Here is a 51,377-nt window from a genome sequence, read left to right as displayed (position 1 = left end):
AAAGCTCGAAGAGGATTGGGGCACCTATTACGGCTACGAGCATCTGCAGTTCGAGCCGTTGTTCGGCCATCAATATAGCCATGTCTGGATCGATTTCCGCGGAATCCAAGACGATTTCATGCGCGAAAAAGGCATCGACTATTTCGAGAACAGCCGCCGCGCCACGCTAAGCCAGCGCGCATATGGTGCGGACAATCCCAATAACTGGAAGGACTACAGCGCCGATATCTGGGGATGGACCGCTTCCGACGGACCGGCTGGATCGTCTGGCGAATACGCTGTCAATGGCAAGCCGCGCGATTTCATGACCTATTCCGCACGGGGCGTCAGCAGTTTGCGAGTGGTCGACGATGGCACCATCGTCCCGACGGCGGCCGGTGGTTCGGTCCCGTTTGCGCCCGAGGTCACCATACCCGCCTTGATGAAGATGAAAGTGAAATACGGGGATCGCTTCTATACCGACTACGGTTTCAAAGACGCGATCAATCCCAGCTTCACCTTCGTCGAGGAAGGCTCGACCACCGGCGAGACGCATCCGGTCAAAGGCTGGGTGGCGAATGACCATCTCGGAATAGACCAGGGGCCGATTCTGGCGATGATGGAAAACCACCGCAGTGAATTGGTGTGGGACACGATGCGCAAGAATCCGCACATTCGGCGAGGCCTTGAAAGGATAGGCTTTACAGGCGGTTGGCTTGAGACCGAACAGGTCGAATAGCGGGTCATTCCTTCTTTCGGGCGCGCCGCTGCGACAGAAGCCACAGGTAGAGGGCCGGATCCTCATAGGCGGGATCCCACGCGTTGTGACCCAGATCGGGATAGATCGTCAGTCGACTGATCTGCCCGCCGCAATTCCTGATTGCCCGCGCCATGGCAAAGCTGCCTTCGGGCGGGACGACGTCATCACGGTCGCCATGGAGCGCCCAGACAGGCGTATCTACGAGCTGGCATGCGGTATGCGGATCGCCTGTGCCGGCAACTGGTGCAAGCGCGGCAAAACGCTCAGGGCTGTGCGCCCCCCAGCGCCAGGTCGCATGGGCTCCGCGACTGAGCCCGGTAAGGTACACACGGTCGGGATCGATCGGCAATGTAGCGAGCGCATGATCGAGGATGGCCTCGAGCTTGCCGATCTCCCAGTCCTGATCGGCGGGGAGCAAGGGAGAGATCAGGATGAAGGGAAAGCCCGGCTCCAGCTCGGCATGTTTTGGAGGTCCATGGACCTTCACCTTGTCGATGTCGTCGCCGCGTTCGCCCGAACCGTGCAAGAAGATCATCAGCGGAAAGATTTCCGTGCCGTCCGAAGCTTCGGGAACGAACAATTGATAGCGATAGCCGCCCGTTTCGACACTCTGCTGAGGGTATTGCCCCGAAATCAGGGGCGCCCGCTCCGCGGCGGCCGTAGGTACGCCGATGCATGCCGCGAGAAGCAATAGCGCGCTCGTTAGTGGCGTGATCTTCCCGTCCAATCTCGGCATAGTCTCCGCCCTCCAAAAAGAAATCGGTTACATTTGCTAGGCGGCTCGAGACACGATCGTCAAACCTTCTGTCGGTCTGCCGCTACTCGCCCGCCGCGGTCGAACCCCGGACGGCGAGGGTAGGGGCGATGATCAGGCTGGCGTCCTGATCCAGCTCTTCACCCTTCATCATACGCAACATTATGAGGGCAGCTGTCGAGCCCAGTCGCGTGATGTCCGAATGCACGGTCGTCAGCCCCGGAGAAACGTAGCGCGCCAACGGGATGTCGTCGAAACCCGCGACGAGCAGATCTTCCCCGATCTTGCGGCCCGACGTACGCATTTCGGTCATGAAATCGACCGCCATGATATCGTTGCCGGCAAAGACAGCGTCGAATGGTATATCGCCGTTCAGCAGCAGTCGTGCAGCTTTTCTGCCGGCATCCTCGCGGAAATCGCCCGGAAGGATTAGTGGGCTGCTCTCTCCCAGCCGCTCGAGCAGTACGTCGCAATAGCCACGCTGGCGTTCGCGCGCATCCCGATTGTTGGCCGGGCCGGCTATATGAACGATCTTCGTCGCCCCACGTTCGATCAAATGCTCGGTAACAAGGCGCGCTCCCGCATAATTATCCACTGCAACGAACGGGGTTCTGCCGTCATTTGCGTGGGCATTCATCAGCACGGTGGGAATATCGCGCGTTACGGCCTCGATATCATCGGCCTGCGAATTGGGTGGCATCACCAGCAAGCCGTCCACCCTGCCGCGCATCGCGCGTATCGCAAGCACCGTTTCATCGGCGCTGCCATGCATGTTACCCAGCAAGAGGTTCTTGCCGGCACCATGCGTGACCATGTCGATGCCGCGAACTATTTCCGAGAAAAACTCACCGAACAAGTCGGGCAGGATAACTCCGATCGTATCGGTCTTGCGGCGGGTCAGGCTCCGGGCCCCGCTGTGGGGGACGTAATTCAGCTCTTCTGCGGCGGCTTCGATTTTCTTGCGCGTCTTTGCAGTCACGACCGACAGACCATTGAGGGCGCGGGACGCCGTTGCGACCGACACTCCCGCAGCCTTAGCAACGTCCCTAATGGTTACCATTTGCCCACCACCTACTTGAGATCCTCGGGTTAATTGAATTGCGAAGGACAGCCCACGGGATCTGGTATGTAGAACGCCGATCTAGCATGCGAGGATAAATTCCGGAAACACCGACTCGAGTTCTAAATTCACAGTCGCAGATAGTGTATTTTCGGGAATGAGGTGATCGAATTCATTGCCGGATCGAATGATACCGCAGTGTCGACAGCGGACGGGATCGGAGCCCCGCAGCCTCGCATGCTGATGCCGCCCGGACGGTTCTTCCGATCCAGGTAGGTGTCCGTCGCCATTTTCTGCCGGGCCCGGAAGGGTACCGCTCTCACCCTCTTGCAACGCTCTCCAAAGGCTCGCCTGTCACCGGATAGCCGAGGTCCTCACCGATTTCGAGCCATCTCGCGCCGCCGCGTTCGCCCATATAGGGAGTGATGGTGCGAACCGGAATGGCCTCGGCCTGCGCTTTCGCCTCGGCGAAGCTCTCGAACAGCGCAAGCCGCTCGAGATTGCGGCGCGTGGGGAAGATGACCTTGATGTCGCCTCTCTCCGCCGCGTCGAGCGCGCCTTGGGCGGTGGTCCAGAAAAGATGCGTGTTTTCGGACAGATCGGCCTCGATCTCGACCGCGCCGGTGCCGAGATCGGCGAGATAGAAGCGGGTATCGTAGACGCGCGGAATGCGCTCGTTCTTGGGATACCAGCGAGCGAAGGGGACCAGCTGGTCGAGGTCGAGCTGCCAGCCGAAATGATCGAGCACCGGAGCGAGTTCGCCGGTTTCCTGCAAGAAGTTGCGGGCTGCGCGCGCCTTTCGCGCATCGATGGCGCCGGACAAGCCGATCGCCAGCCCGGTTTCCTCCAGCGTTTCGCGTACCACCGCGACTTGGTGCGCCGCCTCTTCCGGATCGAGCGGGCCACCCATGCCGGCACCGAGCTCGAAATCCGCGGGGTCTACACGGCCGCCGGGGAACACAGCCATGCCGCCCGCGAAAACCATCTCGCGCGAGCGGATCGTCATCAGAATTTGAGGGGGGCCGCCCTGGGGTGCGTTCCGGAAGATGACTACGGTTGCTGCGGGTATGCCCTCGGGTCCCACGTCGGATTGTTCAGTCATTGGGATGTTGTGGCGAGCGGCGGGCGGCTTGCCAAGGAGAAACCGGAGCGACGGTGTCGGCAGATTTTACACTAAGCACTGCGGTGAAAATCGCTTTAACTATAAAAACCCGCGAAATTGAACATTTGGGAAGGTTTGGCACGCGGCATGCAGGTACCGCCGTGTCCCGTTCAAGTCTTCGACGGGGGCGCGTCGCAAAGGTCTTCGAACATCGCGCCCGCAGACATATAAAGGCCCGCCCGGCTGTCTCTCCGGGCGGGCCTTTCCCGTTCTGGTTGTGACCTGTATCGAGGCAAGCGGGAGGCGCGTGCGCGAACGTTCAGCCTTCGGCCTTGGCGACCTGCTTGTCATCCATCATCTGCTGGAGCTCGCCGGCTTCGAACATTTCCATCATGATGTCGCTGCCGCCGACGAATTCGCCCTTCACATAGAGCTGGGGGATGGTCGGCCAGTCCGAATAGGCCTTGATGCCCTGGCGGATTTCCATGTCCTGCAAGACGTCGACGCTGTCGTAGGCGACGCCGCAATGGTCGAGAATGGCTACCGCGCGGCTCGAGAAACCGCATTGCGGGAACAGCGGGGTGCCCTTCATGAAGAGGACGACGTCGTTTCCGCCGACGATATCGGCAATGCGCTGGTTGGTGTCGGACATTGGGTCCGTCCTTTATGCTGAATTCGGTGTGTGGAGAATCAGGTGGGGGCTTGGGTGGTCAGTTGCAAGGCGTGAAGTTCGCCGCCCATGCGCCCGCCCAATGCGTCGTAGACCAGCTTGTGCTGCTTGACGCGTGTCAGCCCTGCAAATTGCGGGGCGGTGACCTTGGCCGCCCAGTGATCGTTGTCGCCCGCGAGGTCACGCATCTCGACCGTCGCGCCCGGAAGCGCTTCCTCGATCAGCGCGACGATGTCTTCGGCGGCCATCGGCATGTCGGTCAGTCCCGATCGGTCATGAACTGGCGGCGCGCTTCGATCGCGCATTCCTCCAGCTTGGCGCGAATGTCGGACTCGCTGACATCGCATTCGGCAGCAGTCAGGTCGCCAAGCAGCTTGCGGATCACGTCTTCATCGCCCGCTTCTTCGAAATCGGCCTGGACGACCGCCTTCTTGTAGGCGTCGGTTTCCTCTTCGGTCAGGCCCATCAGGCTGGCGGCCCATTCGCCGACCAGCCGGTTGCGGCGGGCGGCGATCTTGAAGGCGTTTTCCTCGTCGAAGGCGAACTTGGCTTCCTCGCCGCGTTCGCGATCCTTGAAATCGGTCATGGTGGTCCTCTCGGGATGGAATCTCGGGGGCCGGAATAGGCGTGGGCCGCGCACGAAACAAGAGATGAGTCCCCGCCAAGGCAGGGACCTCGATCGGATTTGCGCCAGCTAGCCCGAGGTTCCCGCCTTCGCGGGAACTCACCGACTATTCCATTACGACGACGAGCTTGCCGATCGCGCCGCGGTTTTCCAGTTTCGCAATGGCTTCGTGCGCGCGCTCGATCGGATAGGTTTCGCTGACCAACGGGTCGATCTTGCCAGCCTTCCACAGGTCGAACAGTTCTTCGATGTTCTTCTGGTTGCGCTCCGGCTCGCGCGCGGTGAACGCGCCCCAGAAGACACCGCGAATGTCGCAGCTCTTCAGCAGGGTGAGATTAAGCGGCATTTTGGCAATCCCTGCGGGGAAGCCGATCACCAGGAAACGGCCTTCCCAGGCGATCGCGCGCAGTGCGGGTTCGGAATAGTCGCCGCCGACGATATCGTAGACGATATCCGCGCCATTGGGGCCGACGGCAGCCTTGAAGTCGTTGGCAAGCTGCTTGGAAGTGTCCTTGTCGAACGGAGCGCGCGGATAGATCACGACTTCATCCGCACCGTGCTTCTTTGCGACTTCGCCCTTCTCCTCGGTCGAGACGCCAGCGACGACCTTGCAGCCATAGGCCTTGGCCAATTCGACTGCAGAGAGGCCGACTCCGCCCGCAGCGCCGAGGACGAGGACGGTTTCGCCTTCCTTGATGTCGCCGCGATCCTTGAGGCCGTGGATGGTGGTGCCGTAGGTCATCAGCAGCGCGCTGGCTTTCACCAGGTCGATCCCCTCGGGCACCTTGAACAGGCGCGCGGCGGCAACCGCGACCTTTTCCTGCAACCCGCCATTGCCGATACCGCACATGACCTTGTCACCCACGGCGAAGCCTTCGACACCATCGCCCAGTGCCTCGATCGTACCGGAAATTTCACCGCCCGGCGCGAAGGGGCGGGGCGGTTTGAACTGGTACTTATCGCGGATGATCAGCGTATCGGGAAAGTTGATTGCGCAGGCCGCGACCTTGACCAAGACCTCGCCCTTGCCGGGGGTGGGTTCGTCGATTTCCTCTACAACGAGGGTTTCGGGACCACCGACTTCCTTAGAAAGGACTGCCTTCACGCTGCATCTCTCCTGCTTGGTTTATCGAGCCAGGGCAAGGTGCCCTCGCGCATCTGTTCGTGCTTTGTAATTGCGCTTTCGCTGTCGAGCGTGAGGCCGATCTCGTCGAGCCCTTCGAGCAGGCAGCGCTTGCGGAACGGGTCAACTTGGAATTCGAACCGGTCCTGAAACGGCGTTGTGACGACCTGGTTTTCGAGATCGATGGCGATCGGATGATCCTTTGCGACCTCAAGCAGACGGTAGACCTGTTCCCGCGGAAGTTCGACCGCGAGGATGCCATTCTTGAAGGCATTGCCCGCGAAAATGTCCGAAAAGCTCGGTGCGATGACAGCGGTCAGACCCATGTCCAGCATGGCCCATGCGGCATGTTCGCGGCTCGACCCGCAACCGAAATTGTCGCCCGCGATCAGGATCGGAGCATTTGCGAAATCTTCCAAGTCGAAGGGATTACCGGGGGTCGCGCGGATGGTTTCGAACGCGCCTTTGCCGAGCCCTTCGCGGCTCACCGTCTTCAGCCAGTGGGCGGGAATGATGACATCGGTGTCGATGTTTTTGAGGCCCAGCGGGATCGCGCGGCCCTCGATCGTGGATACGGCCTGCATTATCGTGCGCTTTCCGGGAAGGAGGGTAGGCGGACGAGATGACGCGGGTCGTGCTGAATCACGATCGTTGCGTCGAGATTGTCGGCCATCTGGTTGAAGCGGTGGAACGAAGCGAGCGTGTCGGCGCGGTCGGTGTTGAACACGGGAACCCCCTTGTTCTCGATCTGCTCTTCGAAATGGTAGAGGTCGCCGGTGAGCATGTAGGTCCCCGATTGCGGTAGCTCGACCACCAGCGCCTTATGGCCCGGCGTGTGACCATGCATCGCGACCATGCGCACCGAACCATCGCCGAAAACATCGTGATCGCCCGCAATGCGGGTAACTTTACCCTCGGCACCCTCCGCCAACCAAGGCGCGAGCTGCGCGCGGGTCGCTTCCATCCGGCCAGAGGCAACTGCTTCGGCATCGCCGCGCCCGATCAGCAGTTCGGCATCGGGAAATTCGGCGGCCTGGCCTACATGATCGTCATGATAGTGGCTGACACCGACATAGGTGATATCGGAAGCGGCCACTTCGATTTCGGCGAGCTGTTCCGCAATGGTCTTTTCGACGCTGAGCGTGAAGACCCATTGGGTCTCGCTGGTACCCTTGAGCGCAGCGGGCAAGCCAGCGTCCCACAGCAGATACTTGTCGCCATTGCGGATGAGATAGCAACTGTCGGTCAGCGTGCGCGGCTCGCCATCGTAGAGATGCGTGTCGGAAAACGGCGCGGTATCGCTGAGTTCGATCGTGCCGCAATCGAGCCGCCACAATTCGATATCGGGCGTCTCCTGCGCGGCGGCAGATGTAGCAGAACCTGCCAGCAAGACGGCTAGCAGGATGGTTCTCGGCGCCATGTCTCTCTCCCCCGTAATACGCGTCCTCAATCGGTTTCGGGATTTTCCCCCGAGGGAATCGGACCCGGTTGCTTCGGGCCCTTCTTCCTCTCCTTGCGCTTGTTCGCGTAAAGCAGCGCGGCGGCAACGGCGGCGGAGCCGATGGCTCCGGCAATCTTGAGCTTGTTGGTCATGCCGCTTCAATGGTCAGCCGCCGTCGGCTTGGCAAGGGGCGAGCTTGCGTACATCGGCCAAGCGCCCGGTGACTGCGGCGGCAGCGGCCATGGCGGGGCTGACCAGGTGTGTGCGTGACCCGGGTCCCTGGCGGCCGACGAAATTGCGGTTGCTGGTCGAGGCGCAGCGCTCGCCTGGCGGTACCTTGTCTGGGTTCATCGCTAGGCAGGCTGAACAGCCCGGCTCGCGCCATTCGAAACCGGCGTCGGTGAAGATCCGGTCTATGCCTTCCTCTTCCGCCTGCTTCTTCACCAAGCCCGATCCCGGCACGACGATCGCCCAGCGCACGCCCGGCGCTATCGTGCGGCCTGCAAGCACTTCGGCGGCGGAACGCAGGTCCTCGATCCGGCTGTTGGTGCAGCTGCCGATGAAAATGTTCTCGACAGGTATGTCCTCGATCCGGGTGCCGGGAACGAGGCCCATGTAGTCGAGGCTTTTTCGCGCGGCTTCCCGCTTGGATGTATCGGCGAAGCTTTCCGGGTCCGGCACGCGCCCGCCCACGGGGACGACGTCCTCGGGGCTCGTGCCCCAGCTCACGGTCGGCTCGACATTGGCGGCGTCGATCACGACGCTCTTGTCGAACACCGCGCCTTCGTCGGTTGCGAGCGAGCGCCACCATGCGACGGCGCGGTCCCAGTCCTCGCCCTTGGGGGCGTAGGGACGGCCCTTCAGATAGGCGAAGACCTTGTCGTCCGGCGCGATCAGCCCGGCCCGTGCACCGCCTTCGATGCTCATGTTGCAGACCGTCAGGCGCCCCTCGACGCTCATCTCCTCGAACACGCGGCCGCGGTACTCGATGACGTGGCCGGTCCCGCCCGCAGTGCCGATTTCGCCGATGATGTGAAGGATCAGGTCCTTCGGCGTGACGCCCGGGCCGAGCGAGCCTTCGACCCGCACTTCCATCGATTTCGACTGGCGCAGCTGCAGGGTCTGCGTGGCGAGTACGTGCTCGACCTCGCTGGTGCCGATTCCGAAAGCGAGCGCGCCCACGCCGCCATGCGCCGCGGTATGGCTGTCGCCGCAGACGATCGTCGCACCGGGAAGCGAGAAGCCCTGCTCGGGCCCCACCACGTGAACAATTCCCTGCGCGGGGGCGATGGCGTCGATGTAATCAATGCCGAATTCGGGCGCATTGCGTTCGAGGGCGGCAAGCTGCGCGGCGCTCTGCTCGTCCTCGATCGGCAGGCGCGAACCATCGGCGGCCACGCGCGGCGTGGTCGGCAAATTGTGGTCGGGAACGGCCAGCGTCAGATCGGGGCGCCGCACCTTGCGTCCTGCAAGACGCAGAGCCTCGAAAGCCTGCGGGCTGGTGACTTCGTGAACGAGGTGGCGGTCGATATAGATCAGGCAGGTGCCGTCATCGAGCCGCTCGACGACGTGGCTGTCCCAGATCTTCTCGTACAATGTGCGCGGTTTGCTGGCCATGGCGGTGAAGTGTGCGGCAGCTTTGCCACGCCTGCAAAAAGGCAAATCCAGAGTCTTCCAAACTTAACCTTTCTCTGCTTTATTGACACTTATGTCAGCAAAGCCGTTTTCCTTTCCGATCAAGGTCCTGCCGGACGATATCGATTTCATGGGGCACGTGAACAATGCGCGCTACCTGAACTGGGTGCAGGACACGGTCCTGGCGCACTGGCAGAAACTGGCCCCTGCGGACGAGGTGGCGAGCAAGGCGTGGGTCGCGCTCAAGCACGAGATCACTTATCGCAAGCCTGCTTTTCTCGACGACGAGGTGATTGCCGAAACGGTGCTCGAAAAGATCGCCGGGGCGCGCAGCTTCTACAATACGGTGATCCGCCGCGGCGAGGACGTACTCGCCGAGGTCAAGAGCATGTGGTGCTGCATCGATGCGGAAAGCCTGCGTCCGGCGCGGATCAGCCGCGACGTTGCAGAGACTTTCTTCGGCCTCCCTCGCAAGCAGAAGCCCTACGCAGGCGAATAAGACGCTGCGGGCAGGCTTTGCCTGCGAAGCGACAGCCACTATATGGGCAGCATGGATTTCCTCGTTCCCGCCCTGATTGTCCTTGCCACCGTCATCGCAATGGAATGGGTGGCATGGGCGAGCCACAAATATATCATGCACGGCTTCGGCTGGGGCTGGCACCGCGACCATCACGAGCCGCATGACAATTTGCTCGAAAAGAACGACCTCTATGCGATTGTCGGAGCGGTTATGAGCATTTCGATGTTCGCCCTGGGCAGCCCTTTGGTCGCTGGTGAGCTGGCATGGTGGCCCGCCACATGGATCGGTCTCGGCATTCTGTTCTACGGGATCATCTATACGCTGGTCCATGACGGCCTCGTCCACCAACGCTATTTCCGCTGGGTGCCGAAGAGAGGCTATGCTAAGCGGTTGGTGCAGGCGCACAAGCTGCATCATGCAACTATCGGCAAGGAAGGCGGGGTAAGCTTCGGTTTTCTGCTAGCCCGCGATCCCGCGAAACTGAAGGCGGACCTGCGGCGCCAACGCGATGCAGGCATTGCCATCGTACGCGAAAGCGCAGGAGCCTGAGCCATTACGGGCCGGCTCGACCTGACCGGCGAGTGGGACGGATCCTTCAGCTATCCCGGCGGCGAGGCCACCACGCCATTTCGTGCGCGGATCGTAGAGACCGCAGGCCGCCTTGTCGGCTCGCTTATCGAGCCCGACCTCTATCGCGCAGGGGAGACTGTTGGCGCCGAGTTCATCGGGCATCGGTCGGACCGCGCGGTCGATTTTACCAAATCCTATGTCGACCCGCCACAGGGCTACAAGAACCCTATCGATTACGTCGGGCAGCTTTCGCCGGACGGTTTGAGCATTAGCGGCATATGGAGCCTGCTGAGAATGAACGGCACGTTCGAAATGCAGCGCGAGCAGGGGCGCGGCGAAACGGAAGAGGCCGAAACCGCTGCGACGGTTCCGGCCTCCGGCATGTTGTTCTGAGATCGATCCGCCTTAGCGGGCGTAGTTCACGTAAAGCCCGTGAATGAGGCCGGGAATGAACCCGAGCAGCGTGAGCACAAGGTTCAGAAGCGTTGTCCCGCCTAGTCCGTGCTTCATGGCGACGCCCAGCGGCGGCAGCAGGATCGTGGCGATAAGAATGAGGATTGCCATTCGGAATGTCCTTTCGTCAGCCCTCCCGTCGTTCGAACAACCAACGGCTTGAGTACCAACGGGTTCCGAAGCCGCTATTCGTTGCGCGTGGCGATCCAGGTGCCGCAGATCACGAGGATCGCGATCGAAATCCAGTACCAGGGGTGGCCGAGCGTGTACCAGGTGAACGCCGCTCCGACGGACATCGCTCCGATCGCCATGATCTTGGCGCGTCGGTTGATCGCCCGCCGCTCGCGCCAGTCGAGAACCTGCGGACCCCAATGCGGATGGTCGAGGATCTTCCGTTCGAGCTCCGGGCTCGAGCGAGCGAAAAAAAAGACGGCAAGCAGCAGGAACGGTACGGTCGGCATGATCGGCAGCGCTGCCCCGATAGCGCCGAGGCCGACGGCGAGGAAGCCGAGACCCTTGTAGACGGGCCGCTTCATCCTATCCCGCCGCGATCCGCGCGGCATGCTCCTTCACCAGCGCGATCATGTTCGGCACGCCCTGCGTGCGATTGCTCGAAAGCTGGTTTCTGAGATCGAACGGTTCGAGCGCGGCGGCAATGTCCATCTTCGCCACATCGCGTGCGTGCTGGTCCTGCACTGCGGAAATTATCAGCGCGACGATACCCTTGGTGATTGCCGCATTGCTGTCGGCGAGGAAATGCAGCCTGTCATTGTCGCTGGTAGGATAGACCCAGACCTGGGCACTGCAGCCGCGCACCAGCGTGGCATCGGTCTTGAGGGCATCGGGCATAGGCTCGAGATCGCGGCCCAATTCGATTAGCAGGCGATAGCGTTCATCGCCCTCGAGAAACTCGTATTCTTCGGCAATATCGGAAAGTGTGCGCATGGCGCGCCCTTAGCGGGCAGGTCGGCAGGCGTCCATCGGCCTCAGCCGGACAGACCGCCTGGGCGGGTGAAAGCGAAATAGACCACGTAGAACCATCCGAAGAAACCGTGGATCGCGGCCCAGATGATCGACTGGTGCAAGCTCCAGCTGATCGCCACGGCAATAGCACTGCCCAGACCAATCCCTGCGCGCGCGGCATCGGTTCTGACTACGGTCAAAGATCGACTCCGCTGGCGATGGCTTCGAGCTTCTTGATCCGCTCCTTCAGGTCGGCCAATTCGATACGGGCTGCGCCGATCGAAGAACCGCTGTCTTGATCAGTACCGGTGCGATCCTGTTCTAGCTGCTGACGCTTGAGCGCAAGCCAGCCATGCCAGGCCCGCAGCAGGGCCGCAGCGACGATGGTCAGTCCGACCAGCGAAGCGCCTGCGATTATCATAGTCGGTTCGAACATCACCTCATGTCCTCCTTGAACCTTGCCGTCCTCAATCCGCCTGCTTGTCGCGCAGGGCCTCGATCTCGGAGGCGATTCGTTTCGTTTCGCGCGCGTCGACCGAATTGCGTTCGGTTGCGATACGCTCGAGTACCTTTATCCTCTCGCGCAGCTCCTCGATCTCGCGCTGCGCTCCCGTATCCGTCGCCTGACCGGCGTAGCTCTCGTTGCCTTCCTTGTCGGTCAGGATGCCGCGTTCGTTGCGGTGCCTCACACTGGATATCTGGACGATGCCCCAGACCACGATCGCGATGATGGCTACGATCACCCAACCGCTCATCGTGCACGCTCCCGCTGGCTTGTCAGATCCTCGATCTCCTGCAGGTCGCGTAGCTGCTCGATCTGGGCGGCGAGATTGTGATTGCCGTCGGTGGCGATCCGCTCCAGCACGCGAACTCGCTCTTCAAGCTTGGCGTAGTCGGCGCCGCCCTTGCCGATCTGATCGGCCTTGGCCTGCTCGATCTGCGCCTTAAGCTCCAGCTTGCGCTCGTCATGACGGACCACGCGGCGATGGATGACGTGGGCGGTCAGTAGCGCCATCGTCACGATCGTGATGATGAAGCCGAAGATAAGGATTAGGTCGCCATCCATCAGTTGGTTTCCTTGCCATCGCGCAGGCGATCGATCTCATGCGTCAGATGGTAACCGCTATCGGTCACGATCCGTTCGACATTGCCGAGCCGATCCTTGAGCGAGCCGAGTTCGGCACGCAGTTCGGCATTTTCCTGGGTGAGCAGCTTGACCCGCTCGACCGCCTGGTCGGTCTTGGGGTAGACCGCCTTGCCCCAGCTATTCTCCAGCGGATAGCCGTTCTTGACGCGGATCCAGGTGTTGGCGATCCAGGCGAGCGATATGGCAATCACTCCGCCGATAACGGTCGTTTCGGTGATGAATTCCATCACGCTTTCTCCCCTGTCTTGATGTCCAACGGCATACCGGTACCGTCTGCAGCCGGCCTGTCTCGCAGCGCCTCGATCTCGTCGTGCAGCGAGTAACCGCGGTCGGTGACGATCTTCTCCAGCACGACCATGCGATCCTGCATGGTATCGAGCTTGTCGTGCAGCGCGCGGTTTTCCTCACGCAGACGTTTGGTCTCGCTAGTGTCGGCGCGTTCGGTCTTGCCGCCCCACTCGTCTTCGAGCGAGTAGCCGTGCTTGGCGCGGATCCAGTTGTTGATCAGCCAACCACCGGTGCTCAGCGCGATTATCGCGATCACGAATTCGGGGCCACCCCAGTTCATTGCGCTTTCTCTCCCTGTTTTACTTCGAGCGGAATGCCGGTTCCTTGGTCGTCGACCTTGCGTTGATCGCGAAGGGCCTCGATCTGCGTTGCAATGTCATAGCCGCGGTCGGTTACGATGCGTTCGAGTACCTGAACCCTCTGTTCCAGTTCGGTGACGCGGCTGGCGTATTGCGCGGCCTTTTCGGAACTGGCTTCGGCGGTGGCAGCGATGCGCTTTTCTTCCAGCTTGCGGTTGTTCACCAGCCAGATGATGCCAAGCACCATGATGAAGGGCGCCAACGGTATGAGTATTTCCAGTCCCATGCGCGTATATCCCGTCCGTTCGTGTCTTAGCGAAGCCGTTCGATCTCGGCAGTCAGGCGCGGATTGCTGCTGACGTAGAAGGTTTCCACTTCAGCCAGGCGACGGTCGACATCCTTCATGCGGGCACGGATTTCGCGTGCCGTGCGCTTCGGATTCTGCCGCACGCGCTGCCAATAGTTCTGCTCTTCACGATCGACATAGAGATGCGCAGGCTTCTTGTTCAGCAGCAGGCCGGCGATGAAATAGAACGGGATAGTCGAACCGCCGCTCATGAAGGTCAGGCCGAGAAAGCCGAGGCGCACCCAGAAAGCGTTGACACCGGTGTAGTCCGCGATGCCCGAGCAGACGCCCATCAACTTTGCATTCTGCTTGTCGCGGTAAAGCGTTGTGCGGGGACTGTTCACTGGCTGGCTCCTTTTTTGTCGGCCATCAGCTGCTCGAGTTCGCGCAGCTGCTGGTTGTCCTGCTCGCTGTCGTGGACGAGGCGCGCGGGCTTGAATTCGGGATTGTCGCTGGCGACCAGGCGCTCGACCGTGTCCATCCGGTCGTCGAGGCGCTTGGCGAGGCTGTAGAGTTCCTCCAGCAGAGCCTCGTCATCGGTGGTGATGGTTGCCGAGGTCTTCCATTTGGTGATGTAGTGGAGGATGATCCACGGTAAGCCGATGAATATGGCTACGATTGCAAAAATCTCTTCCACGGATCAGTCCTCCTTGTCGGCGCTGCCTTTGCCGAGCGCCTTTTTCATCTGTTCGAGTTCGTCATCGATCGCGTCGGCACCTTCCAGTGCCGCGATCTCGTCCGACAGGCTGGGCTTGTCCGACTTGTCGGCAATGCTCAGCGCATCGGCACGGCCCTCGGCATAATCGACGCGGCGTTCGAGCTGGTCGAACCGGTTGAGCGCATCGTCGACGCGTTCGTTGGTCATCAGGCTGCGCAGCTTGACGCGGTTTTCCGCGCTTTCGAGCCGGGCGGCGATAGCGGTCTGGCGGCTGCGCGCCTCGCGTAGGCGATTCTGCAGCTTCTGGATGTCCTGCTCGTAGGCGCGCAGGGCGTCGTCGAGTACGGCAATCTCCTGCTTGAGCTGCTCACTCATGTCGGCCGCTTTCTTCTTTTCGACGAGTGCGGCGCGAGCGAGATCTTCGCGGTCCTTGGAGATGGCGAGCTGCGCCTTCTCGTTCCAGTCCGCCTGCAGCTTGTCGAGCTTCACCGTATGGCGATGCATCTCCTTCTGGTCGGCGATCGTGCGCGCCGCGCTGGCGCGGACTTCGACCAGCGTTTCCTCCATTTCGAGGATGATCATGCGGATCATCTTCTGGGGGTCGTCCGCCTTGTCGAGCATGTCGTTGAAATTGGCGGCGATGATATCGCGGGTGCGGCTGAAAATGCCCATCAATGGTGCTCCACTGGAGAAAAAGTCGGATCCCTTGGACCGTGCGCCATCGCGGGTGGGAGTCGGCGAGCGGCGCAGCCGTTCTACCTCTTCCTCGATCCGCGACAAGCGGGGGCGGGCCGGAGAGTCGTCGGCATCGCTGCCGTGGGGACTGTCGGGGGAGCGACGCTCCGGCCCAAGGGGATCATGGTCGGGAGGCAGGGTCATGCGATCTCGACCTGTTCGTAGGCGGCCATAATCGGCGTGGGTGCAGTAACCGCGATCTGCGAGCTCAGCAGGACGAAAGTGCCCATCGCCGCGATGCTGGCGATTGCGGCCTGTCCGAGCTGGCTGCGGAAGAAGCTGCGGTTGTACATCTGGGTTACCTCCCTTGGGGCCGATTGGCCGATTGCTGTTGTACCATATTCAGCAAGTGCCATGCCAAACCCGGAAAATGGGAGAAAACCGTGCCTTTCGGACAATTCGACCAACGACATGTTGGTTTTGATTGCCAAGTATCGGGAAAAATTCCTATCTCTTGGTCATGGAGCGGGAAAATCAGTTTATCGGCCAGTCGGGCGCCTTCCTCGATGCGGTTGAGCGCGCCAGCCGTGCAGCGCCCATGCGGCGCCCCGTGCTCGTCATCGGGGAGCGCGGGACCGGCAAGGAACTGATTGCCGAACGCTTGCATCGCCTTTCCACCCGCTGGGACGAACCTCTGGTCGTCATGAACTGCGCCGCCTTGCCCGAAACGCTGATCGAGGCCGAGCTGTTCGGGCACGAGGCGGGTGCGTTTACCGGTGCTACCAGAGTCCGCGCCGGAAGATTCGAAGAAGCCGACAAGGGGACGCTATTTCTCGACGAACTGGGTACTTTGTCGATGGGTGCCCAGGAAAGGCTGCTCCGTGCCGTGGAATATGGCGAGGTAACGCGGATCGGCTCGAGTCGCCCCACACGTGTCGATGTACGTATCGTTGCTGCGACGAACGAGGATCTTCCGGCCAAGGCTGCGCGCGGCGATTTCCGCGCCGACCTGCTAGACCGGCTCAGCTTCGAGGTCATCACTCTGCCTCCCTTGCGCGTGCGCGAGGGCGACGTCGCGGTTCTGGCGGATTATTTCGGGCGCCGCATGGCCGCCGAACTGGGCTGGGAGGGCTGGCCCGGCTTCGCGCCGCATGTCGCCGAACAGCTCGAGAAGCACGATTGGCCGGGCAACGTCCGGGAATTGCGCAATGTCGTCGAACGGGCGATCTATCGCTGGGACGATTGGGATCAGCCGATCGGACATGTAATCTTCGACCCCTTCGACAGCCCATGGAAGCCCAAGGGCCTGCCGGTGCCGGCAAGCAAGGCGCCAAGTGCAGCACAGGTCGCGCCTAAACCGGCCGCTCCCGATTTCGATTGGATCGACGATTTGCGTGCTGCGGTCGATACGCACGAAAGGGCGATCGTCGAATATGCGCTCGGCAAGCATCGCTGGAATCAGCGGCAGACCGCCAAGGCGCTGGGGCTTACTTACGACCAGCTGCGTCATTGCATCAAGAAACACGCGCTCGCGGAGGATTGAGGCCGGGCGAGGTAGGCGTTGACACGGCCAATATTTCGATTATTCTTGAAATATGGAAACGACCGAACCCAAGTTAGTTGATGAGGAAATGGTGAAGCGCCTGTCCGCGCTTGCCCACGACCATCGGCTGGCAATCTTTCGCGTGCTCGTTCGGGCCGGGACGACCGGACTGTCCGCGGGCAGCATTTCGGAAAAGCTCGACCTGCCTCCAAGCTCGCTGTCATTCCACATTTCGAATTTGCGCAATGCCGGGCTGGTGAGCGACGAGCGTGTCGGCCGGTACATCGTCTACCGTGCCGATTTCACCGCGATGGCGGGGCTGGTGGCCTATCTCAACGAAAACTGCTGCGCCGACGATCCCCTCGGTTCTTGCGCTTGATCGTTCAGGAGAAATTCCCATGCGTATTCACATCAGCCTGACGGCAGAAGATCTCGACGCTGCCAGGGCTTTCTATACGGCTCTTTTCGATCACTCGCCGACGTTGGAACGCGAGGGCTATCTCCAATGGCTGCTCGACGAGCCGCGGGTCAACTTCGTGGTCGAGAAAGGCTGCGGCACGCCGGGGCTTTCGCATCTCGGTGTCCAGGCCGAGAGCGAAGGCGAACTCGACACCCAGTTCGCACGTGTTGCCAATACGCACGCCGCAGTGATCGACGAGGGCGAGACCCAATGCTGTTACGCTCGCTCGACCAAAAACTGGACCAGCGATCCGTCGGGCATACGCTGGGAGAGTTTCCTGACGCACGAGCGCACCGGCGATTATGGCCAAGCCTTCGTTCCCGAAACCGATAAGGGCGCGGTGGCGAATGGCTGCTGTTGAAGCGGAGCCGTCCTTGCTCCATCGCCAGCTCGGTGCCGAGGCGCTCGGCAGTTTCTTCCTCTTTGCAACCGTCGTCGGCTCCGGGATCATGGGCGAGGCGCTGGCGGACGGTAACATCGCCATAGCGTTGCTGGGCAACACGATCGCCACCGGCGCGATCCTGTTCGTACTGATCGCCGCGCTTGCGCCGGTATCGGGCGCACACTTCAATCCGGCGGTAACGCTGGTCTTCGCGCTGCGGCGGGAGATTGCCGCAGGCGCTGCCTTGCTGTTCGTGGCGGCGCAACTGGCGGGGGGCATGATCGGCGTGTGGGCCGCGCACGTCATGTTCGATGCGCCGGTGTTCCAGTTCAGCGAGAACATCCGGACCGGCCGGGGGCAATGGTTGGGCGAGGGGATCGCCACTTTCGGCCTGCTGTTCACGATTCTCGGTTGCCTGCGCTCGCGCCCCGACTGGGTGGCGCCGGGAGTGGGACTGTTCATCGCGGCAGGCTATTGGTTTACCAGTTCGACCAGCTTCGCCAATCCGGCGATCACCGTGGGCCGCGCCTTCACCAACAGCTTTTCGGGCATCGCGCCAGCCGACGTTCTCGGCTTCGTCCTCGCGCAATTCGCCGGCGCCATTCTCGCCTGGCTCGCCTGCCGCTGGCTGTTCGCCGAAAATCAGCGATTGCAATAGCGTCTGGCCCCGACTATATCGCTGCTCATCCCGACATTGTCGCGACACTGGAGGGGCTGGCGCCGCGAGGGGCCGGCACGAAACGCCGTTGTCGCAATGGGCGCATATCTGGAGACTGAATGGCCGATCTGGCACGCTTGACCGAAGTGATCGAACCCGAGGCAAAGGCGCTCGGCTTCGAGCTCGTGCGCGTCAAGATGATGCCTTCCGAAGCCGGCGACGGCGGGGAGGCGCTGCAGATCATGGCCGAGGATCCCGCCACCGGCCAGCTGGTGATCGAACAATGCGCCGCGCTCTCGCGCCGCGTATCCGAGCGGATCGACGTTATCGAGGAAGCCGGTGAAGTCCTCATCGAAGGCGCCTACCATCTCGAAGTCTCCTCGCCCGGCATCGACCGCCCGCTTACCCGTGCGAAGGATTTCGCCGACTGGGCCGGGCACGAAGCCAAGATCTCGATGGCCAAGGGCTATGACGGCCAGCGTAGCCTGCGCGGCGAACTCAAGGGCATCGATGGCGAGATGGTCACGATCGATGACCGCAAGGCGGGGGAGGTTTCCGTCCCTCGCGACCAGATCCACTCGGCGAAACTCGTCCTGACCGACGAGCTGATCGCCGCCACCCAGCCGCTCGATACGAGCGGTGCCGAAGACATCGAAGAAGAAAAGGCAGACGACTGATGGCCAGTGCCATTTCCGCCAACAAGGCTGAACTCCTCGCGATCGCAAACTCGGTCGCCTCGGAAAAGATGATCGACAAGGCGATCGTCATCGAGGCGATGGAAGAAGCGATCCAGAAATCTGCCCGCAACCGTTACGGCGCGGAGAACGATATCCGCGCCAAGCTCGATCCGCAGACCGGCGATCTGCGTCTGTGGCGCGTCGTCGAGGTCGTGGAAGAGGTCGAGGACTACTTCAAGCAGGTCGATCTCAAGGCCGCGCAGAAGCTCCAGGACGATGCCAAGATCGGCGACTTCATCGTCGATCCGCTGCCGCCGGTCGATCTTGGCCGCATCGATGCGCAGAGCGCCAAGCAGGTGATCTTCCAGAAGGTCCGCGATGCCGAGCGTGAACGCCAGTACGAAGAGTTCAAGGACCGCGCGGGCGAGGTTATCACCGGCGTGATCAAGTCGGTCGAGTTCGGCCACGTGATCGTCAATCTCGGCCGTGCCGAAGGCGTTATCCGCCGCGACCAGCAGATCCCGCGCGAAGCCGCCCGTGTCGGCGAGCGTGTCCGCGCGCTGATCACCAAGGTCGAGCGCAACAACCGCGGCCCGCAGATCTTCCTGTCCCGCGCGCACCCCGACTTCATGCGCAAGCTGTTCGCGCAGGAAGTGCCCGAAATCTACGACGGCATCATCGAGATCAAGGCTGCCGCCCGCGATCCGGGCAGCCGCGCCAAGATCGGCGTGATCAGCCATGACAGCTCGATCGATCCTGTCGGCGCCTGTGTCGGTATGAAGGGCAGCCGCGTGCAGGCCGTCGTGCAGGAACTCCAGGGCGAGAAGATCGACATCATCCCCTGGTCGGAAGACGGCGCGACCTTCATCGTGAACGCGCTTCAGCCAGCCACCGTCAGCCGCGTCGTTCTCGACGAGGAAGACGGCCGCATCGAAGTCGTCGTGCCCGACGACCAGCTTTCGCTCGCCATCGGTCGCCGCGGCCAGAACGTGCGTCTCGCCAGCCAGCTGACCGGAAACCAGATCGACATCATGACCGAGGAAGAAGCCTCGGAGAAGCGCCAGAAGGAATTCGCCGAGCGCTCGAAGATGTTCGAAGAGGAACTCGACGTCGACGAAACGCTGTCGCAGCTGCTCGTCGCCGAAGGCTTCGCCGAGCTCGAGGAAGTCGCCTATGTCGAGCTGGAAGAACTCGCCGGCATCGAGGGTTTCGACGAGGAACTGGCCGAGGAACTGCAGAGCCGTGCCAAGGAAGCGATCGATCGCCAGGAAGCCGCGCACCGCGAGGCGCGCCGTGAACTCGGCGTCGAGGACGATCTCGCGGAGCTGCCGCACTTGACCGAGGCCATGCTGGTCACGCTGGGCAAGGCCGGGCTCAAGACGCTCGACGATGTGGCGGACCTCGCCACCGACGAGCTGATCCAGAAGAAGCGCGAAGCCCCGCGCCGCCGCAACAATGCCGATGGCCCGCCGATGCGGCGCCCCTCGGTCCGCGAGCAGGACAAGGGTGGCGTGCTGGGCGAATACGGCCTGACCGAAGAGCAGGGCAACGAGATCATCATGGCTGCCCGCGCGCATTGGTTCGAAGACGAAGAGGAAGCTCCGGCCCCTGCCGAGACGACCGACACGCAGGAGGCCGCCGATGCGGACTCCACCCAATGAGCGCCTGACGTCCGACATCGCTGAAACTCCGCGGCCCCGTAAAGCGGAGCCCGCCAAGTCCTGTCCGGAACGGCGCTGCATCCTTTCCGGAAAGACGGCGCCGCGCGAAACACTCGTCCGGCTGGTCGCTTCGCCGGCAGGTCTGGTCCTGCCCGACGCACAGGAAAAGGCGCCCGGTCGCGGGGCCTGGATCGGCGTTTCGCGTGAGGAACTCGCCGAGGCGCAGGCTGCCGGTAAGCTGAAGGGTGCGCTGTCGCGGGCCTTCAAGAGTGGCGAGCTCGAATTGCCCTCTACATTGCCGCAGATGGTCGAGAATGCGCTGACCCGCACCTTGCTCGACCGGCTGGGGCTCGAAATGCGCGTGGGAAGCCTTATCTTGGGGACCCAGCGCATCGCCGAAGCAGCGCGCGGCGGGGCGATTGCCCTGCTGCTGCATGCCAGCGACGCGAGCGAGGATGGACGCAAGAAGCTCGACCAGGCCTGGCGCGTCGGGCGCGAGGCGGAAGGATCGGGCGAGCGCGGTCTCGAACTCCCTCTGGACCGGAACGCTTTGTCTGTGGCATTGGGCCGCGACAATGTCGTCCACTTGGCGCTGGCCGACGATGCATCGGCCGCCAGGGTCATCAAGCCCCTGACGCGCCTCATGCATTATCTGGGGCACACCTTCCCGGCCGGCACGGCTCGCGCGGATCTGCGCGCCGACGACGATTTGAACGATTGAGACGAAGAGAAACGAGCAAGAATGAGCGACGACGACAAGAAACCGACCCGTAAACCGCTGACCCTCAAGGGCGCTCAGCCGGGCGAGGTCAAGCAGACCTTCAGCCACGGCCGCACCAACAAGGTCGCGGTCGAGGTGAAGCGCCGCCGTAAGCTCGTGAAGCCGGGCGAAGCGCCGCCTCCGCCTCCACCGCCTCCGCCGCCCGCCCCGGAGCCCACCCCGGCACCGGCGCCGGCGGCGGCGAAGCCTGCGCCCAAGAAGAAGGCAGCGCCTGCTGGCGAAACGCCGCAGGAACGGGTCGCGCGTCTTCAGCGAGAGGCGGAGGAAGAACGCCTGCGTCTCGCGGAGGAAGCGCGCAAGCGTGAAGAAGAACAGGCCCGCAAGGCGGCCGAGGACCAGAAGAAGCGCGCCGAGGAAAATCGCAAGGCCGAAGAGGAGGCCGCCAAGAAGGCCGCGGACGAGGCCAAGAAGCCCAAGGAAGCACCCGCTGAAGAGGCTCCTGCGGAGGAGGTCGAGCCGGCCGGGACCCCCGCGCCTGCCCCGCGTCGTTTCACACCCGTAGCGCGCCCGGAACCCAAGAAGCCGGAGCGCAAGAAGAAGGAAGACAAGCCGGCGCGCGGTGCGGAAAAACCCGACAAGCGCCGCTCGGGCAAGCTTTCGGTCAAGAAAGCCCTCAACGAGGACGAGGGGCGCCGTGCGCGCAGCCTCGCCGCGCTGAAGCGTGCGCGCGAGAAGGAACGCCGCATGCAAGGTGGCGGGTCCAGCAAGCCGCGCGAGAAACAGGTCCGCGACGTTGTCGTTCCCGAGGCGATCACGGTTGGCGAATTGGCCAAGCGGATGGGCGAGAAGGGTGCCGACCTCGTCAAGGAACTCTTCAATCTCGATATGATGGTCACCGTCAACCAGACGATCGACCAGGATACGGCGGAACTGCTCGTCGATCAGTTCGGTCACAATATCCAAAAGGTTTCCGAGGCCGATGTGGATATCGCCGCCGAGGAGGATGTCGATCCGGAAGAGACGCTGAAGCCGCGTCCGCCGGTCGTCACCATCATGGGCCATGTCGATCACGGCAAGACCAGCCTGCTCGACGCGCTGCGCGGTGCCAATGTCGTGAAGGGCGAAGCCGGCGGCATCACCCAGCATATCGGCAGCTACCAGGTGAAGACCAAGGGCGGCGATGCGATCACCTTCCTCGACACGCCGGGTCACGCCGCCTTTACCGAGATGCGCCAGCGTGGTGCCAACGTCACCGATATCGTGGTGCTGGTGGTGGCGGCCGACGACGGCATCATGCCGCAGACGATCGAGGCCATCAATCACACCAAGGCCGCCGGGGTCCCGATGATCGTCGCGATCAACAAGATGGACAAGCCGGAAGCCAATCCGGACAACGTCCGCAACCGCCTGCTCGAACACGAGGTGATCGTCGAGAAGATGTCGGGCGATGTGCAGGACGTCGAAATCTCGGCCAAGACCAAGGCTGGACTCGACGAACTGCTCGAAAAGATCGCGCTGCAGGCCGAACTGCTCGAACTGAAAGCCAACCCCGACCGCATGGCCGAAGCTACCGTGATCGAAGCGCAGCTCGACAAGGGCCGCGGTCCGGTCGCCACCGTGCTCATCACGCGTGGCACGCTGGAGCGGGGCAACACCTTCGTGGTGGGTACCGAAAGCGGCCGTGTACGCGCGATCGTCAACGACCAGGGCAAGCAGATCAAGAAGGCCGGCCCCTCGATGCCGGTCGAGGTCCTCGGCCTGGGCGGCGTGCCGAGCGCCGGCGACGTGTTGACCGTGGTCGAAAATGAACAGCGTGCCCGCGAAGTGGCCGAATATCGTCAGGAAAAGGCGACCGAGAAGCGCACCGCGCTGGCTCCGACAAGCTTCGATACGATGTTCAATAACCTCGCCGCCAATGTCATCGAATTCCCCGTCTTGGTGAAGGCCGACGTGCAGGGTTCGGTCGAGGCGATCACCACCGCGCTGCACAATCTCTCGAACGACGAGATCAAGGTTCGCGTGCTGCATGCAGGCGTGGGCGCGATCACCGAAAGCGACGTAAGCTTGGCTTCGGCCTCGAACGCGCCGATCATCGGCTTCAACGTCCGCCCGAATGCCAAGGCACGCGAGCTGGTGAAGCGCGACGGCGTGGAGATGAAGTATTACGACGTCATCTACCACCTGACCGAGGAAATCGCGAAGGAGATGGCAGGCGAGCTGGGTCCGGAGCGGATCGAGAACGTCGTCGGTCGTGCCGCGGTCAAGGAAGTGTTCCGTTCGGGCAAGAAGGACAAGGCGGCCGGCCTGCTGGTCGAGGAAGGTGTCATCCGCAAGGGGCTGCACGCGCGCCTTACGCGCGAAGACGTCATCGTCTCGGCCACCACCATCGCCTCGCTGCGCCGGTTCAAGGACGACGTCGACGAAGTCCGAGCCGGTCTCGAATGCGGTGTGGTGCTTGCCGATACGAACGACATCAAGCCGGGCGACCAGCTCGAAGTCTTCGAAGTCGAGGAGCGCGAACGCACGCTGTAAACGGGGGGCTGAGGACGTATGGCGAGAATCTACGAACGCAGGCGCTCGCCTTCGTCCGAGCTGATGGGCAGCGAGTTCGTCTCTTTCGACGCAGAGAGGGGCGAACTTACCTGCCGCTATACCCCGCCGCCGAGCTTCGCGTCTCCGCGCGGCGCGGTGCAGGGTGGGCTGATCGCGGGTTTCCTCGACGAGGTGATGGGCGGCGCACTGCTGGCGGTGACCGAAGCGCGCTTCGGTGAGACCGAACGGCGCCTGCCGCTCAACCTCGATATGAACCTCACCTTCCTGCGCATGGTCCCGATGGAAACCATCACCGCCAAGGGGCGCGTGGTGAAGGTCGGCAAGCGGGTGGCCTTCCTGGAAGGTGAATTGCTCGACAAAGAGGGCAACCAACTCGCGCGCGCAACGTCCAGCGCCATTCCCACGCCCGTACCCGGAGTGAACGATTGATGATTTCCGAACAGGCGCTGGCCGCACCGCATGCGGACACGATGGGCGTTGAATTCGATCGTTTCGACAAGGAGCGTGAAGAGATAACCTTGCGCTTCCGCGCGCCCGAAAGCTTCGTCACGCCGCGCGGCAGCGTGCAGGGCGGACTGGTCGCGGGTTTCCTCGACGAGGTCATGGGCTGGGCGCATGTCTGGGCGACCGATCAGGCCGAAGCGCCGCTCAATCTCGAAATCTCGATGAGCTTGCTCAAGCCGGTGATGGCAGGACCGCTTATCGGCAAGGGCCGTGTCGTGCGCCGCGGGCGCAAGGTGATCTTCCTCGAAGGCGAGCTGTTCGACGAGGCGGGCAAGCTGCTCGCCCGTGCCACCAGCACCGCCATTCCCACGCCGCGTCCGACCGGAGAAAGCTGATGGCCCACAACCGATCCACCCCCGAACAGCAATCGGTCCGCGTCCTCAAGGTGGGTGAGCGCGTGCGACATATCCTTTCCGAACTGCTCGCACGCGGCGAGGCGCATGACGATGTGCTTTCGGCCAGTAATATCGCGGTCACCGAAGTGCGCATGACGCCCGACCTGCGCAATGCGAAAGCCTATGTGAAGCCCTTGCTGGGCGAGGACGAGGCCGTGGTGCTCAAGGCGCTGCGGACCAACACGGCTTTCTTCCAGAAAGAGGTCGCCCAGCGCCTCGGCCTCAAATTCGCGCCGCGCCTCAATTTCCAGCCCGACGAAAGCTTCGACGAGGCCGACCGGATCGAGAAGCTGCTCAACGATCCCAAGGTTGTACGCGATCTCGACGATGACGAAGGGTGACGATCAGCCCGGCACCATCCGCGCACGCAAGCTGATGTCCACCTTGTTGCCGACGATGATCTGGTAGCTCTTCATCCCGTAGTCGCGGCGATCGATCGTCATCTCACCGGTGAAGCCGATCGCCTCTCCGGGCGAAGCGGTGAGCGGATCCCGGTCGAATTCCACTTCGAGAACCTGCGGCAGGGTCACGCCGCGCGCCGTCAGCTCGCCTGCTACAATCCCACGTGTCGCGCTCTCGAGATTCAGCGAGCGACCGACGAAGCGTATTTCCGGATAGCGCTCGACCCAGAAGAACTTCTCACCGCGCAGGCGCCTGAGCGTAGTGCGATCCGGCGCCTCGAGCGCCGTGGCGTCGAAGGTCACATCGATCACCGCGCGTTCGGGCTCTCCCGGAACGATCTGGACGGTGCCTTCCATCTCCGGAAAGCGGGCCGTCTTGCTGGCCAGTCCGAAGAACGCGACTTTCGCCGTAACGTCGCTTCCCATGGCATCGAGCGTGAAACTGAGCGGAGCGGCGGTGTTCGCAAGCGCAAACAGCGCCAGCCACGGCAGCAGGACCAGGCGGATGGGCCACGACATTCGGGTCTCCCTCCCTTCCTATACGGACGAGGGAGCCCGATGGTTACGCCCGGCGAATGAATCGGGCGTCGCGCCCGTCAGTTCGCCGATTGGATTTCGACGGCTGCCGCGGTCGGCGCCTCCATGAACACCTCTGCCCCCGGACCAAGCGGCAGGTCGAGCACCACCCAGCCGATCGTCATGGCAAGGCCGGAAATCAGCAGCCCGACCGAATAGGGCAGCATGGTCGCAGCCAGGCTGCCGAGGCCGAAGTCCTTCTGCCAGCGTTGGCAGAAGATCAGGATCAGCGGGAAATAGACCATCAGCGGAGTGATGATGTTGGTCGCCCCGTCACCCACGCGATAGGCGGCGGTGGCCATTTCCGGGGTAATGCCCAGCAGCATCAGCATCGGCACCAGCACGGGCGACAAAAGCGCCCATTTGGCGCTGGCCGAACCGACGAAGATGTTGAGCAGTGCCGAGACGAGGATGATCGCGGCCAGCAGCGCCCATGCGGGCAACCCGCTGTTGCCGAGGAAATCGGCGCCGTTGACCGCCAGGATCAGGCCGAGATTCGACCAGGCGAACATGGCGACGAAATGCGCCGCGGCGAAGGCCAGGACGAGATAGTAAGCGAGGTCCTCCATCGCGCCGGCCATCATCTTCACGAGATCGCGATGGTCCCCGATTGTGCCCGCCGCCTTGCCATAGGCCCAGCCAGCAAGAAGGAACAGCAGGAAGAAGCCGGCGACGAGGCTCTGGTAGAAGGGCGTCAACCGGGCCTCGGCCGAGGCTTCTTCGTCGATCAGCGGGGTGCCCGGCCCCAGCGTGAAGAACAGCCACAGGCCGACGACGAAGAGCACGGCCAGCCCGGCCCAGCGCAGGCCCTTGCGCTCGCCCTCGCTCAGCGCGCGATCGCCATCGGACACTTCGCCTTGTTGCTCGGGCGACACGGCATTGCCCGCCATCTCGGGGTTCCAGGGCCCCAGGCGCGGCTCGATGATCTTGTCGGTCACCCACCAGATCACGGGCAGGAAGACGAAGGTCATCGCGGCGATGAAGTACCAATTGCCCGCGATGTTGGCGGTAAAGTCGCCGAACACGGTTTCGACCGCTGCCTCGGTTATCCCGAATAGCAGCGCGTCGAGCTGGCCGGGCAGAAGATTGGCCGAAAAGCCCCCCGAAACGCCCGCGAATGCGGCCGCGATGCCCGCCACAGGGTGTCGCCCAGCGGCGTGAAAGATGATGCCCGCCAGCGGGATCAACACCACATAGGCGGCGTCGGCGGCCAGATTGCCCATCATGCCGACCAGCGTGACGATGGGTGTCAGCAGGAAAGTGGGTGCATTGCGCACGCCGGCGCGCATGGCGGTGCCGAAAAGGCCGGCGCGTTCGGCGACGCCTGCACCGAGCATGACAACGAGCACGTAGCCGAGCGGATGGAAGTGGGTGAAGGTCTCGGGCATGTCGACCCACAGCCGCTGGATATTCTCCGCGCTGAGCAGGCTGACTGCGCTGATGATCGTGGCTGCCCCCGTATCGGGATCGACTTCGGTGGGATGCGCGGCCGACAGGCCAGCAAGGCTGGCGAGCACCGAAATGACGACGAGGATCGCGATCAACCAGAAGAACAAAAAGACCGGATCGGGCAGCTTGTTGCCGCTCCTTTCGATCCAGCCGAGAATTCCGTTCTGTGTCGCGCCAGTCGCTTCCGCCATCGCCGTGTCCCTGCCAATTCCTTCTGGATCTTCTGCAGGCGCTACCATTGGTCGTCGCGTCTGTCGCCATGCTTAACGGTGCTTGTGGAGAAGTGCTGCCGGACAGACTCGCCGGGGTGCGCGAAGGGCGCTAGCGAATGGACGATGGCGAAGCTCTATTTCTATTATGCGAGCATGAATGCGGGCAAGAGCAGCACGCTGCTGCAGACGGCTTTCAATTATGGCGAGCGCGGCATGCGCGTGTCGCTGTGGACTGCAGCGCTCGACGACCGGCCCGGCTTCGGCGCGATCTCCAGCCGGATCGGCCTGGCGAGCGATGCGCATCGCTATGAGGCGGATACCGACATCGAGGCGCGCGTGCTGGCCGACCATGCCGAGGACCCGATCGCCTGTGTGCTGGTGGACGAAGCGCAATTCCTCACCACCGAACAGGTCTGGCAGCTGGCCCGACTGGCCGACGATGCCGGGATCCCGGTGCTGTGTTACGGCCTGCGCACCGATTTCCAGGGCGAGCTCTTTCCAGGCTCCGCCGCACTGCTCGGCATCGCCGATGCTCTGGTCGAGATGAAGGCGGTATGCGATTGCGGGCGCAAGGCGACGATGAACCTGCGCGTCGATGCCGAGGGCAAGGCGGTCAACGAGGGCGCGCAGACGGAAATCGGCGGCAACGATCGCTATGTCGCCATGTGCCGCAAGCATTTCCGCGAAGCGCTGGCGGGCTGACCCTGCGCTTCCTATCTAGCCCGCCATGACCGAAACGCTCCTGCTCGCGGTGATCCTGATCCCGTGCCTGATCATTGCCATCGTCTTCCACGAGGTCGCGCATGGCTGGACCGCGCTCGCGCTGGGCGATCCCACCGCCAAGGAACAGAAGCGCCTCTCGCTCAACCCGATCCGCCACGTGGACCCGATCGGCACGCTGCTGGTGCCGGGGGCTCTCGCGTTGTTCGGCGGACCGATCTTCGGCTGGGCCAAGCCGGTTCCGGTACGCGGCGACCGGCTGCGCGACCCGAGGTTCGGCATGGTCGCGGTCGCGGCCGCGGGGCCGGGAACCAACCTGCTGCTCGCATTCGTCGGGGCACTGCTCTTCGGCGCCATCTCCGGCGCATTCATAGCCGCCGACAGCATGCCGCCCGAATGGCTGCTGACGGCGGGCGGCATGTTCATCCTGATCAACGTTTTCCTCGCGCTGTTCAACTTGTTGCCGATCCCGCCCTTCGATGGCTCGCACATCGTCGGTGGTCTGCTGCCGCGCCAATGGGCAAGCAACTGGCAGAAGCTCCAATCGCTCGGCATGCTCTTTTTCATCGTACTGATCGCCGCCACCTGGGCCTTTCCGGACAGCGGCCTGATCGAGAACACCGTCCTTCCGCCGGTCCTTTGGTTGCAGGAACGCTATTTCGAGCTTGCCGAATGGATCGCGCGCGGGATCGCGGCATGAGCGAGAAGAAACCCGCGCCCCACGGCTGGCTGATCCTCGACAAGCCGCGCGGGCTCGGTTCGACGCAGGCTGTGTCAGCCGTCAAGCGCGTGCTGCGGCAGGGAGGCTATGCCAAGACCAAGGTCGGCCACGGCGGGACGCTCGATCCGCTCGCCGAAGGCGTGCTGCCGATCGCGTTGGGCGAGGCAACCAAGCTCGCGGGGCGGATGCTCGATTCCGACAAGATCTACGCCTTCACCATCCAGTTCGGCGAGGAGACCGATACGCTCGACACCGAGGGCGAGGTCATCGAGCGCAGCGACCGCCGCCCTCCGATGGCCGCCATTGCCGCGGTGCTGGAGCATCTCACCGGCGATATCGAACAGGTCCCGCCCGCCTATTCCGCGGTGAAGATCGACGGTAAGCGCGCCTACGACCGGGCGAGGGCAGGCGAGGAAGTCGCGATGAAGACCCGCGCGGTCACGATCCATTCGCTCGGCTTCGAAAGCGAGCGCGAGGATGCCGAATTGCGTTCCGCCTTCGCAACCACCGCGGGCCGGCCCGATCCCTACGATCCGCAGGCGCCGCTTGAGCTGGCCGATAGCGTCACGCTGGTCGCGCACGTTTCGAAGGGAACGTACATCCGCTCGCTTGCACGGGATATCGCACGCGCGCTTGGAACGGTGGGGCACGTCACCTATCTCAGGCGCATCAAGGCTGGCCCGTTCCGCGAGGAACAGGCGATTTCGCTGGACAAGCTGGAGGAAATCGCTAAGGGCGCGCCCATCGAAAACCTTCTCCTGCCGCTCGAGGCGGGACTGGACGACATCCCGGTCCTTATCCTCGATCCCGACAGCGCGCAGGCGGTCCGCCAGGGCCGGGTACTGTCGGAGCTGCCCCACACCGACGGGCTCCACCTCGCCACGCTGCACGACGTGCCCGTGGCCCTGATGGAACTCGACGGAGGTACGGCCAAGGTCGTGCGGGGCTTCAACATCCCGGATGTCGCGGAGTAGAATACATGTCGGTTACCGCCGAGAAAAAAGCTGAGATCATCAAGGACAATGCGCAGGCCAAGGGCGACACCGGTTCGCCGGAAGTCCAGGTCGCGATCCTGACCGAACGCATTCGCAACCTGACCGAGCATTTCAAGTCCAACCACAAGGACAACCACTCGCGTCGCGGTCTCCTGATGATGGTCAACAAGCGCCGTAACCTGCTCGCCTATCTCAAGAAGACGGATGTCGAGCGGTACAATGCGCTGATCCAGAAGCTGGGTCTTCGCAAGTAAGAGTTTCTCGAAGGGGCGGCTCAGGCCGCCCCTTCGTTTATCCGGCAACCGCGCAATCCGGCGCGGGGTCGGCAAATGGAGGCAGGATAAGCCTCGAACCGGACCGGGACGGCATACCCGGCACTGTAGGCCCCGCACCGCAATAAGGCCGTGCGGGTTCATAAGGAAAGTACATGTTCGACACGAAAACCGTATCGCTGGAGTGGGGCGGAAAGACCCTCACTCTGGAAACCGGCCGCATCGCCCGTCAGGCTGACGGCGCCGTTCTGGCTACCTATGGCGAAACCGTGGTGCTGTGCGCCGTGACCGCCGCCAAGAGTGTACGCGAAGGGCAGGACTTCTTCCCGCTCACCGTCCACTACCAGGAAAAGTTCTCCGCTGCGGGCCGCATCCCGGGCGGCTTCTTCAAGCGCGAAGGCCGCGCGACGGAGAAGGAAACGCTGACCTCCCGCCTGATCGACCGCCCAGTGCGTCCGCTCTTCCCGGAAGGCTTCTACAACGAAATCAACGTCATCGCGCAGGTTCTGTCCTATGACGGGGAAACCGAACCCGATATCGTCGCGATGATTGCCGCATCGGCCGCGCTGACCATCTCGGGCGTTCCCTTCATGGGTCCGATCGGCGCTGCACGCGTCGGCTTCAAGAACGGCGAATACGTCCTCAACCCGAGCCTCGAAGACGCGCTCGGCGAAGATGGTCGTCTCGACCTCGTCGTCGCCGCGACGCAGGACGCGGTGATGATGGTCGAATCCGAAGCCAAGGAACTGACCGAAGAGGAAATGCTCGGCGCCGTCATGTTCGCGCATGAGGAAAGCCGCAAGGTCATCGGTGCGATCATCGACCTCGCCGAACAGGCCGCCAAGGATCCGTGGGAACTCGAGCCCGTCGAAGACAAGACCGCCAAGCTCGAGAAGCTGCGCGGCGTCATCGGTGCGGACCTCGAAGCCGCCTACAAGATCACCGACAAGTCGGCACGTCAGGATGCGGTCAACGCAGCCCGCGAAAAGGCACGCGAAGCCTTTGCCGACCTGGCCGAGAGCGATCCGGCCGAATATCTCGGCACGCTCAAGCTGGTGAAGAAGCTCGAAAGCGACATCGTACGCGGTTCGATCCTGAAGGACGGCACGCGTATCGACGGTCGCAAGCTCGACCAGGTTCGCCCGATCGAGGCGATGGTCGGCCTGCTTCCTCGGACCCACGGTTCGGCGCTGTTCACGCGCGGTGAAACGCAGGCGATCTGCACCACCACGCTGGGCACCAAGGATGCCGAGCAGATGATCGACGGCCTCGAAGGCCTGTCGTACAATCACTTCATGCTGCACTATAACTTCCCGCCCTATTCGGTCGGCGAAGTTGGCCGCTTCGGCTTCACCAGCCGCCGCGAAACCGGCCACGGCAAGCTCGCATGGCGCGCGCTGCACCCGGTGCTGCCCGACCATGAAGACTTTCCCTACACCATCCGCATCCTGTCGGACATCACCGAATCGAACGGCTCGAGCTCGATGGCGACCGTCTGCGGCGGCTGTCTGTCGATGATGGACGCAGGCGTTCCGATCGAGCGTCCGGTGTCGGGTATCGCCATGGGCCTGATCCTCGAAGGCGAAGATTTCGCGGTCCTGTCGGACATCCTGGGTGACGAAGACCACCTCGGCGACATGGACTTCAAGGTCGCCGGTTCGGAAGCTGGGATCACCTCGCTCCAGATGGACATCAAGGTTGCCGGCATCACGCAGGAAATCATGAAGACCGCGCTCGAACAGGCGAAGGCCGGCCGTGCTCACATCCTGGGTGAAATGTCGAAGGCCCTTACCGGTGCCCGCACCGAAGTGTCCAAGCACGCCCCGCGCATCGAGACCATGCAGATCGACAAGTCGAAGATCCGCGACGTCATCGGCACGGGCGGCAAGGTGATCCGCGAGATCGTTGCCGAAACCGGTGCCAAGGTCGACATCGACGACGAAGGCGTGATCAAGATCAGCTCTTCGAACGCCGACGAGATCGAGGCCGCGAAGAAGTGGATCGAAGGCATCGTCGAGGAAGCCGAAGTCGGCAAGATCTACACCGGCAAGGTCGTCAACATCGTCGACTTCGGTGCATTCGTGAACTTCATGGGCGGCAAGGACGGTCTCGTCCACGTCTCCGAAATGAAGAACGAGCGGGTCGAAAAGCCGACCGACGTCGTTTCGGAAGGTCAGGAAGTGAAGGTCAAGGTCCTCGAGATCGACCAGCGCGGCAAGGTTCGCCTGTCGATGCGCGTGGTCGACCAGGAAACCGGCGAAGAGCTGGAAGACACCCGCCCGCCGCGTGAACCGCGCGGTGACAAGGGTGGCCGTGGCCGTGGCGGCGATCGTCGCGGTGGCCGTGGCGGCCCGCGTCGCGATCGTGATCGCGATGGCGGCGGCAAGCGGGACGGGGGCGGCGAAGCCCACGTGCCCGACTTCCTGAAGGACTGATCCTTCGCTAGTCAGTGACGAAGGGGTCGCGGGTCCGCCTGCGGCCCCTTTGCTTTGGAGAATACGAGAATGCTGCCCCGCGAAACCCTGGCAACCGCGCAAGTACCCGATGGCGAAACGCTGACGCTTGTTAGCCACGGTCGCGATTTCATCATCATGCTCGGTCGCGACGAGTTGATGGGGACGCGGATGCAATTTTCCGAAAAACAGCTCGCGGTGCTGACGCTGGCAGAGCTTGAAGTCGACCGACCGCGTGTGCTCATCGGCGGTTACGGAATGGGCTTCACCTATCGCGCCACGCTCGACAAGCTGCCCGAAGGCGGATCGGTCACCGTGGCCGAGATCGTGCCCGAAATTCTCGAATGGGCCGAGGGGCCGCTGGCGCATCTGACCGGCGAGAGCCTGTCCGACCCGCGCGGGCAGGTCGTTATCTGCGACGTTGCGGCGCTGATCGATGATGCGAACGACGGCACGACCGAAAAGTACGATGCCATCCTGCTCGACGTGGACAACGGCCCGGACGGCATCGTGCGCGACGCGAATTACCGGATCTATTCCAAGACCGGTCTCGGCAAGGCCCGCGATGCGCTCAGGCCCGGCGGCATCCTTGCAGTCTGGTCTGCCGCGCCCGACCACAAGTTCACCGTCCGCCTCAAAGAGAGCGGGTTCGATGTCGAGGTGCGCGAGGTGCGTGCGCGACCCAACAACAAGGGGCCGCGCCACACGATCTGGTTCGCCCGCAAGCGCTAAGCCGCCAGCATCAGGCCTTGATGCGGACCCGGCCCATGAAGTCCATCTTGCCGACCGGTACTCCCTTCATGCGCAGGATGTTGTAGGCGGTCGCGCAGTGGAAATAGAAATTGGGCTGGCTGAAACTGAGCAGGAAGTCCTCGGTCGTGAAGTCCATCCCTGTGTCCTTGAATTCGAACCGCATCGGCCGGCCCACCCAGCCTTCCATCTCGTCTTCGGTAAGCGCGTTCATCGCCTCGACCGCGCCGGCCAGCTTGGCGCGCAAATCCTCGAAGGTCGACGGCGGCGGATCGAGGTCGGGCGAATAGACGCCCTTGCGCACACCTTCGATCGAGCCCTGCGTGTGCTCGGCGACGCATTTCACCTGGTAGGACCAGGGCAACATGTCCTCGAACACGCGGGCACCGATGAATTCGTCATGGCCGCAGTCATGTTCGGCGCACCACTTTTCGGCCGTGTCGATCAGGTGATTGGCAGTGCCGAGCATTTGCAGGGCGCTGGGAACGTAGGCGGCATGTAGCGACAGGGGCATGGTTCTTTCTCCCGTGGAAATGAAAAGGCCCGGCGGTCGCGCGACTGCCGGGCCTTGTTCGTGTTTGTCTTAGCGTACCCGCGGGCCGCCGAAGGGCAGCGGCGGAGGGGGGCGGCGCGCACCGCGCGGCAGCTGCGCCTGATAGGCCCGGCCGCAATGTTCGACGCAATAGGGAAAGCCGGGGTTCACGGCCTCGCCGCAGAAATGGAAATCGGGTTCGCCCGGATGGCCCATCGGCCAGCGGCACACCTTGTCCGACAGATCGAGCAGGCTGGTCTTGTCGGCGATCTCGGGACTCGGCTTGGCCGGCACCAGGCGGCGCGGCGGAGCCGGCGGGATCGGGGCCTGCTGGTCGCCCGGGCCCTGACGCAGGAAGCCGCCGGGACCGACCGAAACGATCTTCGGAAGATCGGCGTTCTTGTTTGGCAGGGGTTGCGATGGGATTGCGGCATCCTGCCTGGGTGCGGGCGCGGCGGTGGGCTTGGCTGGAGCCGCGGGCGCAGGCTTGGCAGCCGGCTTCGCCGCTTTCTTGGCGACCGGCTTCGGAGCGGGCTTGGCCTTGGCCGGAGCCTTCTTCTTCTCGTTGGCCTTGACCGGCGAGGGACGCGACTTGAGGCCGAGGCGATGCGCTTTGCCGATCACGGCATTGCGGCTGACCCCGCCCAGTTCCTCGGCAATCTGGCTGGCGGTCGATCCGCCTTCCCACATTTTCTTAAGCGTTGCGATCCGTTCGTCGGTCCAGCTCATATGCAGTCCTGTATCTCGTGTCTCGACGCCGCGGCTTGCATGCCGTGGCGCTTGGGCCTAGTCGCGCCCCAATGGTCGATCAAGCCCAGCCCGTATCGCCCGGAAGCGAACACCCGGACGCCTCCTTCGTAGAGGATAATGCCGGAGGGGAGGGCCGGTTTCCGCCGCGGGGACGCCCGGTGATCCGCGGGATCAACGGGATTGGCCTGTGGAGCCTCTATATGAAGGAGGTGAGGCGGTTTCTCAAGGTCCAGACGCAGACAATCTGGGCTCCGGCCGTCACGACGCTGCTTTTTCTGGTCATCTTTTCGGTCGCGCTGGGTCGCGGTGGGCGCGAGGTGCTCGGCGCCAACTTCCCGACCTTCGTTGCGCCGGGGCTGATCGCCATGGCGATGATGCAGAATGCCTTCGCCAATTCGAGCTTTTCGCTACTCGCAGGCAAGATCCAGGGGACCATCATCGACCTGCTGATGCCGCCCCTGTCCGAAGGCGAACTGATGGGCGGGATCGTAGGTGCCGCGATCACCCGTGCCGTTGCGGTAGGATTCGTCGTGGCAGGTGCCATGCTTCTCTATCCCGGTGTCAGCCTGGCCATGGCCGCGCCCTGGGCGGTGGTCTGGTTCGGATTGATGGGGGCGGTGATGCTTTCGCTGCTGGGCTTGCTCGCCTCGGTCTGGGCGGAAAAGTTCGATCACAACGCTGCCGTCACAAACTTCGTCATCGCCCCGCTGGCGATGCTGTCGGGCACCTTCTACATTATCGACCGGCTGGCCCCCGCTTTTCAGGCGGTCAGCCGCGCCAATCCCTTCTTCTACGTGATCTCGGGCTTTCGCTACGGCTTTCTCGGCCAAAGCGATATCGGTGACAGCGCAGCGGTCGTGGTAGCCGGCATCGGACTGCTCGTGTTCAATGCGCTGCTCGCATTGGGCACGTACAAGCTTCTCAAATCGGGTTGGAAGATCAAGAACTGAACGCCTTTCGCGATCAGTGCGTCATGCTCCGCCGCATGCGATAGCGGCCGTTCTCGAATTGCTCGAAATACTGGTGCACATCGGGGTGCGAGACCGGGCCCGAGATCGAATCGGTCACCAGATTCTGCTGGCTGACATAGGCGACGTAGTCGCTGTCGTCGCTTTCGGCGAGGAGGTGGTAGAAGGGCTGATTGCGATCGGGCCGGATATCCTCTGGGATTGCCTCGTACCATTCGTCGCTATTGGCGAAGACCGGGTCGATATCGAAGATCACGCCGCGGAAGTCGAACACGCGGTGTTTGACCACATCGCCAATGGCGAAGCGGCTTTTGACGCGGCGCGGGGCATCGATGGTGCGACCGGCCTGGGCGGAGAAATATTGTGCACGATCCATGGGAAGCGAGGATATGGGGTGCTTGTGGGCGCTTACAATGGTCTCGCCGCATCGATCCCCCGAAATCTCGCGAAAAGGGGCTTGGCAAGGCGGGGGCGCTCGGCTAATCGGCGCGCTCGCTTCGACCGGGGCCCAAGGCCCGCAAGCGCACCCCAAATAGCGGAGAGGTGGCAGAGAGGTCGAATGCGCCGCACTCGAAATGCGGTATACGGGCAACCGTATCGTGGGTTCGAATCCCACCCTCTCCGCCACCTATCTCGAGCACCCGTCTCTAGTTTCAGGTTGCCCACGCAAGATCCCAGAACAGGCCGATTTCTTCACCCCAAGCCGTAACAGGCGCATCCAAGCACGCGTCTCTTCAGGCCTTTTCCGGCCCGAACAGGGCCCCCGTCTCTTACGGCGATGCTGTCGGTACGGTTTGCCCACATTGGGCGATAACAGGGAAAATCATGCACTTTTGGGCCAATAACAGGCCATTTTTGCGAGTTCGGCGCAGATTTATTCTAGTAAAATTGCGTAATTTCCGTGAGTTGTGTGCCTAAGGCGGGGGTTTTCCTGTTATTCGACAAAACAGGGCATTTAATGCCTGTTTGGGCCCCCTAATTCGCCAAAATGCCTTTTTCTCTCGCCTGAAAGGCCTGTTTTCGAGGTTTGAAACCCCAGCACATCACGCTGCATTTTCCAGCTTAGCGGGATCTTCATTTGCCGCAGGGTTTCGAGGTTCAGATGCGGCGGTTGCCGGCCTGTGACAATCGCCTGCTGGATGTCGGGCGCGAGAAACGCCAATCGCAGGATGTTGCGATCATATGGCGAGACCGGCGCTGTTTGCATAAACGGTGAGCCGCGCTCGTTCGACAGCATTGCATGCGCCTTTCGCAAAGCAGCGATCAGCACGTCGTCGGGCCGCGGCGATGCCAGCGCAGACCTGGTGACGAGTTTCCTGCCGCCGCGAAGCGGCAAGAGAAGCGGGAGCCTGATGGTGACCATGTCACGGGCGCGATGGATGATCTGCTCGTCTTTATACAGCTCGAGACGTGATCGCGTTCCTTCTTTGCACGCGAGCTCGAAATGTAGCCCATCGTTTTTGAGGCGGATCGATCGCAATGCGGCCAGCGGATCGTCCGCGCGCGGTAGCCAGCGCCTGAGTGTCTCGCGGACCACCTGCTCAGTCTCCTCGGCTGACAGGCGCTGCACCCGATCTGGATCAAGCGCGCCCGTTCCCTGCTGGAGCGAGGCGGAGACATAGTAACGATAGGACTTTCCTGATTGGCCGCGCGACCAGGCGGGACTCATCACTTCACCGTTCGCATCGAAGAGCTTGCCGGTTAGCGGTGAGTTGACCTTTCTTTGCTTCTTGCGTTTCCCGTGCTGGTGGGCGTTTGCCTCCAGCTTTGCCTGTACGCGATCGAACAGCTCTTGTTCGATGATGGCGGGGTGCGCGCCATCATGGACCTTGCCCTTGTGGGTGATCTTGCCGAGGTAGAGGGGGTTACGGAGCAAATGGAAGAGCGCGCCGCGGCCGAAGGGCAAGCCGCCGACCTCTTTGCCCTTGCGCGTGACATGGCGCTTCGAGACGATACCCCTGGCCGCCAGCTCCTCCTGCAGCGCGCGGACGCTGCCAAGCTGCAAGTAGCTTTCGAATATCGTGCTGACGGTCGCGGCTTCGGCCTCGTTTATCCTGAGCACGCGCGAGCCTTCACCCGGAAGATCAAAGCCGAGCGGCAGGTTGCCGCCCATCCAAAGTCCCTTGGCTTTTGACGCGGCGATCTTGTCGCGGATGCGCTCGCCGGTGACCTCGCGCTCGAACTGCGCGAAGGATAGGAGCACGTTGAGCATCAGCTTGCCCATCGAGCCGGTGGTGTTGAACGACTGGGTGACCGAGACGAAGCTGCAGTAATGCTGTTCGAACACCTCGACGATGCGGGCAAAGTCGGCGAGGCTGCGGGTCAGGCGGTCGATCTTGTAGACGACCACCACGTCGATCTTGCCCGCGCGGATGTCGTCCAGCAGCGCTTCGAGCCCCGGGCGTTCCATGTTCCCGCCCGAATAGCCGCCGTCGTCATAGCGGCTTGCATGCGCTGACCAGCCTTCGCTGGCTTGGCTAAGTACGTAGGCTTCGCAGGCCTCGCGCTGCGCGTCCAATGAGTTGAACGATTGGTCGAGACCTTCCTCGGAAGACTTGCGGGTGTATATCGCACAGCGTCTTTGCTTCGCACCCATCAGTTGTCTCTCAAGCCAAAGAAGCGCGGGCCGTTCCAGCGCGATCCCGCGATCGCGGTGGCAGCGGCTGACAGGCTGGGGAACACGCGGTCTTCCCACCGAAACCCCTCTTCCTCGACGGTCACTGTCACTTCGCGCCCCTTCCATTGCCGCGTGAGACGCGCGCCCACGCCGAGCTGCCTGCCCTCGGCGAGGACCGGGCCGGTCCTGCCCAACGCGCCCAGCGTTTGCGCGTCGAGTCCGCCGAAGGCCTGCACCTGCACCCGCCACGCGAGCAGCTGGCGCAGGATTGGCTCGGAACGAAGAGCCGGCGGCTTACCGAAACGCTTGCGCCAAAAGCTTCGCAAGTCGTCGAGGTCCATGGTCTGGAGCGAAGCGACGGTTTTCTCGATATCGCCGCCCATCATTCTTCGCCAACCGAGTAGCGCCGGACGTCCTTTTCTTTTGCAGAGTTGATCACGAGACCGCGCTTCTTGAGTGCACCTGCCAGCGCGCTGCGCACCGAATGGGCCTGCCATCCGGTTGCCTTCGTCATCTCGGCGATGCTGGCTCCCTGCTTGCGGCGCATGAGCTTTTCCAGCGTGTCGAGCTTGGTGGGTTTTACCTCTGTTTGTCGGGTCATTTTCTGTCTCCGGTTCGCGGTCGGCCGGAAGTGGCCTCCGTCACCGGGACAAGCCCGAACTCGCCGGGCGCTGGGGACAGTCATGCTCGTTTCTGAGGTGAAGTCCAGTCGAAGAACCAGAGTGTCAAAACGTTGGTATAAATTGGGGCGATTATGTGAATAATCAGGGGTCCAGTGCATCCGAATCAAAGGAGAACTAGACGATGAACCCCCTGAAAAACCACGTTAATGACCGCCTTGAGGTAGTCTACAAGCCCCTCTCTGAGCTCACCCCTGATCCGCGCAACGCGCGCACGCATTCGAAGAAGCAGGTCGAACAGATCGCGGCATCGATCCGCGCGTTCGGCTTTACCAACCCGATCCTTGCTGACCCGGAAGGCAATCTCATAGCGGGCCACGGCCGGCTGCGCGCGGCGCGCGAGCTGGGCCTCGGCACCGTTCCCGTGATCACGCTGGCGTGCCTGTCGGAAGTGCAGAAGAAGGCGCTGCGGCTTGCCGACAACAAGATCGCGCTCAACGCGGGCTGGGATACCGAGATCCTGAAGCTCGAACTGGCCGAGCTGTCCGTCCCCGAAATCGACATCGACCTGACTCTGACCGGCTTTAGCATGGGCGAGATCGATGTACTGCTCGATGAGAGCGTTGATCCGGACGATGAAATCATCCCGCCCGTCCCCGTTCACCCTGACGTCCAGCTCGGCGATGTCTGGCAGCTCGGTGAACACCGGATAGGCTGCGGCGACGGGCGCGATGTCGCCTTTCTGCGCGAGGTCGTGGGCGATGGCGCGAAGGTCGACTGCGCGTTTCTTGACCCGCCCTACAACGTGAAGATCAACGGCCATGCTAACGCGAAGGGGCGCCACCGCGAGTTCGCGATGGCTTCGGGCGAGATGAAGACCTCGGAATTCCAGCAGTTTTTATCCGATACGCTCGGTGCCTGCGCGAAGGTTTCGCGGGAAGGCGCGGTGCACTTCGTCTGCATGGACTGGCGCCACATGGACGATGTCACGGCTTCGACCGCCGACATCTACAGCGAGCTGCTCAACATCTGCGTTTGGAACAAGAGCAATGCAGGCATGGGTTCGCTCTACCGCTCGAAGCACGAGATGATCTTCGTTTACCGCATGGGCGACGCTTCGCACGTCAACAACGTCGAGCTGGGCAAGCACGGCCGCAATCGGACGAATGTCTGGGACTACCCGAGTGTCAACTCGATGAAGGGATCGCGCCGCGAGGACCTCGCGCTTCACCCCACGGTCAAGCCGGTTGCCATGGTGGCCGATGCATATTGCGACGTGACAGCGCGCGGTAATCTCGTGCTCGATATCTTTCTCGGATCGGGCACCAGCCTCGTTGCTGCTGAACGCGTGGGCCGGTGCTTCCGCGGGATCGATATCGATCCGGCCTACGTAGCGCTCGCGATGCAGCGTTGGACGGACATTACCGGCAAGACCCCGAAGCTTGTCCACCGTGAAGGTGCAAGGGAGGTCGCAGAATGAGCAAGGATACACGCTTCAGGAAGGGCCGGTCCGGCAATCCCAAGGGACGGCCCAGGAAGAGCGCCGGCGGTGCGCCTTTTGACATCATCCTAGACAAGCGCATTCCCGGTGTGGTGAACGGTGAGCAGCGCGAGCTCACTGCAGAAGAAGCGATGCAGCGGCAGACGCTAAAGGACGCCTTTGCGGGCAAGAGGTTGGCGATCCGACGGGTTCTCAAGTGGATCGAGGAGCGTGATGCATTCCTCAACCGCAAGCGCGGGAAGGTATTTCCGGTGCGCAAGCTGGTCCTGCATTACAGCTCCGACAACGCCAATGCCGCACTTGATATCCTCGGGATCGCGGAGCCTGACATGCGGGTCGGCGGGGTCCGCTGGAATGTACACACCTGGGCGACGCAGGCTGCATTGAGCCGGCCGGGGCGCAGAAAGTTCAATGCCAAGCAGGTGAAAGACATCAAGTTCTTCACCTTCCACCCGCACAAGTTGCGCTGGCCGAAAGGACGGATCTATGACGAATGACGGCCCTACCGGTTACGGCAAGCCGCCCAGATCGACACGGTTTAAAAAGGGACAGTCCGGCAACCCGAAGGGACGTCCGAAGGGATCACGCCGCGAAGCCCCGTATGAGGACTTGCTCGGGGAACTTGTGACCATCCGCGATGAAGGCGAGACCAGGCAGGTCACGGTCGAGCAAGCCTTTTTGCTGCAGTTGATGCACAAGGGACTGAAAGGGGAAAGCGCGGAAAACCGCTATGTTCTCGATGCAGTCCAGCAGGCTCGGACCCGCCGCGAGCAGGCAGCTGTCGAGCAGTTCGACATGCCCGTGAAGTTCATCAAGAATGGCGTCGATGTCATTCTGGAAGACCTTGGCCTCGCCGTGCTGAAATTTTCAACCGACAAGTCGCGGGCACGCTGGGAGCTCAACCCGTGGATCGTGGAAAAGGCGCTGGATCGGATCGGCGTGCTCGAACTTTCCGAAGAAGAGCAGCGTATCGTCTGGGAAGCCACCCGCACGCCGCGCAAGGTCAAGTGGCCGGAATGGTGGACCTACGAGCCGGAGTAATTTTGCCCAGCGCGGGCTGGCGATCCTGCAGCGATGTCAGATGCGCCAGTGATCCATGGCTTGCCGAAGCTGAAGGGACATGGGCGCCCGGTGGTAGGTGCCGTTTTCGGTCCATGAAGCAGAGGACGTAAAACCAGCTTTATCGGCCATCTCGACCAACTGGTCATGCGGCGCGAGGTACCAGTCTTGGCTATCGGGAAAGGCGATCCAGATGTCGCGGCCAAGGTATTTCCTGTGAATGGTCCATCGGCTCTTGAGCTGTACCTTGAGCAGGTCAGCCGGACCGCCCTTGCCGTCCTCGCGGCACAGTATGAAATCGATCCCGTCGTCATAGACGGGCAAGAACGCATTGTACCCGCGTTCCATCGCCAGCGCGATAAGCCGCTGGCGGTTGATCACCTCGATCACGTGGCCCGACGGCTTTTTCGTATTTGTCATCATGATACTCATCGACGACAGTAGCGCTCTCAAGCGAAGTGAAGTCAAGTCGTTATGTGACTGATCGTCTGTAGATTGATTGTCGACATCGTACGCAACTGGCGCATGTGGATGTTCACGACCGCCTTGCCCGAAACCTGCGCCGCTTGAGGCGGGCACGCGACTGGTCGCAGGAAGAGCTCGCGCACCAATCCGATATCCATCGCACCTATATCAGTGACCTTGAAAGAGGGCGCCGCAATCCGTCGATCGAGGTAGTCGAGCGCCTCGCCAAGGGGCTTCGTGTGAAGCTGGGCGAGCTGCTCGACTGACGGGCCGGAACCTGCCTTAAAAAGCTGGTGGTGGACTGTCGGGACATTCCATGGCTTCGTGACGTCATGGACGAAAACGAGACCGAGCTCGTCAGGCTTCTCTATACCCGCATTGGCATGGTGATGGAGGATGCAAGTATCATCGCCATCGGGCTTGGTGCACCGAGTAGCACGTTCGATCCCGACAAGATCGCGGAGCTGCGAAAGTCGGTGTCCGCTCTCTCCGCGCTAATGGATGCAGCTAAGTCGATCCCGAAATAACTGCTTTGCGCCCTCATCTAAGACGTAAGCGTGGAACTCATGAAGTCTCGAAAGCGGACATTCTCCGCAGCTGTTCCTGTCAAGGAGAATGAAGATGACTTGCTGCAGTTTAATCCTGCAGCGCAAGATGCATTTGTTGAAGCTTTGGTGTTAGCGTCGGTCCAGAGCGCCCTATCAGTATAAAGCAAAACTGGGCTGTGCGCTTCTTGCTCTCGCGAGCGACGTACCGGTGGCCGAGCATTATTCGATCAAGCGATCTAAAGAGAGTTCTGGGTACGTGATCCCGTTGCGTTCAAGATTTGCAATTCGGCTCGGTTGAGATAGCACCAATGGCCGCCAGGCAACCGCATGCAGTCCTTGTTTCGCGTGAGCATTCCGGCACAAGGGCCGTATGGATAAGTCGGTGACAGGATTAGGTGCGGTCTTTTTGACCCACAGAGAACGCATTTCGCGTTTTCTTGTCGCGCGACTTGGAAACGTCGAAGAAGCTGAAGAAGTCCTTCAGGAAGTCTGGGTTAAAATCGAAACGACCAAAAGGACCGGACCAGTCGCCGATCCCTTGGCGTATGTCTTTCGTATCGCTGACAATGTTGCCCATGACCGTGCGCGATTGGCAGTGAGCCGCAAATTGCGTGAGCAAAAATGGGTCGAAATAACATCAATAACCGAGCACGAAGCGCTGGCGGCAACGTCGCCTGAGGGTATCGCGATTGACCGGCAGCGGCTTGAGCAAATTCAGAGGATCTTGAATGGGCTTCCCGAGCGCACGCGCCGCATCTTCCGAGCCTATAGGCTGGAAGAAATTGCGCAGAAGGACATCGCAGCTGAACTTGGTATCAGTCTCAGCGCCGTGGAGAAACACCTACAAGCAGCCTACAAGGCAATTGCGGAGTTTCAGCGGGACACAACTGCGGAAAATGGAGGCTGACACCGTCTATACAACAAGCAATGAGTACTAGCGATCATAACAACGAGAACCGGATCGCCGACGAGGCGGTGACATGGCATTTGCGGCTTCGCGACAATAGCGCAACAGCTGACGACTGGGATGCTTTTACCGAATGGTTGGAGCAAAGTCCTGCACATGCGAGCGCGTACCAATCGGTTAGGCTCGCAGACGATACGGCTTCAAGTCTGAAGCCGGATGATATTGACATCAACGCTGGTGAGCCAATCGAGGAGCGGGCGACGGTTGGCCGACGTGGGTTTTTCGGTGGCGCAGCAATCGCTGCCGCACTTGCAGTAGCCTTAATGTTCTGGCCGTTTGGCCGAGAATTCGCGTTTGAAGAAATCCGAACCGCTGCGGGTGAAACTCGTAGCATTAGTTTGGATGACGGACTCACGATTGAGATAAATGGCGGGACCCATCTGGAAGTGTCAGCCAAAACCAATCGAGTGCGCGTGCTCGAGGGCGAGGCAGCATTCTATATCGAGCAGCCTCCGTCCCCTTCGCTACGTGTTGACGTTGGAGAATTGACGCTTGTCGATAAAGGTACCGTCTTCAATGTCATAAAGGATAAAAGATCCATTCGAGTAGGCGTTGCCGAAGGTGAGATCATTATCGATCCGAGCGACGACCGAATGTCAATCGGCGCTGGAGAAGCCATTCAAATTCTTAATGGCGGGAGGCTCGAGCGTCGTAGGATTGCTCCAGAAGCAGTAGTTGCTTGGAGATCTGACCAATTGGTGTTCGCGGACACACCCGCGCAGATCGTTGCTTCAGATATTGGACGCAATCTTGGCGTGACGATTACCGTTGACGAACAAGTTTCACAACAAAAGCTGTCGGGAGTTGTCCAGACAACCGGCGACAAGGATGCCGTTATCAATGAGGTTGCGGCTTTGCTCGGCGGGCGAGCGGTACGGTCAAATGATGGTTGGTTGGTTGCGTCGAACTAGCAAGAGCCACAACCGTTTTGGTTTCCGTGCTAATTCAGCGCGAAAGACTTACTCGAGTCGATTGGGGTTTTGCAGACCTATTCAGCTCTTAGCCGAGGCGCTCCTTGCTGTAATTCTCTGTTGTTCTTTCTTTCCTTCTGCGCAAGCCGCGGCGCAGGACACTGTTGATCGGCCAGTGGAGGTCAACATACCATCCGGAACACTCGATGACGCCATTCGGGTTCTAGCACTCCAGTCCGGGGTCACGATCGCCGGGACAATTGGTGAAGTATCTCAAGTGCGCACGGCAGCTGTACGAGGTAGGATGTCACCTCGGGCAGCTCTCCGACGGTTGCTGGCGGGAACACCCTTTAGCGCACAGGTGACAGGTAAGAGATCGTTCCGAATTGTTCATCGCCGTGCACAACCCACATACTCCGCACCCTCGGGAACATCTCGACCTCCATCAGCGACCCCGTCGATCCGACGATCACCCAGACCAGCCCCCCCACCTACACCGATCATCGTTACCGCGAGCAAGCAACCACACCTATACGAAAGCTATCCGGGCAGCACGACCGTTATTCCACTCGATGAAGCGCTTCCCGGCATTTTATCGAATGGCCTCGAAAATCTCCTATCGACCTTACCGATCACATCTTCAACCAACCTCGGATCGGGCCGCAACAAACTTTTTATTCGCGGGGTCGCCGACAGCAGCTTCAATGGCCCAACGCAGTCCACGATAGGCCTTTATTTCGGTGATCTGCGCCTCATCTACAGCGCGCCAAATCCGGATTTACGGCTCTACGATTTCGAGCGAGTAGAGCTACTGGAAGGGCCGCAAGGCACATTGTACGGCGTTGGTGCCCTTGGCGGGGTCATTCGAATGGCACCTAAACGCGCCGCACTTGATACATGGGAAGCCGCTGCTTGGGCAGGCGGGGGCGCCGCGCAAGATGGCGCTGTCAGCTACAATCTCGCTGGGCTCTTGAATGCTCCCCTTGGCGATGTTTTGGCGGTGAGGGCACTTGGTTACTATGACCAGCAGGGCGGATATATCGACGACGTCGGGCGTGCCGAAGACAATGTCAATCGTACACGCATACAAGGCTGGCGCACGACAGCACGATTTGAGCCGGCGGAAGGTTGGGCTGTCGACCTCGATTGGTTACAACAAACACTGAATACGCGAGATGGCCAATATGCTGAACCGACCGTAGGGCCACTGCAGCGACGCAGTTTGTTAGATCAGCCGTTTGACAATGACATAATGGGTCTAGGTTTAACGCTAAGAACCAACCTTGGTGGTGCCAGCCTGGTTTCCGCGACTGGTCGCTTTCATAGCGATCTCGATACGGTTTTTGACGCCAGCACCCTTTCAAATACTGGCGGCCCGCTGGTATTCGACGAGGAACGTGAGATTCGGCTGACGAGCCACGAAACGCGCGTCGCCTCCGATCCAAACGCAGACATCAAATGGGTGATTGGCGGCAGTTTCGCGCATAATCTGGATCGCCGCCGCCAATTCTTCGGCAATCCCGAAAACGATGATCTAGAGAGGCGAGCCGAGGCGACCAACGAACTCACAGAATATTCGCTTTTCGGCGAAAGCACATTCCCGTTGGTACAGGAAATTTATGGCACCGTTGGAGGACGTCTCGTTTATACCGAGAGCTTCGTCGAGGAAATCCTTGGAGATGGCGAAGAGGTTGACCCCCAAATCAATGCATTGAAGCTTTTGCCAACAGCAGCCTTGTCATGGCGTCCGCTGGATGGAGTGGTTGCTTATGTCCGTTATCAGGAAGGCTATAGAGCCGGCGGTATAAGCATTGACGGTGCTGATGAAGTCAGCACCGTTATCAGCCGATTTACACCAGACACGTTGCAATCCATCGAAGTTGGCGGTCGCATTAAACTTGGCGGTTCGTTTCCTATAGAGATCGCGACGTCTGCCTTCTACACCGATTGGAACGACATTCAGGCCGATCAGATCGACGCGCAAGGGTTCCCGGCGACCAGAAACGTCGGCTACGGAGAAATTGTCGGCCTGACAGCGAGTGCGACGGTCATACCTTCGGACAACCTCCGAATTAGCGGCGCGATATTTGTAAACGAAGTCCACTTCGATCCTGCGCCCGATGTTGCAGCTGACGATGACGGCAGGCTACCGAATGTTGCGGCTTTTGGCGGAAGATTGAGCGCTCAATTCTCCGCTCCTGTAACTAGCGAAATCAACCTCGAAGTGGGACTGGCAATTGATTACACGAGCAAATCCCTGCTCGACACGGATCCAACATTACAGTTTGAACAAGGCGCATTTGGTGAAGCTCAGGCGTCCGTGGCACTTCGCACCAACGACTGGACCGTTTCAGTCGAAGGTTCAAACCTAGCAAACAGCAGGGGAAACAGCTTCGCTTTCGGCAATCCGTTTACAGTGCGGGACGTTCCACAGACCACGCCGGTGAGGCCACGTGCAGTACGGTTGTCAGCGAAGGCCAAATTTTAGATCAGGCAAGCCGAAGTACGCGTGCAGGTTTTCCCAGAGCATGTCGGTCATCTGACCCAAGCCCCGCTCTGAGGGTCAACCAGCAGATAGGGAGCAACATCGAAAGAATACCGGTCATGCGTGCGGTCGATCCCAGCGGATCGAGAAGCATGCCGATGGCGTATAGCAACAAAATTCCAGCAATTCCCGTGAAGGTACCTTTCGCGAACAGGATGTCGAACGGCTGCATTCGGTCGATTGCGATAAGCTCAATGACCGCTGCCCATGCGATTACGACCGTTGCCACACTGACGGCGATCGCCATACCTTCCATTCCCATCTTAGGCGTGAGCCACCAGGCCAGGGCGGCCCAAACAGCAATACCCGCAAGACTATTAATGAGCGGGAAGCTGCGATGCTTCGTCATTTCGACGATTGGTGTAGCAGGTCCAATTATCGCTTCCCCGACACGACCGGCCACCAGAATCAGCAATATACCGAGAGCGCCCTCAGCCCCAGGTCCAAAGAGCCCGAGAATATTCGGTGCGAGAAAAGCTAGCGTTCCGCCAACCGGTATAGCGAGTGCCGCAGACACGCGAACGGAAAAGGAATAAATAGGAACGATCGCCATGCGGTCGACCGCCGCTTGCGCTGAACTGAGCGGCGCGAGGACATAATGGAAGGCCTGACGAACCATTAGCGGTATCGAAGCCACCTTCCTTGCGATACCGAACAAGCCAGCAGCCGTAGCCCCTTGGGCACCGGGGAGGATCAGATTGAGGATAATGGGTGGCAGGTCGTTCAAAATGCGCCTAGCCACGGCGCTTGGCATTAGTGCGATGCCCGACAGCAAGGCCGTCTTGCGTAGATTCGAAGGCAATGGCGCAAACACAAGAAGCTTTAGGTCATAGTAGTGCCCGAGCAGCCGGATCGAAAGGATAGCCACGAAGAGTTGCGATGCCAAATGAGCGAGCATCAAACCGGTTGTCGTGAGTCCGCTCACAAAGAATCCAACCGCAAAAATCAGGCGTGCAAGTTGCTGCCATAAAATCCGCAATCTCAACTCTGGACCGAATCCTCTTCTGGCGCGAATCGCAGCAGTTGTGATTTCGGCAAATACAAGTAACGGCAATGCCCACGAAAACAGGGCGACTGCCATTGGCAACTGCGCTGCATCTTCTGCATCGGTGGATATGAACTGCGCCAGCGTCTGCGCGTGGAAAGACACCAGTAGCGCAGCAACTGTCGCCGGTATGAGGGTCGCGATGAGCGCAAACTTTACTGCGGCATGAGCGCGTTCCTCAGTCTCTACAGGAACAATGCGCTGCAAAGCATGTGCCAGCGATAGGCCGAACACCTTTTCTGAGAGCTTCACGACCGACAACAGCACAATGTAGAGGCCGTAGGTCGCTATGCCGAAAAGCCATGTGTAGATTGGCTGGGCGACAACTTCGATCAGCGCTCCAAGCCGCGCCAATGCCGCAATTGCCGCGCCGCGCGCAACTTCACCGCGTTGAACCATTGGTTTCGTCGGCTGGTGGTCGCTCATATTCTTACTTCCCAGCCCGGCGCCGGTGAATTGCAGCAACCGTCTTGTCAGCGATATGTGCAATAAGGCGCCAGCCGACCCGGCGCATCTCGTCGACAGGCTCAAGCGGAATACCATTTATTGCAAAACGACCGGCTTCAATTCTCGCGTTTATCCTGACAGCATCTGGATCGACGGCAAGCATTATGAGCTCGACACTAAGCTCATCGTGAATCCCTTCATCGACCTCGTCGAATCCTTGCGCGGCCAGCCAGTTGGCGCGTTCGTCCCAATCGTAATATTCGGTAACATGGAAAACCCGAGCGCCATTGCCATCGAGTTCGGAGGCAATCGCCGCCATCCCATCTTGATTTCCGCCGCTATCGCCAATGAGGATGATTTCATTGAAACCGTGCGCTTTGAGACTGAGAACGATATCGTGGAGGAGCGAACGGAAGCTGTGCTCGGATACACTAATTGTCCCGGGATAACGCATGTGGCCGCTGGGGGGCTCGATCTCTCCCTGTGGAACGAACGCAACGATTGGAGCGATGAGCGCATTGCCCAGCCGCTCAGCAATTGCCTGGCTCGTACCTTTGAGAATAACATTGTGCTTGCCGGTCACGACGTAAGGCCCGTTTTGCTCTATGCCGCCAACTGGGATTAAGACAGTTCGATGACCGGATGCGATTGCATCGCGGACTTCCATCCAAGTCAGCTCCTCTATCCAGTAAGCATCGGATGCAGCGATTGGTCGGGCAGCATCTACGGGTGGAGATAGGCCAACACGGCTGTTGCCTGGTCGTCGGTCAACCTGATCGTAGGCAAACCAGCCGAGCGATGCGACGGTCACCCCGATCAGCGACCAAACCAATCTCATCTTGGACGCTCACCAATCAGGGCCTGTTCCGCTTTGCTGCGGTTGCGGTTGTCGGGGTGGGTGATAGCGTTGTGAGCATAGACAAAGGGTTCGACCATCGCCTCCACGATTCCGTTATGCGTTTCGCCTGACGACAGACCGAATTCCAGTTTTTGGCGTTTCGACGGAGCCATCACGAGCGTTCCAAACATCCAGTCCCAAATTGCCAGTACGCCGCCGAAATTTCTGTCCCAGTGCTCTTCGGCCTTACTGTGGTGGATTTGGTGCTGAGCCGGGCTGACGAAGAACCGTTCGAAACGTCCGAAGCTGAACCAAACATGCGAATGTCGTAGATTGGCTCCGGCAAGAGAAAACACCCCATAAACGATCGCCACTCCAAACAGCACGGCAAGCCCTGCCTGTTGTGGCCAGAAGAAGAGCACCGCGCCTTGGACCGGAGCGACAAAGATGATTTCAGTGATCTTGGCTAGAATGTCATAAACGGGATGGCTGCGCGCAACGGTTATCGGATTGAGCCGTTCGGCGGAATGGTGGACGCGATGAAACGCCCACAACGGTTCCCAATGATGGCCGATATAATGGATGAGGTAGACAGAGAAATCGGTCAGAAGAAAAATTGTGGCGGCAAGCAAGGCAATAGATGCAAAGCTATCGCCGAATTGGGTCGCAGGCGGGCCTAACCACTGGTTCAAGCCGTAGGCGAAAGCGGCGGCGGCAATTGGAACACTCAGTCCCAGCAGCGACTTGCGCAAGGGTGAAGTAATGATGCTGACGATCGTGACCTTAACGTCGACAAGTGCTGATCGATGCCGCCAAACCGTTGCCGGGAACAGATAGCTGAGGAAGCGACGAAGATTGGCGCGTCGCCGCCCGACATGACGATAGAAAACGAAACCGGTAATCAGGAGTGTCGAGAGAAAGGGCCAGAACGACAGACGTTTTGTGATGTCGAATATCCGAGCCGTAGCCATTCCAATCAGTTCCGGATCGGGTAACAGCTCTGTCACCGGCTTTCCGTCCCGTCTTGCTGTGCCAAGTGCCAGGCAATCAGTTCTCCGAAGCGCGTGTCACCTAACCCTTTCCGTGGGCCGCGTTGGGCTACGACCGGGCACGGTTTGGCGTTTCCCTCGATAATCACTGGTCCATTGTCGGTGATGCCTACATCCCAACCAATCAGCGCATAATCAGGAAATGCATTCAAGTGGGCTTTCTGAACTATTGACTTACATACCTCCCAAGCCGGCATGGTGAGCCCCGCAATTCGTGCGCCGGTTTCCGGATGATCCACGAAATCACCACCATGGTGGCCCATACAGGCGGTGCCAACCTCACCTGTTTCAAGATCGATCGGTGCCATTGATCCCCCGGCGGATAGATTATCCACTACGGTTTCGGGAACGGAGGCAAATCGCAGGACGGATGTGACAATTTCCGCCTCGCCGTGTTCGTTGACCATCGTGCTGATCCGGGCTGTAGGCAATGCATCAAGTGCTATCGGCGCGAGAGCCGGATGCACTTTACATTTTTCCTGGTATATCCAATCGCCGCAATCAAACTCGGTTTGTCCCATCAAGAAGGTCTCAAACCGATTATGACTGAGCGCAAGGTCCGGCGGCACGTTTCTGATTGCAATGCCAACTCCACCGCAACCGAGAGATGGTTTGACAATAATCTTGCCTGGTTCGGGCAACTCGAAAATTTCCGGCACACCAGATGAGGTAATTGCGTATGTTTTCGGGATTGGCGTCCCGTTCAACATGCAGCGGAGATAAAAGTCCGCCTTGTTGAACAACACGCAATCCGGGCCCCAATGACGCGGGTTGAGCCTGCGATTTATTTCATTCCACTCGAAGCTGCGCAGATAACTGTCCAACTCATCGGGGCTCTCAATGCGGTAAACGTCGATCTGGCTCGGATCGACAAAACGATCTCGCGAAAGCGAGAGAGCCTTGCGTCGCCAAGATTTATCTAGGCCGAAACGATCAGCTATCTTTCGCGCTCGCCATGGAAGCCACGCTTGAAAAATCGCATAGCTAAGCGCGTTGATTAGCTTTCGTGGCCAACCCATCCTCATTTGCCAGGCTTGGTAATACCCGTCCAGGAAACTCGGATGAACTGCTCGCGAAACGCCTGGAAAGAGTGGGAATTTCTTCTTTGCATAGAACCACCAGTTTTCAGGCATCTTTCGCTCGCGTAATCGATGCGCCTGTCTGTTTTCAGCCATTTCCAATATGCGTTCAGAATTGATCATGCGGTTGTGCTCTCAACAATCTGCGCTTGTCCTGACCGAAATCCTGCCGCATTTTGAGGTGATAACCGATCAACTCGCCGAGGCGCTGTTTGCCAGCCGGCAAGCGCGGTGCTCGTTGTGCCATGATGATACTGGGGCGTGG

The 51,377-nt window shown here is 61.0% G+C and carries 68 protein-coding genes, 1 tRNA gene and 2 pseudogenes (2 of these 71 running past the window's edge); 31 read left to right on the top strand and 40 right to left on the bottom strand.

The annotated features are described in order from the left end of the window. On the top strand, positions 1–718 hold the final stretch of the coding sequence (locus ACQY4G_RS01465; RefSeq protein WP_421992539.1) for a glucoamylase family protein. The gene continues 776 nt to the left of window position 1, outside the view; the window shows 718 of its 1,494 coding nt (coding positions 777–1,494); its start codon lies beyond the left edge, outside the window; it ends in the stop codon at positions 716–718. A gap of 4 nt (positions 719–722) precedes the next feature. Here ACQY4G_RS01465 and ACQY4G_RS01460 read toward each other — a convergent pair whose 3' ends face one another. The 12 genes and pseudogenes from ACQY4G_RS01460 to leuC all read right to left on the bottom strand — a co-directional run bounded on the left by ACQY4G_RS01460 (position 723) and on the right by leuC (position 9,131). Next, entirely contained in the window at positions 723–1,475 is a 753-nt protein-coding gene (locus ACQY4G_RS01460) for a prolyl oligopeptidase family serine peptidase (RefSeq protein ID WP_421992537.1), read from the bottom strand. Positions 1,476–1,557: 82 nt separating this feature from the next. Further along, entirely contained in the window at positions 1,558–2,472 is a 915-nt protein-coding gene (locus ACQY4G_RS01455) for a LacI family DNA-binding transcriptional regulator (RefSeq protein ID WP_421993538.1), read from the bottom strand. Next, positions 2,473–2,553: pseudogene (locus ACQY4G_RS01450) on the bottom strand (LacI family DNA-binding transcriptional regulator); the annotation flags it as partial. 319 nt (positions 2,554–2,872) lie between these two features. Then, the gene (locus ACQY4G_RS01445) at positions 2,873–3,655 is read right to left on the bottom strand and encodes an NUDIX hydrolase (protein ID WP_291181078.1); all 783 of its coding nucleotides are present in this window, start codon (positions 3,653–3,655) and stop codon (positions 2,873–2,875) included. Positions 3,656–3,974: 319 nt separating this feature from the next. Next, positions 3,975–4,307, bottom strand: coding sequence for a Grx4 family monothiol glutaredoxin (grxD, locus tag ACQY4G_RS01440; RefSeq protein ID WP_291181080.1), 333 nt, complete (start codon positions 4,305–4,307; stop codon positions 3,975–3,977). A 38-nt stretch (positions 4,308–4,345) separates the two neighbouring features. Further along, positions 4,346–4,579: a BolA/IbaG family iron-sulfur metabolism protein gene (locus tag ACQY4G_RS01435; RefSeq protein WP_067694235.1), complete on the bottom strand. Its 234-nt coding sequence runs from the start codon at positions 4,577–4,579 to the stop codon at positions 4,346–4,348. A gap of 5 nt (positions 4,580–4,584) precedes the next feature. Beyond that, entirely contained in the window at positions 4,585–4,911 is a 327-nt protein-coding gene (locus tag ACQY4G_RS01430) for a DUF1476 domain-containing protein (protein WP_291172374.1), read from the bottom strand. A gap of 145 nt (positions 4,912–5,056) precedes the next feature. Next, the gene (locus tag ACQY4G_RS01425; RefSeq protein WP_421992535.1) at positions 5,057–6,055 is read right to left on the bottom strand and encodes an NADPH:quinone oxidoreductase family protein; all 999 of its coding nucleotides are present in this window, start codon (positions 6,053–6,055) and stop codon (positions 5,057–5,059) included. Then, entirely contained in the window at positions 6,052–6,657 is a 606-nt protein-coding gene (gene leuD, locus ACQY4G_RS01420; RefSeq protein ID WP_421992533.1) for a 3-isopropylmalate dehydratase small subunit, read from the bottom strand. The genes ACQY4G_RS01425 and leuD overlap by 4 nt, the downstream gene beginning before the upstream one ends. After that, positions 6,657–7,493: an N-acyl homoserine lactonase family protein gene (locus ACQY4G_RS01415; RefSeq protein WP_421992531.1), complete on the bottom strand. Its 837-nt coding sequence runs from the start codon at positions 7,491–7,493 to the stop codon at positions 6,657–6,659. Before ACQY4G_RS01415 ends, leuD begins: the two co-directional genes overlap by 1 nt. 26 nt (positions 7,494–7,519) lie before the next feature. Further along, a complete protein-coding gene (locus tag ACQY4G_RS01410) occupies positions 7,520–7,666 on the bottom strand; it encodes an isopropylmalate isomerase (protein WP_291172361.1) in 147 nt (48 codons plus the stop codon). Positions 7,667–7,679: 13 nt separating this feature from the next. Then, positions 7,680–9,131: a 3-isopropylmalate dehydratase large subunit gene (leuC, locus tag ACQY4G_RS01405; protein WP_421992529.1), complete on the bottom strand. Its 1,452-nt coding sequence runs from the start codon at positions 9,129–9,131 to the stop codon at positions 7,680–7,682. Positions 9,132–9,222: 91 nt separating this feature from the next. Here leuC and ACQY4G_RS01400 point away from each other — a divergent pair, with 91 nt between their 5' ends. Together ACQY4G_RS01400 and ACQY4G_RS01395 are read left to right on the top strand one after the other, a co-directional pair. Further along, positions 9,223–9,648, top strand: a complete 426-nt coding sequence (locus ACQY4G_RS01400) for an acyl-CoA thioesterase (protein ID WP_067694256.1) — start codon at positions 9,223–9,225, stop codon at positions 9,646–9,648. 51 nt (positions 9,649–9,699) lie between these two features. Beyond that, positions 9,700–10,218: a sterol desaturase family protein gene (locus tag ACQY4G_RS01395; protein WP_291172352.1), complete on the top strand. Its 519-nt coding sequence runs from the start codon at positions 9,700–9,702 to the stop codon at positions 10,216–10,218. Between the two features lie 426 nt (positions 10,219–10,644). Here the strand turns inward: ACQY4G_RS01395 and ACQY4G_RS01390 are convergent, their stop codons facing one another. The 14 genes from ACQY4G_RS01390 to ACQY4G_RS01325 all read right to left on the bottom strand — a co-directional run bounded on the left by ACQY4G_RS01390 (position 10,645) and on the right by ACQY4G_RS01325 (position 15,421). Continuing rightward, on the bottom strand, positions 10,645–10,803 hold the full coding sequence (locus ACQY4G_RS01390) for a YqaE/Pmp3 family membrane protein (RefSeq protein WP_083508324.1): 159 nt from the start codon (positions 10,801–10,803) through the stop codon (positions 10,645–10,647). Positions 10,804–10,877: 74 nt separating this feature from the next. Then, positions 10,878–11,228: a YbaN family protein gene (locus ACQY4G_RS01385; protein ID WP_067694260.1), complete on the bottom strand. Its 351-nt coding sequence runs from the start codon at positions 11,226–11,228 to the stop codon at positions 10,878–10,880. Between the two features lies 1 nt (position 11,229). Further along, the gene (locus ACQY4G_RS01380) at positions 11,230–11,637 is read right to left on the bottom strand and encodes a SufE family protein (protein ID WP_421992527.1); all 408 of its coding nucleotides are present in this window, start codon (positions 11,635–11,637) and stop codon (positions 11,230–11,232) included. Between the two features lie 41 nt (positions 11,638–11,678). Further along, a complete protein-coding gene (locus ACQY4G_RS01375; protein WP_291172344.1) occupies positions 11,679–11,855 on the bottom strand; it encodes a hypothetical protein in 177 nt (58 codons plus the stop codon). Further along, a complete protein-coding gene (locus ACQY4G_RS01370) occupies positions 11,852–12,091 on the bottom strand; it encodes a hypothetical protein (protein ID WP_067694264.1) in 240 nt (79 codons plus the stop codon). The genes ACQY4G_RS01375 and ACQY4G_RS01370 overlap by 4 nt, the downstream gene beginning before the upstream one ends. A gap of 31 nt (positions 12,092–12,122) precedes the next feature. Continuing rightward, on the bottom strand, positions 12,123–12,410 hold the full coding sequence (locus ACQY4G_RS01365) for a hypothetical protein (RefSeq protein ID WP_421992525.1): 288 nt from the start codon (positions 12,408–12,410) through the stop codon (positions 12,123–12,125). Next, entirely contained in the window at positions 12,407–12,721 is a 315-nt protein-coding gene (locus ACQY4G_RS01360; RefSeq protein ID WP_421992523.1) for a hypothetical protein, read from the bottom strand. The genes ACQY4G_RS01365 and ACQY4G_RS01360 overlap by 4 nt, the downstream gene beginning before the upstream one ends. Beyond that, complete coding sequence (locus tag ACQY4G_RS01355; protein WP_067694273.1) at positions 12,721–13,029, bottom strand: hypothetical protein; 309 nt, start codon at positions 13,027–13,029, stop codon at positions 12,721–12,723. The genes ACQY4G_RS01360 and ACQY4G_RS01355 overlap by 1 nt, the downstream gene beginning before the upstream one ends. Next, positions 13,029–13,370 carry a hypothetical protein gene (locus ACQY4G_RS01350; protein ID WP_421992521.1) on the bottom strand — a complete coding sequence of 114 codons (342 nt, stop codon included), beginning with the start codon at positions 13,368–13,370 and terminating at the stop codon, positions 13,029–13,031. The genes ACQY4G_RS01355 and ACQY4G_RS01350 overlap by 1 nt, the downstream gene beginning before the upstream one ends. Further along, the gene (locus ACQY4G_RS01345; RefSeq protein WP_421992519.1) at positions 13,367–13,675 is read right to left on the bottom strand and encodes a hypothetical protein; all 309 of its coding nucleotides are present in this window, start codon (positions 13,673–13,675) and stop codon (positions 13,367–13,369) included. Before ACQY4G_RS01345 ends, ACQY4G_RS01350 begins: the two co-directional genes overlap by 4 nt. Before the next feature lie 26 nt (positions 13,676–13,701). Then, positions 13,702–14,079 carry an envelope stress response membrane protein PspC gene (gene pspC, locus ACQY4G_RS01340; protein ID WP_067694281.1) on the bottom strand — a complete coding sequence of 126 codons (378 nt, stop codon included), beginning with the start codon at positions 14,077–14,079 and terminating at the stop codon, positions 13,702–13,704. Further along, positions 14,076–14,372, bottom strand: a complete 297-nt coding sequence (gene pspB, locus ACQY4G_RS01335) for an envelope stress response membrane protein PspB (RefSeq protein ID WP_291181106.1) — start codon at positions 14,370–14,372, stop codon at positions 14,076–14,078. Before pspB ends, pspC begins: the two co-directional genes overlap by 4 nt. A gap of 3 nt (positions 14,373–14,375) precedes the next feature. Beyond that, complete coding sequence (gene pspA, locus ACQY4G_RS01330; protein ID WP_421992517.1) at positions 14,376–15,272, bottom strand: phage shock protein PspA; 897 nt, start codon at positions 15,270–15,272, stop codon at positions 14,376–14,378. Further along, positions 15,269–15,421: a hypothetical protein gene (locus ACQY4G_RS01325; protein WP_198147701.1), complete on the bottom strand. Its 153-nt coding sequence runs from the start codon at positions 15,419–15,421 to the stop codon at positions 15,269–15,271. The genes pspA and ACQY4G_RS01325 overlap by 4 nt, the downstream gene beginning before the upstream one ends. 167 nt (positions 15,422–15,588) lie before the next feature. Here ACQY4G_RS01325 and pspF point away from each other — a divergent pair, with 167 nt between their 5' ends. From pspF to rbfA, 11 genes are all read left to right on the top strand, one after another. Then, on the top strand, positions 15,589–16,611 hold the full coding sequence (gene pspF, locus ACQY4G_RS01320) for a phage shock protein operon transcriptional activator (protein ID WP_421992515.1): 1,023 nt from the start codon (positions 15,589–15,591) through the stop codon (positions 16,609–16,611). A gap of 52 nt (positions 16,612–16,663) precedes the next feature. Next, positions 16,664–16,990 (top strand): ArsR/SmtB family transcription factor, encoded by a 327-nt coding sequence (locus ACQY4G_RS01315; protein WP_421992512.1) that lies wholly within the window; start codon positions 16,664–16,666, stop codon positions 16,988–16,990. A 19-nt stretch (positions 16,991–17,009) separates the two neighbouring features. Continuing rightward, complete coding sequence (locus ACQY4G_RS01310) at positions 17,010–17,432, top strand: VOC family protein (protein ID WP_067694296.1); 423 nt, start codon at positions 17,010–17,012, stop codon at positions 17,430–17,432. Further along, a complete protein-coding gene (locus tag ACQY4G_RS01305; RefSeq protein ID WP_421992510.1) occupies positions 17,419–18,111 on the top strand; it encodes an aquaporin in 693 nt (230 codons plus the stop codon). Before ACQY4G_RS01310 ends, ACQY4G_RS01305 begins: the two co-directional genes overlap by 14 nt. Before the next feature lie 119 nt (positions 18,112–18,230). Beyond that, complete coding sequence (gene rimP, locus ACQY4G_RS01300) at positions 18,231–18,788, top strand: ribosome maturation protein RimP (RefSeq protein ID WP_421992508.1); 558 nt, start codon at positions 18,231–18,233, stop codon at positions 18,786–18,788. After that, complete coding sequence (nusA, locus tag ACQY4G_RS01295) at positions 18,788–20,449, top strand: transcription termination factor NusA (protein WP_067694304.1); 1,662 nt, start codon at positions 18,788–18,790, stop codon at positions 20,447–20,449. Before rimP ends, nusA begins: the two co-directional genes overlap by 1 nt. Further along, positions 20,430–21,170 carry a DUF448 domain-containing protein gene (locus ACQY4G_RS01290; protein WP_421992506.1) on the top strand — a complete coding sequence of 247 codons (741 nt, stop codon included), beginning with the start codon at positions 20,430–20,432 and terminating at the stop codon, positions 21,168–21,170. The genes nusA and ACQY4G_RS01290 overlap by 20 nt, the downstream gene beginning before the upstream one ends. Before the next feature lie 21 nt (positions 21,171–21,191). Further along, positions 21,192–23,702, top strand: a complete 2,511-nt coding sequence (gene infB / locus ACQY4G_RS01285) for a translation initiation factor IF-2 (RefSeq protein ID WP_421992504.1) — start codon at positions 21,192–21,194, stop codon at positions 23,700–23,702. An 18-nt stretch (positions 23,703–23,720) separates the two neighbouring features. Next, on the top strand, positions 23,721–24,152 hold the full coding sequence (locus ACQY4G_RS01280) for a PaaI family thioesterase (protein WP_421992502.1): 432 nt from the start codon (positions 23,721–23,723) through the stop codon (positions 24,150–24,152). Continuing rightward, positions 24,152–24,562: a PaaI family thioesterase gene (locus ACQY4G_RS01275; RefSeq protein ID WP_421992500.1), complete on the top strand. Its 411-nt coding sequence runs from the start codon at positions 24,152–24,154 to the stop codon at positions 24,560–24,562. The genes ACQY4G_RS01280 and ACQY4G_RS01275 overlap by 1 nt, the downstream gene beginning before the upstream one ends. Continuing rightward, a complete protein-coding gene (rbfA, locus tag ACQY4G_RS01270; RefSeq protein WP_067694315.1) occupies positions 24,562–24,963 on the top strand; it encodes a 30S ribosome-binding factor RbfA in 402 nt (133 codons plus the stop codon). The genes ACQY4G_RS01275 and rbfA overlap by 1 nt, the downstream gene beginning before the upstream one ends. A gap of 3 nt (positions 24,964–24,966) precedes the next feature. Here the strand turns inward: rbfA and ACQY4G_RS01265 are convergent, their stop codons facing one another. Both ACQY4G_RS01265 and ACQY4G_RS01260 read right to left on the bottom strand, forming a co-directional pair. Further along, positions 24,967–25,542, bottom strand: a complete 576-nt coding sequence (locus ACQY4G_RS01265) for a YceI family protein (protein WP_421992498.1) — start codon at positions 25,540–25,542, stop codon at positions 24,967–24,969. Between the two features lie 77 nt (positions 25,543–25,619). Then, on the bottom strand, positions 25,620–27,239 hold the full coding sequence (locus ACQY4G_RS01260; RefSeq protein ID WP_421992496.1) for an AbgT family transporter: 1,620 nt from the start codon (positions 27,237–27,239) through the stop codon (positions 25,620–25,622). 144 nt (positions 27,240–27,383) lie between these two features. Between ACQY4G_RS01260 and ACQY4G_RS01255 the strand changes: the two genes are divergently transcribed. From ACQY4G_RS01255 to ACQY4G_RS01230, 6 genes are all read left to right on the top strand, one after another. Beyond that, entirely contained in the window at positions 27,384–27,962 is a 579-nt protein-coding gene (locus ACQY4G_RS01255) for a thymidine kinase (protein WP_421992494.1), read from the top strand. A gap of 25 nt (positions 27,963–27,987) precedes the next feature. After that, on the top strand, positions 27,988–28,680 hold the full coding sequence (locus ACQY4G_RS01250) for a site-2 protease family protein (RefSeq protein ID WP_421992492.1): 693 nt from the start codon (positions 27,988–27,990) through the stop codon (positions 28,678–28,680). After that, positions 28,677–29,675: a tRNA pseudouridine(55) synthase TruB gene (gene truB / locus ACQY4G_RS01245; protein WP_421992490.1), complete on the top strand. Its 999-nt coding sequence runs from the start codon at positions 28,677–28,679 to the stop codon at positions 29,673–29,675. The genes ACQY4G_RS01250 and truB overlap by 4 nt, the downstream gene beginning before the upstream one ends. Positions 29,676–29,680: 5 nt before the next feature. Further along, the gene (gene rpsO / locus ACQY4G_RS01240) at positions 29,681–29,950 is read left to right on the top strand and encodes a 30S ribosomal protein S15 (RefSeq protein ID WP_067468099.1); all 270 of its coding nucleotides are present in this window, start codon (positions 29,681–29,683) and stop codon (positions 29,948–29,950) included. 173 nt (positions 29,951–30,123) lie between these two features. Further along, a complete protein-coding gene (gene pnp / locus ACQY4G_RS01235) occupies positions 30,124–32,403 on the top strand; it encodes a polyribonucleotide nucleotidyltransferase (protein ID WP_291172271.1) in 2,280 nt (759 codons plus the stop codon). A gap of 69 nt (positions 32,404–32,472) precedes the next feature. Next, positions 32,473–33,153 (top strand): spermidine synthase, encoded by a 681-nt coding sequence (locus ACQY4G_RS01230; protein ID WP_421992488.1) that lies wholly within the window; start codon positions 32,473–32,475, stop codon positions 33,151–33,153. A gap of 10 nt (positions 33,154–33,163) precedes the next feature. Here the strand turns inward: ACQY4G_RS01230 and ACQY4G_RS01225 are convergent, their stop codons facing one another. Continuing rightward, positions 33,164–33,685 (bottom strand): DUF1993 domain-containing protein, encoded by a 522-nt coding sequence (locus tag ACQY4G_RS01225; RefSeq protein WP_421992487.1) that lies wholly within the window; start codon positions 33,683–33,685, stop codon positions 33,164–33,166. A gap of 69 nt (positions 33,686–33,754) precedes the next feature. Beyond that, a complete protein-coding gene (locus ACQY4G_RS01220; RefSeq protein ID WP_067694338.1) occupies positions 33,755–34,432 on the bottom strand; it encodes a GcrA family cell cycle regulator in 678 nt (225 codons plus the stop codon). Positions 34,433–34,503: 71 nt separating this feature from the next. On the opposite strand from ACQY4G_RS01220, the gene ACQY4G_RS01215 reads away from it, so the two are divergent. After that, complete coding sequence (locus tag ACQY4G_RS01215) at positions 34,504–35,403, top strand: ABC transporter permease (protein WP_421992485.1); 900 nt, start codon at positions 34,504–34,506, stop codon at positions 35,401–35,403. Between the two features lie 13 nt (positions 35,404–35,416). Here the strand turns inward: ACQY4G_RS01215 and hspQ are convergent, their stop codons facing one another. After that, positions 35,417–35,797, bottom strand: a complete 381-nt coding sequence (hspQ, locus tag ACQY4G_RS01210) for a heat shock protein HspQ (protein ID WP_067694341.1) — start codon at positions 35,795–35,797, stop codon at positions 35,417–35,419. 161 nt (positions 35,798–35,958) lie between these two features. Here hspQ and ACQY4G_RS01205 point away from each other — a divergent pair. Continuing rightward, a tRNA-Ser gene (locus ACQY4G_RS01205) sits at positions 35,959–36,048 on the top strand. A 328-nt stretch (positions 36,049–36,376) separates the two neighbouring features. Here ACQY4G_RS01205 and ACQY4G_RS01200 read toward each other — a convergent pair. The 3 genes from ACQY4G_RS01200 to ACQY4G_RS01190 are packed head-to-tail and all read right to left on the bottom strand — an operon-like array spanning position 36,377 to position 38,639. Next, positions 36,377–38,017, bottom strand: coding sequence for a recombinase family protein (locus ACQY4G_RS01200; RefSeq protein ID WP_421992483.1), 1,641 nt, complete (start codon positions 38,015–38,017; stop codon positions 36,377–36,379). Further along, on the bottom strand, positions 38,017–38,424 hold the full coding sequence (locus ACQY4G_RS01195; protein WP_425061700.1) for a DUF2924 domain-containing protein: 408 nt from the start codon (positions 38,422–38,424) through the stop codon (positions 38,017–38,019). The genes ACQY4G_RS01200 and ACQY4G_RS01195 overlap by 1 nt, the downstream gene beginning before the upstream one ends. Further along, positions 38,421–38,639 carry a DUF3489 domain-containing protein gene (locus ACQY4G_RS01190; RefSeq protein ID WP_421992479.1) on the bottom strand — a complete coding sequence of 73 codons (219 nt, stop codon included), beginning with the start codon at positions 38,637–38,639 and terminating at the stop codon, positions 38,421–38,423. The genes ACQY4G_RS01195 and ACQY4G_RS01190 overlap by 4 nt, the downstream gene beginning before the upstream one ends. A gap of 203 nt (positions 38,640–38,842) precedes the next feature. Here ACQY4G_RS01190 and ACQY4G_RS01185 point away from each other — a divergent pair, with 203 nt between their 5' ends. From ACQY4G_RS01185 to ACQY4G_RS01175, 3 genes are read left to right on the top strand one after another with little or no spacing between them, the layout of a single operon-like run. Beyond that, complete coding sequence (locus tag ACQY4G_RS01185; RefSeq protein ID WP_421992477.1) at positions 38,843–40,138, top strand: site-specific DNA-methyltransferase; 1,296 nt, start codon at positions 38,843–38,845, stop codon at positions 40,136–40,138. Beyond that, on the top strand, positions 40,135–40,656 hold the full coding sequence (locus tag ACQY4G_RS01180; protein WP_421992475.1) for a DUF5681 domain-containing protein: 522 nt from the start codon (positions 40,135–40,137) through the stop codon (positions 40,654–40,656). The genes ACQY4G_RS01185 and ACQY4G_RS01180 overlap by 4 nt, the downstream gene beginning before the upstream one ends. Continuing rightward, complete coding sequence (locus tag ACQY4G_RS01175; protein WP_421992473.1) at positions 40,646–41,200, top strand: DUF5681 domain-containing protein; 555 nt, start codon at positions 40,646–40,648, stop codon at positions 41,198–41,200. Before ACQY4G_RS01180 ends, ACQY4G_RS01175 begins: the two co-directional genes overlap by 11 nt. Before the next feature lie 36 nt (positions 41,201–41,236). Here the strand turns inward: ACQY4G_RS01175 and ACQY4G_RS01170 are convergent, their stop codons facing one another. Continuing rightward, entirely contained in the window at positions 41,237–41,650 is a 414-nt protein-coding gene (locus tag ACQY4G_RS01170) for a hypothetical protein (protein ID WP_421992471.1), read from the bottom strand. A gap of 134 nt (positions 41,651–41,784) precedes the next feature. Here ACQY4G_RS01170 and ACQY4G_RS01165 point away from each other — a divergent pair, with 134 nt between their 5' ends. From ACQY4G_RS01165 to ACQY4G_RS01140, 6 genes and pseudogenes are all read left to right on the top strand, one after another. Next, positions 41,785–41,949, top strand: coding sequence for a helix-turn-helix domain-containing protein (locus tag ACQY4G_RS01165; RefSeq protein ID WP_421992469.1), 165 nt, complete (start codon positions 41,785–41,787; stop codon positions 41,947–41,949). 66 nt (positions 41,950–42,015) lie between these two features. Next, a complete protein-coding gene (locus ACQY4G_RS01160) occupies positions 42,016–42,210 on the top strand; it encodes a hypothetical protein (RefSeq protein ID WP_421992467.1) in 195 nt (64 codons plus the stop codon). Between the two features lie 391 nt (positions 42,211–42,601). Next, on the top strand, positions 42,602–43,138 hold the full coding sequence (locus ACQY4G_RS01155) for an RNA polymerase sigma factor (protein ID WP_421992465.1): 537 nt from the start codon (positions 42,602–42,604) through the stop codon (positions 43,136–43,138). 20 nt (positions 43,139–43,158) lie between these two features. Beyond that, positions 43,159–44,109 carry a FecR family protein gene (locus ACQY4G_RS01150; RefSeq protein ID WP_421992463.1) on the top strand — a complete coding sequence of 317 codons (951 nt, stop codon included), beginning with the start codon at positions 43,159–43,161 and terminating at the stop codon, positions 44,107–44,109. After that, positions 44,027–44,911, top strand: a pseudogene (locus ACQY4G_RS01145) (STN domain-containing protein); the annotation flags it as partial. The gene ACQY4G_RS01150 and the pseudogene ACQY4G_RS01145, both read left to right, overlap by 83 nt. A 66-nt stretch (positions 44,912–44,977) precedes the next feature. Next, positions 44,978–46,597, top strand: a complete 1,620-nt coding sequence (locus ACQY4G_RS01140) for a TonB-dependent receptor domain-containing protein (RefSeq protein WP_421993536.1) — start codon at positions 44,978–44,980, stop codon at positions 46,595–46,597. A gap of 1 nt (position 46,598) precedes the next feature. Here the strand turns inward: ACQY4G_RS01140 and ACQY4G_RS01135 are convergent, their stop codons facing one another. The 5 genes in view from ACQY4G_RS01135 to ACQY4G_RS01115 are tightly spaced (at most 4 nt apart) and all read right to left on the bottom strand, a layout consistent with a single transcriptional unit that may run on beyond the window. After that, positions 46,599–48,125: a lipopolysaccharide biosynthesis protein gene (locus ACQY4G_RS01135; protein ID WP_421992461.1), complete on the bottom strand. Its 1,527-nt coding sequence runs from the start codon at positions 48,123–48,125 to the stop codon at positions 46,599–46,601. Positions 48,126–48,129: 4 nt separating this feature from the next. After that, positions 48,130–48,984 carry a creatininase family protein gene (locus ACQY4G_RS01130; protein ID WP_421992459.1) on the bottom strand — a complete coding sequence of 285 codons (855 nt, stop codon included), beginning with the start codon at positions 48,982–48,984 and terminating at the stop codon, positions 48,130–48,132. Then, positions 48,981–49,991 (bottom strand): sterol desaturase family protein, encoded by a 1,011-nt coding sequence (locus ACQY4G_RS01125; RefSeq protein WP_421992458.1) that lies wholly within the window; start codon positions 49,989–49,991, stop codon positions 48,981–48,983. The genes ACQY4G_RS01130 and ACQY4G_RS01125 overlap by 4 nt, the downstream gene beginning before the upstream one ends. Next, the gene (locus ACQY4G_RS01120) at positions 49,988–51,235 is read right to left on the bottom strand and encodes a sugar-transfer associated ATP-grasp domain-containing protein (protein ID WP_421992456.1); all 1,248 of its coding nucleotides are present in this window, start codon (positions 51,233–51,235) and stop codon (positions 49,988–49,990) included. The genes ACQY4G_RS01125 and ACQY4G_RS01120 overlap by 4 nt, the downstream gene beginning before the upstream one ends. Continuing rightward, positions 51,222–51,377: the final stretch of a sugar-transfer associated ATP-grasp domain-containing protein gene (locus tag ACQY4G_RS01115; protein ID WP_421992454.1), read on the bottom strand. Its footprint extends 1,077 nt past the window's final position; the window shows 156 of its 1,233 coding nt (coding positions 1,078–1,233); the start codon falls outside the window, past its right edge; it ends in the stop codon at positions 51,222–51,224. The genes ACQY4G_RS01120 and ACQY4G_RS01115 overlap by 14 nt, the downstream gene beginning before the upstream one ends.

It is taken from the genome of Qipengyuania sp. (genome assembly GCF_965277845.1).
Lineage (GTDB): Bacteria > Pseudomonadota > Alphaproteobacteria > Sphingomonadales > Sphingomonadaceae > Qipengyuania.
This window is presented reverse-complemented; position numbering and strand designations above follow the sequence as displayed.

What these genes read in the sequence shown, in the direction of transcription:
- rimP (WP_421992508.1), top strand. Translation starts at nt 18,231, where the DNA reads ATGGCCGATCTGGCACGCTTGACCGAAGTGATCGAACCCGAGGCAAAG.
- truB (WP_421992490.1), top strand. Translation starts at nt 28,677, where the DNA reads ATGAGCGAGAAGAAACCCGCGCCCCACGGCTGGCTGATCCTCGACAAG.
- ACQY4G_RS01185 (WP_421992477.1), top strand. Translation starts at nt 38,843, where the DNA reads ATGAACCCCCTGAAAAACCACGTTAATGACCGCCTTGAGGTAGTCTAC.
- ACQY4G_RS01200 (WP_421992483.1), bottom strand. Translation starts at nt 38,017, where the DNA reads ATGGGTGCGAAGCAAAGACGCTGTGCGATATACACCCGCAAGTCTTCC.
- ACQY4G_RS01280 (WP_421992502.1), top strand. Translation starts at nt 23,721, where the DNA reads ATGGCGAGAATCTACGAACGCAGGCGCTCGCCTTCGTCCGAGCTGATG.
- ACQY4G_RS01260 (WP_421992496.1), bottom strand. Translation starts at nt 27,239, where the DNA reads ATGGCGGAAGCGACTGGCGCGACACAGAACGGAATTCTCGGCTGGATC.
- ACQY4G_RS01155 (WP_421992465.1), top strand. Translation starts at nt 42,602, where the DNA reads ATGGATAAGTCGGTGACAGGATTAGGTGCGGTCTTTTTGACCCACAGA.
- ACQY4G_RS01175 (WP_421992473.1), top strand. Translation starts at nt 40,646, where the DNA reads ATGACGAATGACGGCCCTACCGGTTACGGCAAGCCGCCCAGATCGACA.
- ACQY4G_RS01265 (WP_421992498.1), bottom strand. Translation starts at nt 25,542, where the DNA reads ATGTCGTGGCCCATCCGCCTGGTCCTGCTGCCGTGGCTGGCGCTGTTT.
- ACQY4G_RS01460 (WP_421992537.1), bottom strand. Translation starts at nt 1,475, where the DNA reads ATGCCGAGATTGGACGGGAAGATCACGCCACTAACGAGCGCGCTATTG.
- ACQY4G_RS01390 (WP_083508324.1), bottom strand. Translation starts at nt 10,803, where the DNA reads ATGGCAATCCTCATTCTTATCGCCACGATCCTGCTGCCGCCGCTGGGC.
- ACQY4G_RS01160 (WP_421992467.1), top strand. Translation starts at nt 42,016, where the DNA reads ATGGACGAAAACGAGACCGAGCTCGTCAGGCTTCTCTATACCCGCATT.
- ACQY4G_RS01135 (WP_421992461.1), bottom strand. Translation starts at nt 48,125, where the DNA reads ATGAGCGACCACCAGCCGACGAAACCAATGGTTCAACGCGGTGAAGTT.
- ACQY4G_RS01360 (WP_421992523.1), bottom strand. Translation starts at nt 12,721, where the DNA reads ATGGATGGCGACCTAATCCTTATCTTCGGCTTCATCATCACGATCGTG.
- ACQY4G_RS01130 (WP_421992459.1), bottom strand. Translation starts at nt 48,984, where the DNA reads ATGAGATTGGTTTGGTCGCTGATCGGGGTGACCGTCGCATCGCTCGGC.
- ACQY4G_RS01225 (WP_421992487.1), bottom strand. Translation starts at nt 33,685, where the DNA reads ATGCCCCTGTCGCTACATGCCGCCTACGTTCCCAGCGCCCTGCAAATG.
- ACQY4G_RS01290 (WP_421992506.1), top strand. Translation starts at nt 20,430, where the DNA reads ATGCGGACTCCACCCAATGAGCGCCTGACGTCCGACATCGCTGAAACT.
- ACQY4G_RS01430 (WP_291172374.1), bottom strand. Translation starts at nt 4,911, where the DNA reads ATGACCGATTTCAAGGATCGCGAACGCGGCGAGGAAGCCAAGTTCGCC.
- pspF (WP_421992515.1), top strand. Translation starts at nt 15,589, where the DNA reads ATGGAGCGGGAAAATCAGTTTATCGGCCAGTCGGGCGCCTTCCTCGAT.
- ACQY4G_RS01190 (WP_421992479.1), bottom strand. Translation starts at nt 38,639, where the DNA reads ATGACCCGACAAACAGAGGTAAAACCCACCAAGCTCGACACGCTGGAA.
- ACQY4G_RS01170 (WP_421992471.1), bottom strand. Translation starts at nt 41,650, where the DNA reads ATGAGTATCATGATGACAAATACGAAAAAGCCGTCGGGCCACGTGATC.
- ACQY4G_RS01400 (WP_067694256.1), top strand. Translation starts at nt 9,223, where the DNA reads ATGTCAGCAAAGCCGTTTTCCTTTCCGATCAAGGTCCTGCCGGACGAT.
- ACQY4G_RS01385 (WP_067694260.1), bottom strand. Translation starts at nt 11,228, where the DNA reads ATGAAGCGGCCCGTCTACAAGGGTCTCGGCTTCCTCGCCGTCGGCCTC.
- nusA (WP_067694304.1), top strand. Translation starts at nt 18,788, where the DNA reads ATGGCCAGTGCCATTTCCGCCAACAAGGCTGAACTCCTCGCGATCGCA.
- ACQY4G_RS01230 (WP_421992488.1), top strand. Translation starts at nt 32,473, where the DNA reads ATGCTGCCCCGCGAAACCCTGGCAACCGCGCAAGTACCCGATGGCGAA.
- rbfA (WP_067694315.1), top strand. Translation starts at nt 24,562, where the DNA reads ATGGCCCACAACCGATCCACCCCCGAACAGCAATCGGTCCGCGTCCTC.
- ACQY4G_RS01310 (WP_067694296.1), top strand. Translation starts at nt 17,010, where the DNA reads ATGCGTATTCACATCAGCCTGACGGCAGAAGATCTCGACGCTGCCAGG.
- ACQY4G_RS01255 (WP_421992494.1), top strand. Translation starts at nt 27,384, where the DNA reads ATGGCGAAGCTCTATTTCTATTATGCGAGCATGAATGCGGGCAAGAGC.
- ACQY4G_RS01445 (WP_291181078.1), bottom strand. Translation starts at nt 3,655, where the DNA reads ATGACTGAACAATCCGACGTGGGACCCGAGGGCATACCCGCAGCAACC.
- ACQY4G_RS01305 (WP_421992510.1), top strand. Translation starts at nt 17,419, where the DNA reads ATGGCTGCTGTTGAAGCGGAGCCGTCCTTGCTCCATCGCCAGCTCGGT.
- pnp (WP_291172271.1), top strand. Translation starts at nt 30,124, where the DNA reads ATGTTCGACACGAAAACCGTATCGCTGGAGTGGGGCGGAAAGACCCTC.
- ACQY4G_RS01180 (WP_421992475.1), top strand. Translation starts at nt 40,135, where the DNA reads ATGAGCAAGGATACACGCTTCAGGAAGGGCCGGTCCGGCAATCCCAAG.
- ACQY4G_RS01325 (WP_198147701.1), bottom strand. Translation starts at nt 15,421, where the DNA reads ATGTACAACCGCAGCTTCTTCCGCAGCCAGCTCGGACAGGCCGCAATC.
- ACQY4G_RS01395 (WP_291172352.1), top strand. Translation starts at nt 9,700, where the DNA reads ATGGATTTCCTCGTTCCCGCCCTGATTGTCCTTGCCACCGTCATCGCA.
- ACQY4G_RS01435 (WP_067694235.1), bottom strand. Translation starts at nt 4,579, where the DNA reads ATGCCGATGGCCGCCGAAGACATCGTCGCGCTGATCGAGGAAGCGCTT.
- ACQY4G_RS01140 (WP_421993536.1), top strand. Translation starts at nt 44,978, where the DNA reads ATGGCACCTAAACGCGCCGCACTTGATACATGGGAAGCCGCTGCTTGG.
- ACQY4G_RS01215 (WP_421992485.1), top strand. Translation starts at nt 34,504, where the DNA reads ATGGTCGATCAAGCCCAGCCCGTATCGCCCGGAAGCGAACACCCGGAC.
- ACQY4G_RS01195 (WP_425061700.1), bottom strand. Translation starts at nt 38,424, where the DNA reads ATGATGGGCGGCGATATCGAGAAAACCGTCGCTTCGCTCCAGACCATG.
- grxD (WP_291181080.1), bottom strand. Translation starts at nt 4,307, where the DNA reads ATGTCCGACACCAACCAGCGCATTGCCGATATCGTCGGCGGAAACGAC.
- ACQY4G_RS01315 (WP_421992512.1), top strand. Translation starts at nt 16,664, where the DNA reads ATGGAAACGACCGAACCCAAGTTAGTTGATGAGGAAATGGTGAAGCGC.
- ACQY4G_RS01250 (WP_421992492.1), top strand. Translation starts at nt 27,988, where the DNA reads ATGACCGAAACGCTCCTGCTCGCGGTGATCCTGATCCCGTGCCTGATC.
- hspQ (WP_067694341.1), bottom strand. Translation starts at nt 35,797, where the DNA reads ATGGATCGTGCACAATATTTCTCCGCCCAGGCCGGTCGCACCATCGAT.
- ACQY4G_RS01120 (WP_421992456.1), bottom strand. Translation starts at nt 51,235, where the DNA reads ATGATCAATTCTGAACGCATATTGGAAATGGCTGAAAACAGACAGGCG.
- leuD (WP_421992533.1), bottom strand. Translation starts at nt 6,657, where the DNA reads ATGCAGGCCGTATCCACGATCGAGGGCCGCGCGATCCCGCTGGGCCTC.
- rpsO (WP_067468099.1), top strand. Translation starts at nt 29,681, where the DNA reads ATGTCGGTTACCGCCGAGAAAAAAGCTGAGATCATCAAGGACAATGCG.
- leuC (WP_421992529.1), bottom strand. Translation starts at nt 9,131, where the DNA reads ATGGCCAGCAAACCGCGCACATTGTACGAGAAGATCTGGGACAGCCAC.
- ACQY4G_RS01380 (WP_421992527.1), bottom strand. Translation starts at nt 11,637, where the DNA reads ATGCGCACACTTTCCGATATTGCCGAAGAATACGAGTTTCTCGAGGGC.
- ACQY4G_RS01220 (WP_067694338.1), bottom strand. Translation starts at nt 34,432, where the DNA reads ATGAGCTGGACCGACGAACGGATCGCAACGCTTAAGAAAATGTGGGAA.
- infB (WP_421992504.1), top strand. Translation starts at nt 21,192, where the DNA reads ATGAGCGACGACGACAAGAAACCGACCCGTAAACCGCTGACCCTCAAG.
- ACQY4G_RS01150 (WP_421992463.1), top strand. Translation starts at nt 43,159, where the DNA reads ATGAGTACTAGCGATCATAACAACGAGAACCGGATCGCCGACGAGGCG.
- ACQY4G_RS01410 (WP_291172361.1), bottom strand. Translation starts at nt 7,666, where the DNA reads ATGACCAACAAGCTCAAGATTGCCGGAGCCATCGGCTCCGCCGCCGTT.
- ACQY4G_RS01365 (WP_421992525.1), bottom strand. Translation starts at nt 12,410, where the DNA reads ATGAGCGGTTGGGTGATCGTAGCCATCATCGCGATCGTGGTCTGGGGC.
- ACQY4G_RS01345 (WP_421992519.1), bottom strand. Translation starts at nt 13,675, where the DNA reads ATGGGACTGGAAATACTCATACCGTTGGCGCCCTTCATCATGGTGCTT.
- ACQY4G_RS01275 (WP_421992500.1), top strand. Translation starts at nt 24,152, where the DNA reads ATGATTTCCGAACAGGCGCTGGCCGCACCGCATGCGGACACGATGGGC.
- ACQY4G_RS01415 (WP_421992531.1), bottom strand. Translation starts at nt 7,493, where the DNA reads ATGGCGCCGAGAACCATCCTGCTAGCCGTCTTGCTGGCAGGTTCTGCT.
- ACQY4G_RS01350 (WP_421992521.1), bottom strand. Translation starts at nt 13,370, where the DNA reads ATGAACTGGGGTGGCCCCGAATTCGTGATCGCGATAATCGCGCTGAGC.
- ACQY4G_RS01370 (WP_067694264.1), bottom strand. Translation starts at nt 12,091, where the DNA reads ATGTTCGAACCGACTATGATAATCGCAGGCGCTTCGCTGGTCGGACTG.
- ACQY4G_RS01355 (WP_067694273.1), bottom strand. Translation starts at nt 13,029, where the DNA reads ATGGAATTCATCACCGAAACGACCGTTATCGGCGGAGTGATTGCCATA.
- pspA (WP_421992517.1), bottom strand. Translation starts at nt 15,272, where the DNA reads ATGACCCTGCCTCCCGACCATGATCCCCTTGGGCCGGAGCGTCGCTCC.